Origin of the sequence: Nocardia canadensis (assembly GCF_032656385.1) — a bacterium.
Classification (GTDB): Bacteria; Actinomycetota; Actinomycetes; order Mycobacteriales; family Mycobacteriaceae; genus Nocardia; species Nocardia canadensis.
In genome coordinates, this window is sequence record NZ_JAVCWB010000002.1 from 567,953 (window position 1) to 623,995 (window position 56,043).

Annotated in this window: 55 protein-coding genes and 1 tRNA gene (2 of these 56 only partly in view); 34 read left to right on the forward strand and 22 right to left on the reverse strand. The window is 70.1% G+C overall.

Going from position 1 to position 56,043, the window contains the following annotated elements; all coding sequences use genetic code 11:
• Window positions 1-381 carry the 3' portion of a hypothetical protein gene (locus tag Q7X29_RS05965; protein ID WP_316573480.1) on the forward strand. Its footprint begins 276 nt before the window's first position, so 381 of the gene's 657 nt are visible here — the last part of the coding sequence; the start codon falls outside the window, past its left edge; it ends in the stop codon at window positions 379-381.
• A 78-nt stretch (window positions 382-459) separates the two neighbouring features.
• On the opposite strand, the gene Q7X29_RS05970 is transcribed toward Q7X29_RS05965, so the two are convergent.
• From Q7X29_RS05970 to Q7X29_RS05980, 3 genes are all read right to left on the reverse strand, one after another.
• Complete coding sequence (locus Q7X29_RS05970) at window positions 460-1,716, reverse strand: sensor histidine kinase (protein ID WP_308248387.1); 1,257 nt, start codon at window positions 1,714-1,716, stop codon at window positions 460-462.
• 107 nt (window positions 1,717-1,823) lie between these two features.
• Window positions 1,824-2,528: a response regulator transcription factor gene (locus Q7X29_RS05975; protein WP_218716913.1), complete on the reverse strand. Its 705-nt coding sequence runs from the start codon at window positions 2,526-2,528 to the stop codon at window positions 1,824-1,826.
• A 41-nt stretch (window positions 2,529-2,569) separates the two neighbouring features.
• On the reverse strand, window positions 2,570-4,627 hold the full coding sequence (locus tag Q7X29_RS05980; protein WP_218716914.1) for an AMP-binding protein: 2,058 nt from the start codon (window positions 4,625-4,627) through the stop codon (window positions 2,570-2,572).
• Window positions 4,628-4,946: 319 nt separating this feature from the next.
• Between Q7X29_RS05980 and Q7X29_RS05985 the strand changes: the two genes are divergently transcribed.
• From Q7X29_RS05985 to Q7X29_RS06010, 6 genes are all read left to right on the forward strand, one after another.
• Window positions 4,947-8,717, forward strand: a complete 3,771-nt coding sequence (locus tag Q7X29_RS05985; protein ID WP_316573481.1) for a HAMP domain-containing sensor histidine kinase — start codon at window positions 4,947-4,949, stop codon at window positions 8,715-8,717.
• The gene (locus Q7X29_RS05990) at window positions 8,714-9,127 is read left to right on the forward strand and encodes a roadblock/LC7 domain-containing protein (protein WP_011207200.1); all 414 of its coding nucleotides are present in this window, start codon (window positions 8,714-8,716) and stop codon (window positions 9,125-9,127) included. The genes Q7X29_RS05985 and Q7X29_RS05990 overlap by 4 nt, the downstream gene beginning before the upstream one ends.
• 7 nt (window positions 9,128-9,134) lie before the next feature.
• Window positions 9,135-9,509, forward strand: coding sequence for a DUF742 domain-containing protein (locus tag Q7X29_RS05995; RefSeq protein WP_019044950.1), 375 nt, complete (start codon window positions 9,135-9,137; stop codon window positions 9,507-9,509).
• Window positions 9,490-10,092: a GTP-binding protein gene (locus Q7X29_RS06000; RefSeq protein WP_019044951.1), complete on the forward strand. Its 603-nt coding sequence runs from the start codon at window positions 9,490-9,492 to the stop codon at window positions 10,090-10,092. Before Q7X29_RS05995 ends, Q7X29_RS06000 begins: the two co-directional genes overlap by 20 nt.
• Before the next feature lie 270 nt (window positions 10,093-10,362).
• On the forward strand, window positions 10,363-11,874 hold the full coding sequence (locus tag Q7X29_RS06005; protein WP_316573707.1) for a carboxyl transferase domain-containing protein: 1,512 nt from the start codon (window positions 10,363-10,365) through the stop codon (window positions 11,872-11,874).
• Between the two features lie 93 nt (window positions 11,875-11,967).
• A complete protein-coding gene (locus Q7X29_RS06010) occupies window positions 11,968-12,822 on the forward strand; it encodes an aldo/keto reductase (protein WP_218720795.1) in 855 nt (284 codons plus the stop codon).
• Here the strand turns inward: Q7X29_RS06010 and Q7X29_RS06015 are convergent.
• Window positions 12,803-13,921, reverse strand: a complete 1,119-nt coding sequence (locus Q7X29_RS06015) for an NAD(P)-binding domain-containing protein (protein WP_218720794.1) — start codon at window positions 13,919-13,921, stop codon at window positions 12,803-12,805. The two genes, Q7X29_RS06010 and Q7X29_RS06015, sit on opposite strands and share 20 nt — an antisense overlap.
• A gap of 90 nt (window positions 13,922-14,011) precedes the next feature.
• Here Q7X29_RS06015 and Q7X29_RS06020 point away from each other — a divergent pair, with 90 nt between their 5' ends.
• From Q7X29_RS06020 to Q7X29_RS06040, 5 genes are all read left to right on the forward strand, one after another.
• Window positions 14,012-14,740, forward strand: a complete 729-nt coding sequence (locus tag Q7X29_RS06020) for an enoyl-CoA hydratase (RefSeq protein ID WP_218720793.1) — start codon at window positions 14,012-14,014, stop codon at window positions 14,738-14,740.
• The gene (locus Q7X29_RS06025; RefSeq protein WP_218720792.1) at window positions 14,740-15,873 is read left to right on the forward strand and encodes an MBL fold metallo-hydrolase; all 1,134 of its coding nucleotides are present in this window, start codon (window positions 14,740-14,742) and stop codon (window positions 15,871-15,873) included. The genes Q7X29_RS06020 and Q7X29_RS06025 overlap by 1 nt, the downstream gene beginning before the upstream one ends.
• 30 nt (window positions 15,874-15,903) lie before the next feature.
• Window positions 15,904-16,149, forward strand: coding sequence for an antitoxin (locus tag Q7X29_RS06030; RefSeq protein ID WP_218720791.1), 246 nt, complete (start codon window positions 15,904-15,906; stop codon window positions 16,147-16,149).
• A 51-nt stretch (window positions 16,150-16,200) separates the two neighbouring features.
• Complete coding sequence (locus Q7X29_RS06035; RefSeq protein ID WP_316573482.1) at window positions 16,201-18,468, forward strand: ATP-dependent DNA ligase; 2,268 nt, start codon at window positions 16,201-16,203, stop codon at window positions 18,466-18,468.
• A 70-nt stretch (window positions 18,469-18,538) separates the two neighbouring features.
• Window positions 18,539-18,712: an antitoxin gene (locus Q7X29_RS06040; protein WP_218720789.1), complete on the forward strand. Its 174-nt coding sequence runs from the start codon at window positions 18,539-18,541 to the stop codon at window positions 18,710-18,712.
• A 175-nt stretch (window positions 18,713-18,887) separates the two neighbouring features.
• Here Q7X29_RS06040 and Q7X29_RS06045 read toward each other — a convergent pair whose 3' ends face one another.
• The 7 genes from Q7X29_RS06045 to Q7X29_RS06075 all read right to left on the reverse strand — a co-directional run bounded on the left by Q7X29_RS06045 (window position 18,888) and on the right by Q7X29_RS06075 (window position 25,481).
• Window positions 18,888-19,532 carry an isochorismatase family cysteine hydrolase gene (locus Q7X29_RS06045; protein ID WP_218720788.1) on the reverse strand — a complete coding sequence of 215 codons (645 nt, stop codon included), beginning with the start codon at window positions 19,530-19,532 and terminating at the stop codon, window positions 18,888-18,890.
• Between the two features lie 50 nt (window positions 19,533-19,582).
• Window positions 19,583-20,221 (reverse strand): ammonium transporter, encoded by a 639-nt coding sequence (locus Q7X29_RS06050; RefSeq protein WP_218720787.1) that lies wholly within the window; start codon window positions 20,219-20,221, stop codon window positions 19,583-19,585.
• A gap of 212 nt (window positions 20,222-20,433) precedes the next feature.
• On the reverse strand, window positions 20,434-21,111 hold the full coding sequence (locus Q7X29_RS06055) for a DUF1345 domain-containing protein (protein ID WP_218720786.1): 678 nt from the start codon (window positions 21,109-21,111) through the stop codon (window positions 20,434-20,436).
• A gap of 57 nt (window positions 21,112-21,168) precedes the next feature.
• Entirely contained in the window at window positions 21,169-21,909 is a 741-nt protein-coding gene (locus Q7X29_RS06060) for a CbiQ family ECF transporter T component (protein ID WP_218720785.1), read from the reverse strand.
• Window positions 21,906-24,023, reverse strand: coding sequence for an ABC transporter ATP-binding protein (locus Q7X29_RS06065; protein WP_308248614.1), 2,118 nt, complete (start codon window positions 24,021-24,023; stop codon window positions 21,906-21,908). Before Q7X29_RS06065 ends, Q7X29_RS06060 begins: the two co-directional genes overlap by 4 nt.
• Before the next feature lie 83 nt (window positions 24,024-24,106).
• Window positions 24,107-24,886 (reverse strand): metallophosphoesterase, encoded by a 780-nt coding sequence (locus tag Q7X29_RS06070; RefSeq protein WP_316573483.1) that lies wholly within the window; start codon window positions 24,884-24,886, stop codon window positions 24,107-24,109.
• Window positions 24,887-25,037: 151 nt separating this feature from the next.
• Complete coding sequence (locus Q7X29_RS06075) at window positions 25,038-25,481, reverse strand: MarR family winged helix-turn-helix transcriptional regulator (protein ID WP_218720783.1); 444 nt, start codon at window positions 25,479-25,481, stop codon at window positions 25,038-25,040.
• A gap of 61 nt (window positions 25,482-25,542) precedes the next feature.
• On the opposite strand from Q7X29_RS06075, the gene Q7X29_RS06080 reads away from it, so the two are divergent.
• The 3 genes from Q7X29_RS06080 to Q7X29_RS06090 all read left to right on the forward strand — a co-directional run bounded on the left by Q7X29_RS06080 (window position 25,543) and on the right by Q7X29_RS06090 (window position 28,486).
• Entirely contained in the window at window positions 25,543-26,160 is a 618-nt protein-coding gene (locus Q7X29_RS06080; RefSeq protein ID WP_316573484.1) for a TIGR03086 family metal-binding protein, read from the forward strand.
• A 68-nt stretch (window positions 26,161-26,228) separates the two neighbouring features.
• A complete protein-coding gene (gene sigJ / locus Q7X29_RS06085) occupies window positions 26,229-27,170 on the forward strand; it encodes an RNA polymerase sigma factor SigJ (RefSeq protein ID WP_255588416.1) in 942 nt (313 codons plus the stop codon).
• An 80-nt stretch (window positions 27,171-27,250) separates the two neighbouring features.
• Window positions 27,251-28,486, forward strand: a complete 1,236-nt coding sequence (locus Q7X29_RS06090) for an NAD(P)/FAD-dependent oxidoreductase (RefSeq protein WP_316573485.1) — start codon at window positions 27,251-27,253, stop codon at window positions 28,484-28,486.
• A gap of 70 nt (window positions 28,487-28,556) precedes the next feature.
• Here Q7X29_RS06090 and Q7X29_RS06095 read toward each other — a convergent pair whose 3' ends face one another.
• Both Q7X29_RS06095 and Q7X29_RS06100 read right to left on the reverse strand, forming a co-directional pair.
• On the reverse strand, window positions 28,557-29,327 hold the full coding sequence (locus Q7X29_RS06095; protein ID WP_255588415.1) for an RluA family pseudouridine synthase: 771 nt from the start codon (window positions 29,325-29,327) through the stop codon (window positions 28,557-28,559).
• A gap of 41 nt (window positions 29,328-29,368) precedes the next feature.
• On the reverse strand, window positions 29,369-30,361 hold the full coding sequence (locus Q7X29_RS06100) for an adenylate/guanylate cyclase domain-containing protein (RefSeq protein ID WP_218720778.1): 993 nt from the start codon (window positions 30,359-30,361) through the stop codon (window positions 29,369-29,371).
• A 272-nt stretch (window positions 30,362-30,633) separates the two neighbouring features.
• Between Q7X29_RS06100 and Q7X29_RS06105 the strand changes: the two genes are divergently transcribed.
• The 4 genes from Q7X29_RS06105 (at window position 30,634) to Q7X29_RS06120 (ending at window position 34,640) form a co-directional block, all read left to right on the forward strand.
• Window positions 30,634-31,509 (forward strand): NAD(P)-dependent oxidoreductase, encoded by an 876-nt coding sequence (locus Q7X29_RS06105; RefSeq protein WP_316573486.1) that lies wholly within the window; start codon window positions 30,634-30,636, stop codon window positions 31,507-31,509.
• A gap of 128 nt (window positions 31,510-31,637) precedes the next feature.
• A complete protein-coding gene (locus Q7X29_RS06110) occupies window positions 31,638-32,297 on the forward strand; it encodes a GAP family protein (protein ID WP_316573487.1) in 660 nt (219 codons plus the stop codon).
• Between the two features lie 14 nt (window positions 32,298-32,311).
• Window positions 32,312-34,003 (forward strand): SulP family inorganic anion transporter, encoded by a 1,692-nt coding sequence (locus Q7X29_RS06115; protein ID WP_316573488.1) that lies wholly within the window; start codon window positions 32,312-32,314, stop codon window positions 34,001-34,003.
• Between the two features lie 127 nt (window positions 34,004-34,130).
• Window positions 34,131-34,640: a pyridoxamine 5'-phosphate oxidase family protein gene (locus Q7X29_RS06120; RefSeq protein WP_218720798.1), complete on the forward strand. Its 510-nt coding sequence runs from the start codon at window positions 34,131-34,133 to the stop codon at window positions 34,638-34,640.
• On the opposite strand, the gene Q7X29_RS06125 is transcribed toward Q7X29_RS06120, so the two are convergent.
• Window positions 34,641-35,339, reverse strand: coding sequence for a MerR family transcriptional regulator (locus tag Q7X29_RS06125; RefSeq protein ID WP_316573489.1), 699 nt, complete (start codon window positions 35,337-35,339; stop codon window positions 34,641-34,643). It abuts the gene before it with no gap.
• 60 nt (window positions 35,340-35,399) lie between these two features.
• On the opposite strand from Q7X29_RS06125, the gene Q7X29_RS06130 reads away from it, so the two are divergent.
• From Q7X29_RS06130 to Q7X29_RS06145, 4 genes are all read left to right on the forward strand, one after another.
• Window positions 35,400-35,840 (forward strand): DUF6194 family protein, encoded by a 441-nt coding sequence (locus tag Q7X29_RS06130; protein ID WP_316573490.1) that lies wholly within the window; start codon window positions 35,400-35,402, stop codon window positions 35,838-35,840.
• Window positions 35,841-35,885: 45 nt separating this feature from the next.
• Window positions 35,886-36,629 carry an AraC family transcriptional regulator gene (locus tag Q7X29_RS06135; RefSeq protein WP_316573491.1) on the forward strand — a complete coding sequence of 248 codons (744 nt, stop codon included), beginning with the start codon at window positions 35,886-35,888 and terminating at the stop codon, window positions 36,627-36,629.
• 162 nt (window positions 36,630-36,791) lie between these two features.
• On the forward strand, window positions 36,792-37,067 hold the full coding sequence (locus tag Q7X29_RS06140) for a hypothetical protein (RefSeq protein WP_218720772.1): 276 nt from the start codon (window positions 36,792-36,794) through the stop codon (window positions 37,065-37,067).
• Between the two features lie 11 nt (window positions 37,068-37,078).
• The gene (locus Q7X29_RS06145) at window positions 37,079-37,558 is read left to right on the forward strand and encodes an iron chaperone (RefSeq protein ID WP_316573492.1); all 480 of its coding nucleotides are present in this window, start codon (window positions 37,079-37,081) and stop codon (window positions 37,556-37,558) included.
• Here Q7X29_RS06145 and Q7X29_RS06150 read toward each other — a convergent pair.
• Window positions 37,506-37,805 (reverse strand): chorismate mutase, encoded by a 300-nt coding sequence (locus tag Q7X29_RS06150; protein ID WP_218720770.1) that lies wholly within the window; start codon window positions 37,803-37,805, stop codon window positions 37,506-37,508. The genes Q7X29_RS06145 and Q7X29_RS06150 overlap by 53 nt on opposite strands.
• Window positions 37,806-37,879: 74 nt before the next feature.
• On the opposite strand from Q7X29_RS06150, the gene Q7X29_RS06155 reads away from it, so the two are divergent.
• Window positions 37,880-38,473, forward strand: a complete 594-nt coding sequence (locus tag Q7X29_RS06155; protein WP_316573493.1) for a hypothetical protein — start codon at window positions 37,880-37,882, stop codon at window positions 38,471-38,473.
• Between the two features lie 8 nt (window positions 38,474-38,481).
• Here Q7X29_RS06155 and Q7X29_RS06160 read toward each other — a convergent pair whose 3' ends face one another.
• On the reverse strand, window positions 38,482-39,807 hold the full coding sequence (locus tag Q7X29_RS06160) for a cytochrome P450 (RefSeq protein WP_218720768.1): 1,326 nt from the start codon (window positions 39,805-39,807) through the stop codon (window positions 38,482-38,484).
• Window positions 39,808-40,017: 210 nt separating this feature from the next.
• Window positions 40,018-40,446, reverse strand: coding sequence for a Uma2 family endonuclease (locus Q7X29_RS06165; RefSeq protein WP_316573494.1), 429 nt, complete (start codon window positions 40,444-40,446; stop codon window positions 40,018-40,020).
• 34 nt (window positions 40,447-40,480) lie between these two features.
• On the opposite strand from Q7X29_RS06165, the gene Q7X29_RS06170 reads away from it, so the two are divergent.
• From Q7X29_RS06170 to Q7X29_RS06180, 3 genes are read left to right on the forward strand one after another with little or no spacing between them, the layout of a single operon-like run.
• Entirely contained in the window at window positions 40,481-41,152 is a 672-nt protein-coding gene (locus tag Q7X29_RS06170) for a TetR/AcrR family transcriptional regulator (RefSeq protein WP_316573495.1), read from the forward strand.
• A 6-nt stretch (window positions 41,153-41,158) separates the two neighbouring features.
• Window positions 41,159-42,160: an SDR family NAD(P)-dependent oxidoreductase gene (locus tag Q7X29_RS06175; RefSeq protein WP_316573496.1), complete on the forward strand. Its 1,002-nt coding sequence runs from the start codon at window positions 41,159-41,161 to the stop codon at window positions 42,158-42,160.
• Window positions 42,150-43,802, forward strand: coding sequence for an AMP-binding protein (locus Q7X29_RS06180; RefSeq protein WP_316573497.1), 1,653 nt, complete (start codon window positions 42,150-42,152; stop codon window positions 43,800-43,802). Before Q7X29_RS06175 ends, Q7X29_RS06180 begins: the two co-directional genes overlap by 11 nt.
• A gap of 242 nt (window positions 43,803-44,044) precedes the next feature.
• Here Q7X29_RS06180 and Q7X29_RS06185 read toward each other — a convergent pair.
• Window positions 44,045-44,117, reverse strand: a tRNA-Arg gene (locus Q7X29_RS06185).
• Window positions 44,118-44,460: 343 nt separating this feature from the next.
• Between Q7X29_RS06185 and Q7X29_RS06190 the strand changes: the two genes are divergently transcribed.
• Both Q7X29_RS06190 and Q7X29_RS06195 read left to right on the forward strand, forming a co-directional pair.
• On the forward strand, window positions 44,461-45,090 hold the full coding sequence (locus Q7X29_RS06190) for a hypothetical protein (protein WP_316573498.1): 630 nt from the start codon (window positions 44,461-44,463) through the stop codon (window positions 45,088-45,090).
• A 60-nt stretch (window positions 45,091-45,150) separates the two neighbouring features.
• Window positions 45,151-46,302, forward strand: coding sequence for a hypothetical protein (locus Q7X29_RS06195; protein WP_316573499.1), 1,152 nt, complete (start codon window positions 45,151-45,153; stop codon window positions 46,300-46,302).
• On the opposite strand, the gene Q7X29_RS06200 is transcribed toward Q7X29_RS06195, so the two are convergent.
• Together Q7X29_RS06200 and Q7X29_RS06205 are read right to left on the reverse strand one after the other, a co-directional pair.
• Window positions 46,216-47,001 (reverse strand): DUF1542 domain-containing protein, encoded by a 786-nt coding sequence (locus tag Q7X29_RS06200; RefSeq protein ID WP_316573500.1) that lies wholly within the window; start codon window positions 46,999-47,001, stop codon window positions 46,216-46,218. The genes Q7X29_RS06195 and Q7X29_RS06200 overlap by 87 nt on opposite strands.
• Window positions 47,002-47,100: 99 nt before the next feature.
• Window positions 47,101-48,240 (reverse strand): acyl-CoA dehydrogenase family protein, encoded by a 1,140-nt coding sequence (locus Q7X29_RS06205; protein ID WP_218720754.1) that lies wholly within the window; start codon window positions 48,238-48,240, stop codon window positions 47,101-47,103.
• A 72-nt stretch (window positions 48,241-48,312) separates the two neighbouring features.
• On the opposite strand from Q7X29_RS06205, the gene Q7X29_RS06210 reads away from it, so the two are divergent.
• The 3 genes from Q7X29_RS06210 (at window position 48,313) to Q7X29_RS06220 (ending at window position 51,073) form a co-directional block, all read left to right on the forward strand.
• A complete protein-coding gene (locus Q7X29_RS06210; RefSeq protein WP_218720753.1) occupies window positions 48,313-48,912 on the forward strand; it encodes a TetR/AcrR family transcriptional regulator in 600 nt (199 codons plus the stop codon).
• 23 nt (window positions 48,913-48,935) lie between these two features.
• The gene (locus Q7X29_RS06215; protein WP_218720752.1) at window positions 48,936-49,319 is read left to right on the forward strand and encodes an ArsR/SmtB family transcription factor; all 384 of its coding nucleotides are present in this window, start codon (window positions 48,936-48,938) and stop codon (window positions 49,317-49,319) included.
• A 119-nt stretch (window positions 49,320-49,438) separates the two neighbouring features.
• Window positions 49,439-51,073 (forward strand): long-chain fatty acid--CoA ligase, encoded by a 1,635-nt coding sequence (locus Q7X29_RS06220; RefSeq protein ID WP_218720751.1) that lies wholly within the window; start codon window positions 49,439-49,441, stop codon window positions 51,071-51,073.
• Between the two features lie 270 nt (window positions 51,074-51,343).
• Here Q7X29_RS06220 and Q7X29_RS06225 read toward each other — a convergent pair whose 3' ends face one another.
• Both Q7X29_RS06225 and Q7X29_RS06230 read right to left on the reverse strand, forming a co-directional pair.
• Window positions 51,344-51,736 (reverse strand): SCO5389 family protein, encoded by a 393-nt coding sequence (locus Q7X29_RS06225; protein WP_218720750.1) that lies wholly within the window; start codon window positions 51,734-51,736, stop codon window positions 51,344-51,346.
• An 85-nt stretch (window positions 51,737-51,821) separates the two neighbouring features.
• Window positions 51,822-52,853 (reverse strand): nitronate monooxygenase, encoded by a 1,032-nt coding sequence (locus Q7X29_RS06230; protein WP_316573501.1) that lies wholly within the window; start codon window positions 52,851-52,853, stop codon window positions 51,822-51,824.
• 265 nt (window positions 52,854-53,118) lie between these two features.
• On the opposite strand from Q7X29_RS06230, the gene Q7X29_RS06235 reads away from it, so the two are divergent.
• Window positions 53,119-53,985: a M23 family metallopeptidase gene (locus Q7X29_RS06235; protein WP_255586510.1), complete on the forward strand. Its 867-nt coding sequence runs from the start codon at window positions 53,119-53,121 to the stop codon at window positions 53,983-53,985.
• A gap of 255 nt (window positions 53,986-54,240) precedes the next feature.
• Window positions 54,241-56,043: the beginning of a non-ribosomal peptide synthetase gene (locus tag Q7X29_RS06240; RefSeq protein WP_316573502.1), read on the forward strand. The gene runs 5,550 nt beyond the window's last position; the window shows 1,803 of its 7,353 coding nt (coding positions 1-1,803); it begins with the start codon at window positions 54,241-54,243; its stop codon lies beyond the right edge, outside the window.

A 56,043-nucleotide genomic window follows, 5' to 3' on the forward strand; every position in this document is an offset into this window, starting at 1 on the left:
GGTGTCACCGTCGGCGAGGTCCCGCTCAAGTTCAACACCGTCGACGGCAACGCCATCGCGATCGCCTCGGTGGTCTCCGCCGACGGCAAGACCGTGCAGATGGCGCCGCAGCTGTCCGGCGACACCAGCACCGAGCTGAAGGACATCGCCACCAACCCCGAGGCCGGCAACCACGACCCGGTCCAGAACGGTGCGGCCGCCGGCGCCACCATCGGCGCGCTGGCCGCCGCGATCATGTGCGTGCCCGCACTGGCCGCGTTCATCATCGGCTACGTCTTCTGCGCCATCCCGTCGGTGATCTCGACCGCGCTGACCGGTGCCGTGATCGGTGCCGTCATCGGCCTGGTGATCCCGGAGTCGGTGCCGCAGGTGCTGCCCTGATCCCTCGACGAGGCTGATCAATAGCTCCGTGATAGCCCTGTCGTCGCGCCTTGTCGCGGCGGCGGGGCTATCGCGCGTCTAGGGCGTGTCCCGGGCCGGCAGTTCGATGACCAGCCGAGCCCCGCCGAACGCGCTGTCCTCGAAATAGGCCCGCCCGCCGTGCAATTGGGCCTGCTGGGCCACCAGCGCCAGGCCGAGGCCGGACCCGCCCTTGCTGGCATTGGTCCCGCGGGCGAAGCGGGCGAAGACGGCGTCGCGCTCGGCGACCGGCACGCCGGTGCCGTTGTCGTCGACGGCGATGACGATGCGACCGCCGGGCGCGCGATGCGCCGAGACGACGGCATGGGTGGCGCCACCGTGCTTGACCGAGTTGGTCAGCGCGTTGTCGATCGCGAGCCGCAGACCGGCGGGCAGCCCACGGGTGACGAGCTCGGCGTCGGTGTCGATGCGGACCGAGAGGCCGGGGTTGTGGCGCATGGCGTCGTGGGCGGCCTGGTCGCACAGATCGGCCACATCGGTGGGGATGTGGTCGGCCTCGGCGGTGAGGTCGCCGCGGGCCAGGCGTTCCAGCGCGGTGAGCGTGGTCTCGATCCTGGTCTCGTTGCGGGCGAGGTCGTCGAGGATCTCGCGGCGCTGCTCGTCGGTGAGGTCGAGGGTGCGCAGGACCTCGAGGTCGGTGCGGATCGCGGTCAGCGGGGTGCGCAGCTCGTGGGCGGACACGGCGGCGAAATCGCGGGCCGTCTCCAGCGCGGCGGCGGTCTCGGCCTGCGCTTCGTCGACGCGGGCCAGCATGGTGTTCACCGCGTCGGCCAGTTTGACCGCTTCGTCGACACCGGACCCGTCGACCGGCTGGGCGGAGTGGTCGGGGTCGCCGAAGGAACTGCGCGCGGAGACCTGCTTGGTCAGCTTCACGATCGGCCCCACGGCGCGACCGGCCAGCAGCCAGCCCAGCGCCGCGGCCGCCGCCACCGCGATCGCGGCGCCCAGCAGCACCCAGCGTTGCTGGTCCGCGGTGGCCTTGGCGGCCTCGGTGGTCGGGATGGCCAGGGAGACGGTGCGTCCCGCCGGCTGGTTCTCGGTGGTGGTGAGCACCCGGTACGGCTGGTCGTTGACCTCGACGGTCTGCGAGCCCGGCGGCAGATCGGGCAGCTGGGTGGAGCTGGACGCGGTGACCTGGCCGTTGTCGCGCACGGTGAGCGCCATGGTGGTCTGCAGACCGGTCAGGTTGACGAAGCCGGTGGCCAGCACCGGCTCGATCAGCACGATCCGCGAGGCGATCTCGAGCTGCTGGTCGGTTTGGGTCACATTGTTGCGTTCGATCGCCTGGAAACCCACGAATGCGGCGATCGAGACGATGATGACGGCACCCGCCGCGGCCGCGCCCGCGACCCGAGTTCGGAGCGAAAACGATTGTCTCCGACGGCGTTTCGGCGGGGCCTCGATCATTTCGGTTCCCGGAGCACGAACCCTACGCCGCGAATCGTGTGCAAAATCCTTGGCGTGTCATCTATTTCGAGTTTGCGTCGCAAGTATCCGACGAACACGTCGACGACATTCGTATCGGCTATGAAATCGTAACCCCACACCAATTCCAGCAGCCGTTCACGCGTCAACACCACACCCGCATTCCGGGCCAGCGTCGACAACAATTCGAATTCTCGTTTGGTGAGCTCGATTTCCTTGCCGTGCAGCAGCGCCCGGTATCCGGCCACGTCGATCTGGAGCGGGCCGACGCTGATCGCGCCGGGCGCGACCGGCTCCGGGGCATCGGTGCGGCGGCGCAGCAGGGCCCGGATCCGGGCCACCAGCTCGGCCAGTTCGAACGGTTTCACCAGGTAGTCGTCGGCCCCGGACTCCAGGCCCGCGATCCGGTCGTCGACCGAGGCGCGGGCGCTGAGCACGCAGACCGGCACGTCGTTGCCCATCGCCCGCAACGCCGTCACCACGCCCGCGCCGTCGAGCACCGGCATGTTCATGTCGAGCACCACCGCGTCGGGCGCGTGCTCGGAGACGGCGCGCAGAGCGGCGGCGCCGTCGCGCGCGACCAGCACCTGGAACCCGGACAGCCGCAGGCCGCGTTCGACCGAGGCGAGGACGTCCTCGTCGTCGTCGACGACCAGGACAGTGGAGGCAGCACGATCGGTCACGCCGCAATCCTAGGGGCGGCGGCCACCACCGGGCCCGATGGTCAGGCCGTCGGGGCCACCGGGTCGCCGTCGAGGTCGGGGGTGGGCGTGTCCTGCGCGGCCGGGGGCGGATTGCCCAGCGGCGGATTCGCCAGGATGCGGTCGGCCAGCGCGGTGAGCACGGCCGGGTCCTCGATGGTGGCCGGCGTCTCCACCTGTTCCCCGGCGGTGAGCTGGCGGATCGTCTTGCGCAGGATCTTGCCCGAACGGGTCTTGGGCAGGCCCGAAACGATGATCGCGCTGTGCAGGGTGGCGATGGCGCCGATCTGCTCGCGCACCCGCTCGGCGAGCTCGGTCCGCAACTGCTCCGGATCGACCTCCACACCCTGCTTGAGCACAACGTAGGCCAGCGGCAGGTGGCCCTTGAGCTCGTCGGGCACACCGATCACGGCGCATTCGGCGATCGCGTCGTGCCCGGCGATGGCGGCCTCGATGCTGCCCGCCGAGAGACGGTGCCCGGCCATGTTGATCACGTCGTCGCTGCGGCCGAGGACGTAGAGGTAGCCGTCCTCGTCGAAGTAACCGGAATCGCCGGTCAGATAGTGGCCGGGGAAGGCCGACAGATACGAGCGGATGAACCGCTCGCGGTCGCGCCACAGCCCGGTCAGCGCGCCGGGCGGCAGCGGCAGCCCGATGACGATGTTGCCCTCGACGCCGGTCGGCACCGGATTGCCGTTCGCGTCGAGCACCCGCAGCCGGTAGCCGGGCACCGGCACGCACGACGAACCGGGTTTGACCGGCAGTTCCTGCAGGCCGAGCGGGTCGGCGCAGATCGGCCAGCCGGTCTCGGTCTGCCACCAGTGATCGACCACCGGGGTGTCGGGGTGGTCGGCGAGCAGGGTGCCGGAGGCCCATTCGAAGGTGGCCGGGTCCAGCCGCTCGCCCGCGCAGAACAGCGCGCGCAGCCGGGACAGGTCGTGGCGGTGGGCGGCGGCGGCCTCGGGATCGGCCCGTCGGATCGCGCGCAACGCGGTCGGCGCGGTGAACAGCACCCGCACGTCGTGCTCGTCGATGATCCGCCAGAACACCCCCGCGTCGGGGGTGCCGACCGGTTTGCCCTCGTAGAGCACGGTCGTCGCGCCGACCAGCAGCGGCGCGTAGACGATGTAGGAGTGGCCGACGACCCAGCCCACATCGGAGGCCGCCCAGAACACCTGACCTGGGCCGACGTCGTAGATATTGCGCATCGACCAGGCCAGCGCGACCGCGTGCCCGCCGTTGTCGCGGACCACGCCCTTGGGTTTGCCGGTGGTTCCCGAGGTGTAGAGGATGTAGAGCGGATCGGTCGCGGCGACCGAGACCGGCTCGGCCGGGGTGACGTCGGCGACGGTGGCGGCCCAGTCGACCCAGCGGGCCGCGACGGTCTGCTCCGAGGACGGCAGCACGTCGGTGGCGGGCAGCGCTGCCGGGAACTCGATGGTCGGGAACTCCGGGCGCTGCTTGACGATCACCGTGCGCACCGACGCCGTCTGCGCCAGATCCAGCGCCTGCAGCACGATCGGCGGGTAGTCGATGCGGCGGTGGGGCTCCATGCCGCCCGAGGCGGTGACCACCAGGACCGGTTCGGCGTCGTCGATGCGGGCGGCCAGTTCGGGCGCGGCGAAGCCGCCGAACACCACCGAGTGCACCGCGCCGATGCGGGCGCAGGCCAGCATCGCGATCACGGCCTCGGGGATCATCGGCAGGTAGATCACCACCCGGTCACCGGCCACGACGCCGAGATCACGCATGGCTCCGGCGAATCGGGCGACCTCGTCGAGCAGCTCGGCGTAGGTGTAGACGGTGGTGGTGTCCGTCATAGCGGAGACATATATGAGGGCGGCCTGATCGGCGTGCCCGCCCTCGGCGACGGTGCCCGCTCGCACGTGCCGGTCCAGCGCGTTGACGCAGGTGTTGAGCCGGGCGTCGGGGAACCAGCGGGCCGCGCGCTTGTCGGCGGCGTCGACGATCTGCTGCGGCGCCACGTCCCACTCGATGGCCTGAGCTGCGGCGGACCAGAAGTCGGCTGGGTCGACCAGACTGGTCTGATAGACCGGTCGGTACTCGTGTTCCACGTCCAAGCCCGTGACTCCCTAGCCTCGCTTCGATGCCCGCTCGATAGATCCTGATGATTGTGGCAGACTTCACGCGACACCCGAGGGGGTGCCGCGACCTTTGGTTTTGCCTGGAACGGGCAGGTCATCGCGCGGACCTCTACCGGGAGTCAGCCAAGAAGTTATTGATCCGTTAGAATCTGATGTCACTTATTCGGGCAGTCGTAGACGCAATTTCTCGGCCAGCCGCAGTTCTCGGCCAGTCAACTCTGGTGAGCCGCCATCGCGCCTGTGGAGGTTCGCTGATGGCGCAAGGTACGAGGCCAGTTTGGAAAGTGAGTGGGAGATGCGTGACGCCGCTAGGTCCGGCAGCAAGCGCTGGGCGCTCGGCAACTGGGACCTGCGTTGGAAGGTTACGGCCGTGCTGGCCGTGCCGCTCGCGGTCGCGGTCGGGCTCGGCGTGTCGAGAATTACCTCGGAGTTCTCGGAGGCCAACCGGCTGTCGAGCATCAATGAGCAGGTCGACTCGATTCCGTCGGTCACCGCGCTGAGTGCTACCTCGGCGCGGGTCACCGGTAGTCAGATGGTTCCCGCGGGGCCGGGGGTCACCCTGGTCACCGACAAGGACCTCGCCGATCTCGATGCGGCCATCGCCGCCGCCGAGTCCTCACTGGGCCGGTTGACCGATCTGCCGCGGGCGCACGAGGCGCTGCAGCGGATGATCTCGCAGGCCAAGAACGTGCGCGGCCAGGGCAAGGCGCTGACCTCGTCGGCCGAGCCCGCGCTGGCCTCGGTCGAGCAGATGCGTAAAGACAGCGTCGACATCGTCGAGACCACCATCGCCCAGGTCAGCGATCCGGTCATGGACCAGGCCAAGCTGCGCCTCGTCGACTCGCTCAACACCCGTTCCGTGCTCGTCGACCAGCTGGCAGGCATCTCCGAGATGCTGCGCGGTCTGCCGCAGGGTTCGCAGGACTTCATCACCGGTGTCGCCACCGAGCGGCACCTGCTCGACGTGCTGGCCAACCGCTTCCCCGACGGCGATCGGGTGATCGCGGACCTCAAGGCGCAGGCCGACGTCCGGCAGAACCTGGTCAGCAGCCCCGAGGTCGCGGCGGGCAAACTGCCCATCGGCGACATGCGTACGTCGCTCGTCACCAGCCTCGTCGGCTACGAGGGCGTCGTCGACCAGGCCACCAAGGCCATCGAGTCGTCCATGGACGAACTCACCACCACCGCCGCCACCGGCGCCTGGTCCTACACCGGCGTCGTCATCGCGACGATCCTCGCCGCGCTGTTGCTGGCCGTGTTCGTCGCCCGCTCGATGATCGTGCCGCTGCACCGCCTGCGCCTGGCCGCGCTGCGCGTCGCCGAGTCCGATCTGCCGCACGAGGTCGCCCAGCTGCGTAACGGCGCCGCCCCCGAGGACGTGCCGCTCGAGCCGATGCCGGTGCGCTCCGACGAGGAGATCGGCCAGCTGGCCCGCGCCGTCGACGACATCCACGGTCAGGCGCTGCGCCTGGCGAGTGATCAGGCGCAGATGCGTTCGCAGGTCAACGACATGTTCGAGACTCTGGCCCGGCGCTCCAAGTCGCTCGTCGACCATCAGCTCACCCTCATCGAGGCGATGGAGTACGACGAGAAGGACCCGCGCCTGCTCGAGAACCTCTTCCGGCTCGACCACCTCGCGGCGCGCATGCGCCGTAACGGTGACAACCTGCTCATCCTCGCCGGTACCAAGCAGCGCCGGACCAAGTCGGCCCCGGTCGAGATCGCCGACGTGCTGCGTGCCGCGATCTCCGAGGTCGAGGACTACGAACGGGTCAAGCTCGGCGCGACCCCGCGTGGCTCGCTGGTCGAACCGGCCGCCTCCGACATGGCGCACCTGTTCGCCGAGCTGCTCGACAACGCGCTGCGGGCCTCCCCGCCGGAGACCGACGTCAAGTTCACCTTCGCCCAGGCCCATGATCAGGGTCTGCTGATCGAGGTCGCCGACCGCGGTATCGGTATGCCGCCGCAGGAGATGTCGGAGATCAACCGCAGGCTCGAGCAGACCGCCGAGCCCGGTCCCGACACCGCCCGCCACATGGGTCTGTTCGTAGTCGGCCGGCTCGCCGAGCGGCACGGTCTGACCGTGCGCCTGCGTCCGACCTTCGACACCGCGCGCGATCCGGGCGTCACCGTCACCGTGCACGTGCCGGTCGGCCTGATCGTCTCCGGCGCCGGCGGCCCGGTGGTGCCGCCGCAGCAGCTGCAGCAGCAGGCGCCGCCGCAGCAGCAGCGCCCGAACCCGCAGAACCAGCAGAGCACGATGCAGACCCGCGCGATCACCCGGACCCCGGGCGGCAACGTGATGGTCACCGTCGATCCCGGTGTCAGCAGCGGGCCGATCCCGGCCGGTCAGGGTGGGCTGCCGCAGCGGCAGCCCGGGAACTCGATGGCCCAGGGCCTGCAGCAGGACGCCGCCGAGCAGTCCTCGCCGACCCTGCGTCCGCCGGCGCCCGGTCAGGGCAACGTGCCGCAGCGCGGCAAGCTGGCCGCGGCCAATCTGCCCAAGCGCAACCTCGCGGCCGGTGGGCCGGGCGGACCCGGTGGACCGCAGCGTCCGCAGGGCGCGCCGTCCGCGCCGGGGCAGCCGGGCGATCCCAAGCCCGCCGGTGCCCCGCAGTCGCTGGCCGGTGGACTGCCGCAGCGTGCGCCGGGCACCAACGGCGCTCCGGCGCGCGAGCAGGCCCCGCCGCCGCGCGACACCGCGCCGCCCAAGCGCGACACCACCGCCGGTGGTCTGCCGCAGCGCTCGCCGGGCGCCAACGGCGCGCCGCCGCGCGATCCGTCGGCCGGGCTGCCGCAGCGTCCCGCCAACGGCCTGCCCCAGCGGGAGCAGACCGGTGGTCTACCCCAGCGTGATCCGGCCAACGGTCTCCCGCAGCGGGAGCAGACCGGCGGCCTGCCCCAGCGTGACCCGTCCACCGGGCTGCCCCAGCGTGACCCCGCGGGCAACGGTGCGCCGCAGCGTGATTCCGGTCCGGTCTCGCGTGATCCGTCGACCGGCCTGCCGCAGCGCGCCCCGTCCAACGGGCTGCCGCAGCGGGACCAGACCGGCGGCCTGCCGCAGCGTGATCCGGCGGCGCGGCTGCCGCACCGCGAGCAGAGCGGTGGTCTCCCGCAGCGTGATCCGTCGAACGGCCTGCCCCAGCGGGAACAGACCGGTGGCCTACCCCAGCGTGATCCGGCCAATGGTCTCCCGCAGCGGGAGCAGACCGGTGGTCTGCCCCAGCGTGACCCCTCCACCGGGTTGCCCCAGCGCGAGCAGGCCGGTGGTCTGCCGCAACGTGATCCGTCCACCGGGCTGCCGCAGCGCGGTGGTCTGCCGCAGCGTGACCCGGCCGGTCAGCCGCCGCGTCCCGCCAACGGTCTGCCCCAGCGCGGCGCGCCGGGTGCCCCTGCGCCGCAGCGTGATTCCGGCGACAACGGGCTCCCGCAGCGGGCTCCCGCGGCCGGTCTGCCGCAGCGGGAGGCGCCCAACGGCCTGCCGCAGCGTCCGGCTGCGCCGAATGGGCTGCCCCAGCGCGATCCCGGCGCTACTGTGGTACCGCAGGCGAACGCCGGGCCAGGAGTGGCTCTGCCCCAACGGGATCGGGATCCTGCGGGGCCGGAGAACGCTGCGTCGGCAGGGCGCGATCCGGGTCGGCACAGCTTCCGGTCGAATCCGGCCAAGGCTGCGTCGTTCTTCCAGACCAGGTTGCAGCCGGCACCGGAAGGTGATTCCGTCATGGGCGGAACGCCGATCTTCGCGGAGATGATGTCGGCGTGGCTCACGGACGAGAATTCCGACCGGTCCCAGATGGCGGCTGCCTTCGAATCACCGGGTGACGAAGGATGGCAGGCCGCACGCCGGGCCAGCGAGGCTCAGCCCGAGGTTCGTACCGCTGCGGGCTTGCCTCAGCGCAACCCGGGCGGCAGGCTCGTGCCTGGCGGTGTGACCGGTAAGGCCGACACCACCCCGCAACGTGATCCCGAAACGATCAGGTCCAGCTTGAGTCGTCACCAGCAGGGCGTCCGGGATGGCCGCGCAATGAAGGCAATGAACCTAACCGGAGATAAAGGAGACCGATGAACCCCGATCTAGGTGGTACGAACCGTCAGCTGGATTGGCTGGTTTCGAACTTCGCCAACGAGGTTCCTGGCGTAGCCCATGCCGTCCTGGTCTCGGCTGACGGCCTGCTGATGGCCGCGAGCGCCCAGCTTCCGGTGGACCGCGCGGAGCAGCTCTCCGCCGTCACCGCCGGTCTGGCAAGCCTTTCCGTCGGCGTGTCCAATCTGTTCGAAGGCGGTACGGTACTGCAGTCCGTCGTCGAGATGGAGCACGGTTACCTACTGCTCATGGCAGTCGGCGACGGCTCGTATCTCGCGGTCCTGACCAACACCTCGTGTGACATCGGTCAGGTGGGCTACGAAATGGCTCTGTTGGTCGAGCGTGTGGGCCAGACCGTCCAGGCCACGCCACGCGTCACGATGGGTTCCTGATGGTGGGATGGACATAGACGATCACCGCATGGGGAGCGCCGAGCCCAGCCTCGTCCGCCCGTACTCCTTGACTGCCGGCCGCACCAGGCCGGCGGTCGAGTTGGCGTTGGAGGCTCTCGTTGCATCGCATCCGGTCGCCATGGAGCGGCAGTTCGAACTGAACAACCTCGAAACGTCCATCGTGGAGTTGTGCAGGCAATCGCCGTCCGTTGCCGAGATAGCTGCCCAATTGGGTATCCCGATCGGTGTAGCGCGGGTACTCGTGGCCGACCTCATCGAGGCCGGTCATGTCCGGGTCTCGGCGACTTTGAAAGACGATTCCAGCGACGATGAACGTCGCGAGCTGATCGAAAGGGTTCTCAGTGGACTCCGGCGTATTTGATTCGACGGCGCAGGTCGACACCCGCACGAGCAAGCCGACTTCGGCGAAGATCGTTGTCGCCGGTGGCTTCGGTGTCGGTAAGACCACGTTGGTCGGTGCGGTGTCGGAGATCGTTCCGCTGCGCACCGAGGCGTTGGTCACCAACGCCAGTACCGGAATCGACAACCTGACCGGCATTCCGATGAAGTCGACCACCACGGTGGCGATGGACTTCGGCCGGATCAGCCTCGCCGACGACCTGGTCCTGTATCTGTTCGGCACGCCCGGCCAGTACCGGTTCTGGTTCATGTGGGACGACCTCATCCGCGGCGCCATCGGCGCCGTGGTGCTGGTCGACACCCGCAGGCTGGAAGACAGCTTCGCCGCTGTCGACTACTTCGAGGCTCGCGGTCTACCGTTCCTGGTGGCGCTCAACGAGTTCGACGACGCACCGAAGTACCCGCTCGAGGACATCCGCCAGGCCCTCGCGGTCCCCGCCGACGTGCCGATCATGTCGATCGACGCCCGCCGCCGGGAGCCCGCCAAGCAGGCCCTGGTCTCCTTGACCGAGTACGCCCTGCGCAAGGTCATGCAGGGCTACTGAGCCGAACCCGGGGCTGCCGCGATGAAGGCAGCAGCCCCGCTTCGCCCCTCAGCACCCCGCTGCCCCGATCCGATCCGCCAGCCACACAGCGGATCGATCAGCTGCTCGGCAGCACTCGGTAGTCGTTCATAACGGAATGCCACGACGAACCGCGCCGCGTACCCGTACCCAGGCGACGGTGAAGCGTGAGCAGCGCGTGCACCGCTCACCCCGAAGGTCCCGTTCCCTCGGCTCGCTAGCGGCCGATCCCGCTAGGCTCAGCGCGTGCGTATGTCGGCGTTCGACCTGATCGGGCAGTTGCTCGACACCGATTCGTTTCTGAGCTGGGACCAGCCGCCGGTCGAGCCCGCGGTGTCGCCGCGGTATCGCCAGGAGTTGGTCGACGCCGAGCGGCGGGCCGGGACCGATGAGTCGGTGGTGACGGGGGAGGGGTTGTTGCGCGGGCGGCGGGTGGCCGTGATCGCGTGTGAGTTCGCGTTTTTGGCGGGATCGGTGGGGGTGGCCGCGGCCGAGCGGATCGTGTCGGCGGTGGAGCGGGCCACCGAACTGGGGTTGCCGCTGATCGCCTCGCCTACGTCCGGCGGGACCCGGATGCAGGAGGGCACGGTCGCTTTCGTGCAGATGGTGAAGATCGCGGGGGCGGTCGCGGTGCACAAGGCGGCGGGGCATCCCTATCTGGTGTATCTGCGGGATCCCACGATGGGTGGGGTGTTCGCGTCCTGGGGGTCGCTGGGCCACATCACCTTCGCCGCGCCGGGCGCGCTGATCGGATTCCTCGGCCCTCGCGTGTACGAAGCGTTGTACGGCAAGCCTTTTCCGCCCGGTGTGCAGACGGCGGAGAACCTCTACCGCAACGGCGTGATCGACGGTGTGGTCACCGTCGAGGTGTTCCGCCGGATCGCCCACCGGGCCTTGAGCGTCGCGAGCGGCGTCGTCCTGCCGGTCACCGCCGAGCCGGGATGGGCCGCGCCCGTACGCAGTCCGGCCACCGCCGCCGCTTCCACGGCGAGCGCCTGGGATTCGGTACTGAGCACCCGCAGGCCCGGCCGTCCCGGCATCCGTGACCTGCTTCGCCATGTGACCCAACGGGTTCCGCTCAGCGGCACCGGCCAGGGCGAATCCGATCGCACCGTGGTGCTGGCGCTGGCCCGGTTCGGCGGACAGCCCTGTGTCGTCTTCGGCCACGACCGCTCCGGCCAGCAGGGCGAGCACACCATGGGCCCGGCCGCCCTGCGCGAGGCGCGCCGGGCGATGGCACTGGCCCGGGAGCTGCGCCTGCCGCTGGTCCTGGTGATCGACACCGTCGGCGCCGCGCTGTCCAAGGAGGCCGAGGAGCGCGGGCTCGCCCCCGAAATCGCCCGCTGCCTGGCCGACCTGGTCACCCTCGACACCCCGACCGTGTCGATCCTGCTCGGCCAGGGCACCGGCGGCGGCGCGCTGGCCCTGCTCCCGGCCGATCGGGTGCTGGCCGCCGGGCACGGCTGGCTGGCCCCGCTGCCGCCGGAGGGCGCGAGCGCCATCGTCTTCCGTGACACCTCGCACGCGGCGGAACTGGCTGCGGCACAGGGCATTCGAGCGCTCGACCTGCAAACCGACGGCGTCGTGGACCGCATCGTCGACGAACACCCCGACGCCGCCGACGAACCGGTCGCCTTCTCCCGGCGCATGGTGCTCGCGGTGACCGAGGAACTGGCCGCCCTGCGCGCGGCGCCGACGGCGGAACTGCGGGCCCGACGGCAGGCGCGTTACCGGCGAATCGGTCTTCCCGGGGTCGTTCACTGACCGGCGCCCCGCTTCCTACCCGATCCGGAACCGGGGGAAACACGCGAGGGTGCGTCGTTGACGGTACGGCGAACCACTTCTACCGTCGAACGGGTGACCTTCCGTAGCGCTAGCAGCCCTGTTCCCACCATCGTGCTCAATGACGGCAATGTCATTCCGCAGCTCGGCTTCGGTGTGTTCCAGGTGCCGGAGGACGACGTCACCCCGGTGGTGGCCGAGGCATTGGAAGTCGGCTACCGCAGCATCGACACGGCCGCGATCTACGGCAACGAGGAGGGCGTCGGCCGCGCCATCCGCGCCTCGGGCATCCCCCGCGACGAGATCTACGTGACCACCAAGCTGTGGAACGCCGAGCAGGGCTACGACAGCACGCTGCGCGCCTTCGACGCCAGTATGCGGCGCCTGGGCCTGGACTATCTGGACCTGTACCTGATCCACTGGCCGGTGCCGTCGGCCGGTCGCTACGTCGACACCTTCCGCGCCTTCCAGGCGCTCAAGGCGCAGGGCCGGATCGGCTCGATCGGCGTCTCCAACTTCCGGGTGATCGACCTGGAGACCGTGATCGCCGAGACCGGCGAGACCCCGGCGGTCAACCAGATCGAACTGCATCCCACCCTCGCGCAGCGCGAACTGCGCCAGTACGACGCCAACCACGCCATCGCCACCGAGGCGTGGAGCCCGCTGGGGCAGGGCACGCTGCTGGACAACCCGACCGTGGTCACCATCGCCAAGGAGCTCGACCGCACGCCGGCGCAGGTGATCATCCGCTGGCATCTGCAGCTGGGCAATATCGTCATCCCGAAGTCGGTCACCCCGTCGCGCATCGCCGAGAACTTCGACGTGCTCTCCTTCGAACTGGACGCGCAGGCGATGGAGGCGATCAACCGGCTCGATACCGGCACCCGGGTCGGCCCCGATCCGGCCACTTTCAGCGCCGGGCTGGCTTGATCCCCAGGTAGTCGGTCAGTTCGGCGGCCGCGGCCCGGCCCGCCCGGTTGGCGCCGATGGTGCTGGCCGAGGGTCCGTAGCCGATCAGGTGCACCCGCGGGTCGACCGCCACCTGGGTGGCGAGCCTGCCGGTCATCGTGATGCCGCCGCCGGGGCCGCGCAGCCGCAGCGGCGCCAGGTGGTCGAGCGCGCTGCGGAACCCGGTCGCCCACAGGATGACGTCGGCGTCCTGGAACCGTCCGTCGGCCCAGCGCACCCCGGTCGGCTCGATTCGTTCGAACATCGGCTGCCGCCGCAGCACGCCACGATCGCGCGCGGCGCGCAGGCGCTCGTCGAGCGGCAGGCCGGTCACCGAGACCACCGATCCGGGCGGGAGCCCGCGGCGCACCCGGTCCTCCACGATCGCGACGGCCGCGCGACCGTCCTCCTCGCGGAACGGCAGCGAACGGAACACCGGCTCGCTGCGGGTGACCCATGTGGTGGACGTCACCTGGGAGATCTCGTCGAGCAATTGCACCGCCGAGATGCCGCCGCCGACGATGACCACGTGTTTGCCCGCGAACTCGGCGGCGGTGCGGTAGTCGCGGGTGTGCAACTGCCGGCCGGTGAAGGTGTCCGCGCCCGGATAGACCGGGATGAACGGGTGCTCCCAGGTACCGGTGCCGTTGATCAATCCGCGCGTGCGCAGCGTCCCCGCGCCGTCGGTCTCGACGTGCAGCACCTCTCCGCGACCGGCGCAGGACTGCCCGTCGGCGGTCCGATCGCAGACCACGTCGACCGTCACCTGGCGGCGAACCCGCAGGTCGAAGCGCTTCTCGTAGAGCTCGTAGTAGTGCGGCACCGCGGTGGCCGCCGGCGCCGACTCCGAGCCGGGCGGCAGCGTCTCGGCGAAGGACATCCCCGGCAGATCGTGCACCCGGTTGACGGTCGTCAGCGTGAGCGAGGGCCACCGGAACTGCCAGGCCCCGCCCGGACCCGGCGCGTGGTCGACGATGAGGAAATCGCGTTCGGGGACCAACCCGAGGCGGCGCAGGTGGTAACCGGCGGAGAGACCGGACTGGCCGGCACCGATCACCAGGATGTCGAAGTCGGTCGCCACAGCCGCCGATGCTATCGCCTTACCGGGCGCCGACGGCTGCCTGTGGCAGAGTTATGGCATCCACGGTGTCGGTACTTCTGGGGAGGATGCATGCTCGGCGTGACCCGCGATGGTGATGTGATCACCATCGAAATGCAGCGCGAGGAACGGCGCAACGCACTCAGCGAAGAGCTGGTCGGACTGCTGCGCGAAGCGATGCTCGACGCGGTGGCACAGGGCGCCCGGGTCATCGTGCTGACCGGCCGCGGCCCGATCTTCAGCGCGGGCGCCGACCTGTCGGGCGTCTACTCCGAGTCTTTCCTCGGCGGCCTGCTCGACATGCTGCACACCATCGAATCCCTCCCGGTGCCGGTGATCTCGGCGATCAACGGCGGCGCGCTCGGCGCGGGCGTGCAGCTGGCCATCGCGTCGGACCTGCGGGTGATCGAGCCGGACGCGTTCATCGCGGTGCCCGCCGCCAAGCTGGGCATCTCGGTCGATCGCTGGACGGTCTCGCGGCTGGTCTCGCTGATCGGCGGCGGTCCGGCGCGCACCATCCTGCTCGCGGCCGACCCGGTCTCGGCCGCCGACGCCTACACCTTCGGCTTCGCCAACAAGCTCGGCACCCTCGCCGACGCGCAGGACTGGGCGAAGTCCATCGCCGCGCTCGCACCACTGTCGCTGCAGGCGATGAAACTGCTGCTCAACGACGACGGCACCCGCGATCCGGCCAGCGCGCAGCAGCGGGCCGCCCTGGAAGCCGCCTGGACCAGCGACGATGCCAAGGAGGGCCGATTGGCTCGGCAGGAGAAGCGCCCGGCGAAGTTCGTGGGCCGCTGATGCGGCTCGCACGCGTTGCGGGGTCGGTGGCGAGCACGCTCGGGCTCGCCTGGGTAGCGCGTGCGGTGTGGGGACTGCCCACCGCCCTCGGCGCGGGCCCCGCGGACATCGCACCGAGCGCACTGGGCAAGTCGTCGTATCGCGACGGCCGGTTCCACAACACCGAGCCGAGCAGCATGATGGCCGCCGGCGCGGCGCCGTCGCTGCTGTGGTCGGGCCTGACCAAGAGCCGGGTCGGCAGGCCGTCGCGTCCGGTCCCGCTCGAGACGCCTGCCCCGCCCGCCGAGGCCGCCCCGCTGGCGGTGACCTGGTACGGGCACGCGAGCGCGCTGATCGAACTCGACGGCTACCGCGTGCTGGCCGACCCGGTGTGGAGTGAGCGGGTCTCGCCGTCGCCGGTGATCGGCCCGGCCCGGCTGCATCCGGTCCCCGGTGAGTTGTCGGAGCTGCCCGCCGTCGACGCGGTGATCATCTCCCACGATCACTACGACCATCTGGACAAGGCCACCGTCGACGCCCTGGTCCACGAGCAGCTCGCGCCGTTCGTCGTGCCCACCGGTATCGGCGCGCACCTGCGTCACTGGGGCGTGCCCGAGTACCGGATCATCGAACTCGACTGGGGCGGCTCGGTCTCGCTCGGCCGCGACGACAACGACCGCGGCCTCACCGTCACCTGCGCCGAGGCCAGGCACTTCTCCGGCCGCGGGCTGGTCCGCAACACCACGCTGTGGGCGTCCTGGGCGCTGGCCGGACCCACCAAGCGGGTCTATTTCGGCGGCGACACCGGCTACACGAAGGCCTTCGCGCAGGCGGGCGCGGTCCTCGGCCCGTTCGATCTGACGCTGCTGCCGATCGGTGCCTACGACGAGCGCTGGACCGACGTGCACATGAATCCCGAGGAAGCGGTGCGCGCGCACGCCGACCTGTGCCTGGGCGACCCCGGCTACGGGCTGCTGGTCCCGATCCACTGGGCCACCTTCAACCTCGCCTTCCACGGATGGTCCGAGCCGGTGCACCGGCTGGTGTCCGCGGCGGCCGAAGCGGGTACCGCCACGGTGGTGCCCAAGCCGGGCCAGCGGGTGGTTCCGAATGACCTCCCACCGCGGGTTTCGTGGTGGGAGGATGTGGAGTGACAGCTTCTTACGGGAAAGGAACATCGGCAGATGAGTCTCGTGGATACCTTGAAGGGCTTGCTCGGTAAGGGCAAGGAAGCGGCCGCACAGAACGCCGACAAGATCAACGATGCGGTCGACAAGGCCGGCACCTTCATCGACGACAAGACCGGCGGCAAGTACAGCGACAAGATCGAGAAGGGCAAGGACGCGGCGAAGAAGGTCGTTCCGCCGCAGGCAGGCCCCGGCAGCACCGCAGGCGGCCCCGCCCCGACCGATCCGGGACCGCAGGCCTGATTCGGTGCGCGGGGGCCGCAGACTATCGGTCCCCGCCGCCGAACCGCGTCGATGGTCCGCCGGGAGTTCCGGGGTCCGCCGGGTGAGCCGGCGATCGAGGTTGAGCTCAGCAACCTCGACAAAGTGCTGTACCCGGCGACCGGCACGACCAAAGGCGAGGTGATCGCCTACTATTCGGCGATCGCGGAGGCGATGCTGCCCCATGTCGCGGGGCGGCCGGTCACCCGCAAGCGGTGGCCCAACGGGGTGGATCATCCCGATTTCTTCGAGAAGAATCTGCCCGAGCACGCGCCGGCGTGGATTCAGCGCCGGGCGATCGAGCATTCCAGCCGGACGGTGACCTACCCGCTGATCGACTCCGAAGCGGGGATGGCCTGGCTCGGCCAGCAGGCGGCCCTGGAAGTCCATGTGCCGCAGTGGCGTTTCGACGGCGACCAGCGCGGCCCCGCGACCAGGATCGTGTTCGACCTCGATCCTGGTCCCGGTGCGGGGCTGGCCGAATGCGCGCTGGTCGCGCTGGCGGTGCGCGACATGGTCGCCGATATCGGGATGCGGGCGTTCCCGGTGACCAGCGGCAGCAAGGGAATTCACGTCTACGTGCCGCTGGACCGGCCGGTGAGTTCGCGGGGCGCCTCCACCGTCGCCAAGCAGGTCGCCGCCAATCTCGAACAGCTGCACCCGGATCTGGTCACCGCGACGATGGCGAAGTCGGCTCGCCCTGGCAAGGTCTTCCTGGACTGGAGCCAGAACAACGCCGCCAAGACCACCATCGCCCCGTACTCGCTGCGCGGTCGCGCCGAGCCCAACGCCGCCGCGCCGCGGAGCTGGGCCGAGATCGAGGACGCGAAGTCCCTGCGCCAGTTGCGCTTCGACGAGGTCCTCGTGCGCTGGCAGGCCGAGGGCGACCTGCTGACCGATCTCGACCCGCCGCTGCCCAGCCGACCCGACGCGCTCACCCGATACCGCAGCATGCGCGACCCCGAGCGCACCCCCGAGCCGGTGCCCGCCGCGGCGCCGGAGCCGGGCCCCGGCGATCGCTTCGTCGTCCAGGAACACCACGCGCGTCGGCTGCACTACGACGTCCGGCTCGAACGTGACGGCGTGCTCGCGTCGTGGGCGGTGCCCAAGGGCCCGCCGACCGAACCGAAACACAATCGGCTCGCCGTGCGCACCGAGGACCATCCGCTCGAATACCTGCATTTCCACGGCACCATCCCCAGGGGCGAGTACGGCGCGGGCGAGATGACCATCTGGGACTCCGGCACCTACCGCACCGAGAAGTGGCGCGACGACGAAGTGATCGTGGAACTCGTCGGTGACCGCCTGCGGGGCCGCTACGCCTTCATCCGCACCAACGGCGACCAGTGGCTGATGCACTTCATGCGCGACCAGACCCCGCGAGTCCCGGTGGACGACAGCGCGACCGGTGACCTCCCGCGCGGTCTGTCGCCGATGCTCGCCACCGCGGGCGAGGTGGAGGCGCTGAACGCGGGGGACTGGGCCTTCGAGACCAAGTGGGACGGCTTCCGGGTGATCGTCGAGATCGACGACGGCACGGTCACCGTCCGCAGCCGCGCGGGCAACACCGTCACCGCCCGCTACCCCCGGTTCGCCGCGCTCGGCGGCGAGCTGGCCGGGCACCGGGTGGTCCTCGACGGTGAGGCCGTGGTCCTCGACGCGAAGGGGCTGTCGGATATCTCCGCACTGCAAGCGGATTCGGCGCTGGCGGTGTTCGTCGCCTTCGATGTGCTCTTTCTCGACGGCACCTCGTTGCTGCGCAAGAAGTACAGCGATCGGCGCGCCGTGCTCGAGGCGCTGGGCAGACTGGCGCCGTCGATGAATGTCTCCGCGCTGCTGGCGGGCTCGGGGGCCGAAACGATGCGGGCCAGCCGGGAACAGGGGCAGGAGGGGGTGGTCGCCAAGCGGGTCGACTCGATGTATCAGCCGGGTAAGCGCACCCAGACCTGGCTCAAGCAACGCAATTGGCGCAGCAGGGAAGTCGTCGTCGGCGGCTGGCGGCGCAGCGACAAACGTGAGTTCAAATCACTGCTGCTCGGGATCCCGCACGAGAAGGGGCTGGTGTACATCGGTCGCGTCGGCACCGGCTTCGGCGTCGAGCAGTCCCGGCGCATCGCGGGGGAACTGCGGCGGCTGCACCGCGCGAGCTCGCCGTTCGTCAACGAGATGACCGCCGAGGAATGCCACGACGCCGAGTGGGTCACGCCCGAGCTCACCGGCACCGTCCGTTTCCAGTCCTGGACCGACACCGGCAGGCTGTGGCATCCGATCTGGGACGGGGTGACGAGTTCACCGAGCTGACCTGCCGCGAAAGCTGTGGTGTTGCTAGGGTGATCGCGTTGGACCGGTTCGAATCAGCGAGGAGTGCACGGTGGATTTCAAGAACCTGGCGGGCAAGGCGATGGATCTGGCTGCCCAGCATGCGGACAAGGTCGACGGGGTCATCGAGAAGGCCGGTGACGTGGTCGACGAGAAGACCGGCGGGAAGTTCTCCGGCCAGGTCGATTCCGCCCAGGAAGCGGCCAAGAACGCCATCCGGGACTGAATTCTCGGCGGCCGGCGCGGCGGGTTTTCGGTGTCGTCGGCGGCTGGCGCCGCGGGTTTCGGCCTCGTGACCTCGGCTCCGGGGGGCGATACTTCGCCTTCGGCGCTACGTATCGCCCCTCGGAGCCGAGGCGGCCGAAACCGTGGTGGTTCGGTGTGTGCTGTCGGGTTGCCGGTCAGGGGGTTGCGGTCATCAGGCCGGTGATGGTCGCGACGTCGGTGACCAGCGCGTTTCCCTGGAAGGTGAACTCGTCGTAGGCCCTGTCCATGGCTTCCTTGTCGCGGCCGCCGCAGGCGTCGCCGATGACCACCGGGATGAAGCCGAGGTCGGTGGAATGCGCGACGGTGGGCGCGATTCCGATCTCGAGCGCGACGCCGGCGATGGCGTAGGCGCCGATCTTCAGATCGCGCAGGAGCGCGGCCAGCGGGGTGCCCTCGAAGGCCGACATCGTCATCTTGTCCAGGACCAGCTCGTCCTCGCGGGGCACCAGTTCCGGCACCAGTTCGAAGCCGGGGGTGTCGCGCTGGAGGATGAACTGCACGTCATCGATGGATTCCGCGTGCTGCCAGCCCATCAGCAGGCGCATCGCGTAGACGCCGGAGAGGCGGCGCGGCGGGAAGAAGTGCCGCAGGAAGATCACCGGATAGCCCGCGCTGCGGGCGGCTTCGACCACGCGTACCACCCGGTCGACGACTTCCTGGCCGTCGGGCAGCTGGCCGAGCACGCCGACCTGCATGTCGTAGACGATCAGCGCCATCCGGTCGGGCGCGCACAGATCGCCGAGGGTGTCGGGAATGTCGAGTCCGTTGCCTTGTCGCACCGACGCCAGTGTAGGCGTCGGTGCGACCGGCAATACGGCTGTTGCGCAGACTATTTGGTCTGCTGAGCCCACTGCGTGGTACCCGGCGGCGCCAGCAGCGTGTTGATCAGATCGAAGCCCGCGATGGCCAGCGTGGGTCCGCCGACGACGAGGGTGCCGATGATGCCGCCGATGGTCGCGCCGGTGACGAAGCCGGGGATCGCGCCGATGCCACCCGCCGCCGCACCGACCACCAGGCCGATGACCGCGCCGATGGCCATGCCGACGAAACTGCCGATGGCGGTGGCCAAGCCGAAGGTGGAGGCGAAGTTCGCCTGTGCCGCGTAGTTCTCGGCGGGCGAGGCGACCGGGGTCAGGTTGGGCTTGGCCGCCGCGACGTCCTTGACGGCGGTCAGCTCGAGTACCCGGTTGTCCTCGCGGAGGGCGTGCGGCAGCGGGTATTCCAGGCTGCCGTCACGGACCGAGAGCGGCAGCGAGACCAGGGTCGCGCCCGCTTCGTCGCGGACGTGGACGGTGCCGCCGTCGATGGCGAAGGTGCCGTGGGTGAGGGTGGTGACGACCTTGTTGCCGACCAGGTCGGTGCGGTACTCGACGTCCGGGGTAACCGGATCCGCCCCTGCCACGCCGGTGCCGACGAGCGCTACCGCGAGGACCGGAATGGCCGCGGCGGCGAGCTTGCGGATGATCATGTGAACGTTCCCATCTGGTTCATCAGGTGACGTGCCCAAACGAAATGCGCCGAGATCATGGCTCCCCCGAGAAAGCTAGAGACGGCGCGAATAGCGGTCCAGCTCGATGTCGAGATGAACCATAGCCTGCCCGAGGGTAGCTGGACAGTGAATTCAGGTTTTAAACCTCAAACCTTTCATAGTTATTCGCTATCGCGAACCGTGCTCGGCCCCTACCCGATGATGTTGATCGCGCGCGCGACGATCGTGGTGCCGATGACCACGGAAATGGCGGATTGCGCCATCATCAGCACCTTGCACCAGCGGGAGAGCGGGAGCACGTCGGCCGGTGCGAACGAGGCCGCGTTGGTGAAGGCCAGGTAGAGGTAGTCGAGGTATTCCGGCCGCCAGTCCGTGCCCGCGAGCCGCGCGTCCTGCATCTGCGGAAACAAGAAGTCGGGTAGAGGTTCGCGGCCGTTGGCGCGCGCGGCGGGACCGCCCCGGTCGAACTCCCAGTAGAGCAGAGAGAAGGCGATGATGTTGGTCGCCCAGATCATCGCCCCGCTACCGAGCAGCGTCCCGGCCCCGCGTTCGTCCGCGCCGGTGACGATGGTCTGTACCAGGCGCAGCGCCGACACCGTGGTCGCGAAGCTGATCAGGCCGGACAGCAGCAGGCTGAGCCTGCGGATCCAGGGTTCCTCACGGTCCATCCGGCTCGGGTTGGCGATCAACAGCACCGCCATCACACCCAGTTCGAGCATCGGCAGCAACCACACCGGCGTGGGCAGGAGCTCGTTCGGGAGCAGCGCCTGGACCACCACGATCGTCAGGATCGCCGCGGTGGCGGCCAAGCGCGATTCGCCTTCGGTGGGCTCTCGCCAGGCGGGTACCGCGTGCTCGCTGTCGGTCACGTCAGCCAGTATCGCCCGCCCGGCATCCCGCCCGGCGGAGGATGCCCGGCGGGGGATTCAGAGGGCGATGCTCAGGGCGATCGCGCCCACACAGACCGCGACGACGACGCCGAGCGCGACCGCGTCGCGGCGAGTCGGGGCGCTGGGGTGCGCGGTGAGCATGCCGGTGCCGCCGCGCGCGGTGATCGCCTCGCCGAGTTCGCCCGCGCGACGGGTGGATACGGCCATGCACGCGGTGAGGATGTCGATGAGCGGGTTGGCGTCGGCGGCGCGGTGCAGCAGGTTCTCCTTCGGGCGCAGTTTGCGCGCCGCGCGCAGCACCCGGATCTCGTCGAGCAGCAGCGGCAGCCCGCGCAGCGTCAGCGCGACGACCACCGCCCACTCGTCCACCGGCATCCGCAACTTGCGCAGCGGCGCACCGAGTTTCGCCAGCGCGGGCGCCACCTCGCCCATAGGGGTGGTGTACGCGATCAGGAACGACGCGGCCACCAGCACCATGCCGAAGACGAAGACCTGCGCGTACCCGAGCACCGCCTTCATCCCGATCGGGGCATTGATCAAACCGCCGAGCAGCACCAATCCCCAGAACCACCAGGGCAATCGGGGCAGCGCGCCCAGCGGCAGCCGGGCCACCACCCAGATCAGCACGAGGAACGCGATGATCACGCCGAGCACCGGCCAGGTCGGCAGGAACATCAGCAGCAGGCTGATCAGGAAGGCGGCGATCATCTTGGTGCCTGCCCACAACCGGTGCACGACACTGTCGACGGGGACCTCGCGCAGCAGCACGGTGCTCATCGGACGACTCCGCTTCCCGGTTCGTTGTGCGGTGGATTGTCCAGTCGCCAGACGGTTTCCGGGCGTCCCGGCAGCAGCGGCGCGGGCTGCGCGCCGACCGGTCGTCGCGCGCCCGCGGTCTCGACCACCACGCCCGCGTCCAGGTGGACGGTCCGGTCGCACACCGCGGTCACATCGGCCACGTCGTGCGAGATGACGATCAGGGTCTGCCCCGCGTCACGCAGCCGGGCGAGCAGTTCCACGATCTCGGCGCGGCCCTGCGGGTCGAGTCCGGCCAGCGGCTCGTCCAGCACCACCACCTGGGGATGGCTGGCGACCATGGCCGCGAGCACCACCCGCTTGGCCTGCCCGCCGCTGAGCTCCTCGACCGAGCGGGCGGCGAGGCGGCGGTCCAGGCCCACGGCGTCCAGCGCCCGGCCGACCGCGCCGGAGCCAGTCGCCCGGCCGCCCCAGTCGGCGATCTCCGCGCCGACGGTCTGCTTCTGCAGTTGCAGCCGGGAGTGCTGGAAGGCCAGCGCGACCCGGCCGATCTGCTGGTCGACCGGATCGCCACGCAACTCGCAACGGCCCGAGCTCGGCGCGATGAGGCCGGCGATGATCCAGGCCAGCGTCGACTTGCCGGACCCGTTGCCGCCGACGATCAGCAGTGCCTCGCCCTGCCGCACCGACAGGTCGACGCCGTGCAGCGCGGGGGCCTCCCACGGGGTGCCGCGGTTGTAGGTGTGGCGCACGTCGGTCAGTTCGAGGATGGTCGCGCCCATCGGGCCGCGGCGCTGATCGCGGGCGGGCTGCGGCCAGCGGGCGAGGTGGTCGACCATGCGCCCGTCGGCCAGGTGGATCACCCGGTCGGCGGCGCTCGCGTCGGCCTCGTGGTGGGTCACCAGGACGACGGCGGTGCCGTGCCTGCGCGGCAGCTCGGCCAGCAGCGCGACCAGGTCGCGGCGGCCGTCGGGGTCGATCATCGAGGTCGCCTCGTCGGCGATGAGCAGCGCGGGGCGCCGGGCGAGGGCGGCGGCGACCGCGAGGCGCTGCTGCTGGCCGCCCGAGAGCGTCGCGGTCTCGCGCCTGCCCATGCCGGACAGGCCGACCTCGGCCAGCAGTGCGTCGACGTCGACCTCGGCGGCCAGCTCGGCCGACAGGCCCCACACGACATCGTCGGCCACCGAGACGCCGAGGGTCTGGCTCTCCGGCCGTTGCAGCACCAGCGCGGTGCCGCCCAGCTCGCCCAGTCCGGCCGAACCCGGCCTGCTGACCGCGCCCGTCGTCGGCGGCCTGCCCGCGAGCACGCGGGTGAGCGTCGACTTGCCCGAGCCGTTGTGGCCGACGACGGCGACGAACTCGGCCGCGTGGATGGTCAGATCGATGCCGGACAGCGCGTCGGCGGTGGCGCCGGGGTAGCGGTAGCCCGCGCCGTGCAGGGTGACCGGCAGTGGCCCGACCGGCCGATCGTCGTCGGGTGCGTCGAGGCGGTCGCTGCCGGGCAGCCAGGCCAGCCGGTCCAGCACCGAGCCCAGCACGAACCACGACACGATCGCGCTCAACAGCACGCCGAGGAAGACCGAACCGCCGAGGTAGAGCCACCAGTTGCGCAGCAGCGCGTCGGTGAGATCGGCGGTGGCGCGGCCCAGCGGCTCCAGCGCCGCCTGCCGGGCGGCCAGGTTCTGGATGCCCTCCGCGGTACTGCGGAGGGCATCGAAGAACAGCTGCCTGGTGCGCGAGAACAGCAGCAGGCTACCCACCGAGAACAGTCCCCAGCCCACCCCGGCGACCGCCGCGAGCGCCACCACCGTGGGCAGCCCGCCACCGCGCCGCTTCACGATGCCGATGATGCCCGCGAGCGTCGCGGCGCCGAACACCCCGAGCGCGGGCATGATCCCCGCGGCGACGAAGGTGACCAGGCCCGCCGCGACGCTGGCGGTGACCAGCGCGCGCAGGCGGTAGCGGTGGGCCAGCAGACCCAGGGGAACCGCGGCGACCAGTTGCAGGGCCGCCGCCATGGGAACCAGGGAACCCACGGTGATCAGGCCGACGGTCAGGCCGGCCATCACGGCACCGGTGGCCAGTTCGATGGGGCGCAGGGGTCCGCGGGGAAGATCCGCGGGCGTGTCTCTCACGTGTCCCAGTCTGCCAGGGGTGTATGTGGCCGGTCTGTGACCTCGTGTAGCGGTTGTGTGAGGAAACCGGGGAGATCCCGAGCTCAGGCCGGTGGTTCGGCCAGCCAGCCACCCATCGCGACGGTACGGAAATGGGTTGTGAGGGTATTGGTCTCGTCGATGACATGCAGCGCGATCGCCGGATCGGGGGCGTAGTCCATCACCTTGTGCGGCAGCGTCACCTCCCAGGCGCCGCCCAGTACGGAGGCCGTACTCGGGCAGGTCACCATGGGTTTTCCGGCGAATGTGGTCGCGATGGGGGAGTGCGCGTGGCCGGTCAGCACGCCGATGATGCGTGGATCACCGGCGACGACGGCGGCGAGGCGGTCCGGCTCGGCCAGCGCGATCACGTCGACGACCGGGCTGGCGACGGGTTTCGGCGGATGATGCAGGGCCACCAGGATGGGGCCGTCGGCCGGGGCGGCGGCCAGGGTCGCGCGCAGCCAGTCGAGGGTCTCCTCGCTCAGCAGGCCGCCCGCTTCGCCGGGGACGCTGGAGTCGAGCAGGATCGTGGTGAGTGGTCCGACGCGGTGGACGCTGTTGATCGGAGCGGACGAGGGGGCTTCGCCCAGCAGTTCGGTGCGGAAGGCGACGCGGTCGTCGTGGTTGCCCGGCAGCAGATAGACGGGGACGTCGGCGCGCAGGGCCAGGCGGGCTTCGGCGTACTGCTCCGGCTTGCCGGAGTCGGTGATGTCGCCGGTCACGAGGATGACGTCGGGCCTGCGGGGGAGGTCGGCCAGATAGGCCATCACCCGCTCCACGCGCTCGGTGTTGCGCGGGGTGAGGTCGAAGTGGGTATCGCTGAGCTGAGCCGCCAGGATCATCGGCAGTCGCTTTCTTCTCTGGGATCGCTCCGTTGCGTCAGAGTGTGCCGGTATGAGTCCTCGGCACCTCTCAAGGCTAGATGACCTGGGCTTATCCGTCTTCATGAGGCGTGCCACGACCGATAACCTCATCGGCGGTCTGTGTCATCGATCACGCGTCGGAGTTCGGCGTTCCGCTGCGTTCGGACAGCGTTTGTAGTACCCGCAGGAAGGTGCGCCGATCCTCGGCGGGGAGGTCGGCGAGCAGTCGCTGTTCCTGTGCCTGGATGTCGTGCTGGGCGCGGTCGCGCAGGCTCGCTCCGGCGGGGGTCAGCTGGACCAAATTGACGCGTCGGTCGGCCGGATCGGGTTCGCGCCGGATCAGGCCGCGGCGCTGTAGATCGTCGAGGACGGGGATGATCCTGGTCTTGTCCGCGCGGACCGCCTTGGCCAGCGCGGCCTGGGTGTGGACGGGCTGTTCGCCCAGTCCGAGCAGTACCGCGTAGGCCCACATGGTGAGGCCGTGCCGGTCGAGGACGGGTCGTTCCGCCTCCGTCAGCGCACGGCCGAGCGGCACGAGCATGGCCGCGAGGTCGGGTCGGGTCGCTTTCGGCATGGTCGAAATCTACCGGGGAGATCCCCTTGGCAGATGATAAGCATAAGCATACGATCGGCGCATGCATACTATTTCGGAGGATCGACTGCTGCTCGCCCGGCATCAGCGCGCCGTCCGGTTGAGCGTCGAGGCGGTCGAGGCGGCTGCCGATGCCGCGCTGACCGTCGAGACACCCTGTGCCGGGTGGGATCTGCGCGCGCTGCTGGAACACATGGGCACCCAGAACCGGGGCTTCGCCGCCGCGGCGCGCGGCGCGGACGACCCCGCGGTGTGGGAGGTCCGGCGCGCCGCCGACCCGGTCGACGCCTACCTGCGCTCGGCCGGCGAGGTCGTCACCGCCTTCGCCGAGCCCGGTGCGCCGGCCCGCACCCTCGCCCTGCCGGAGATTCCACCCGGCCGCTTCCCCGCCCCGACGGCACTCGGTTTCCATCTTGTCGACAGCGTCGTGCACGCGTGGGATGTCGCCCGATCCGTCGGCCGCACGGTCGATCTCGACCCCGACCTGGCCGCGACCGCACTGCGCGTGGCGATGGCCGTGCCCATCGGGAAGTCGCGGGAGCGTCCGGGCGCGGCCTTCGCTCCGGCGCTCGACGTGGCAGACGACGCGGCCACGCTCGACCGCATTCTGCGCGTCCTCGGCCGCTCGCCGGATTGGCGGCCGTCCCACCGTCCCGGCTGATCTCGAGGCGTGCTCCGAGACCGACGGTCGGGTGGCAGCGCGCGACCCGAATGGCCGACCATAGAGGGATGACGCTCAGTACCGACCAGGCCGAGGTGTTCGAGGCCGCCCGTGGCCGTCTGGAGGCGATCGCCTACCGCCTGCTCGGCTCGGCCGGCGACGCCGAGGACGCGGTGCAGGACACCTATCTGCGCTGGCACGCGGCCGATCGGGACCGGATCGAGACGCCGGTCGCGTGGCTGACGAAGGTGCTCACCAATATCTGCCTCAACCAGCTCACCTCGGCCAGGGCCCGGCGGGAAACCTATGTGGGCCAGTGGCTTCCGGAACCGGTCTTGGCCGGTGACCGCATGCTCGGTCCGGCCGACACCGTCGAGCAGCGCGAATCCGTCTCGCTGGCGATGCTCGCGGTGATGGAGCGGCTCTCGCCCAACGAGCGCGTGGTGTACGTGTTGCGCGAGGCGTTCGGGTATCAGCATCGCGAGATCGCCGAGATGCTCGAGATCGGCGAATCGAACTGTCAGCAGATCTACCGGCGGGCCAAGCAGCATGTCGGCGGGCGGTCCCGGGTCACGATCGACGCGGCCGCGGCGGAGCGGATCGTCGAGGAGTTCCTCGCGGCGGTGCTCAGCGGTGACACCGACCCGCTGGTGCGGCTGCTCGTCGACGACGCGGTCGGCATCGCCGACGGCGGTGGCCGGATCCCCGCTCGCAAGTCCCCGGTCCTCGGCGCGCTCGGCATCGCGCGCTACCTCAGCCAGGTGTTCCGCCCGACGCAGGCCAAACGCGCCTACGTCGGTGGCTCTCCGGTGTTCTACGCCTGCGTGGTCAACGGTGGTCCCGGTGCGCTGGCGATGGTCGGCGACGAGGTGATCGCCGTCGTCGGCCTCGACGTCACGACCGATGGCATCGCCGGCGTCCAGATCCAGGTCAACCCGGAGAAACTGGCCCGGGTCGGCAGGCAGTGGGCGGCCGAGGGGCCGCACACCCCGCTCGATCTCGTGTGGTGACTCAGATCACACCGTAAGGCTGTCAGGGTTCGCGGGGCTGTCCGGTTCAGGAGGGGAGTCCATCCCGATAGGAGCGAGCCATGAAGCACCGCATTGTCGTCCTCGGCGCCGGGTACGCCGGAGCCATCGCCGCCGGACGTCTGGCGAAGCGGCTGCATCGCGACGACGTCGCGATCACCGTCGTCAACGCCGACGCCGATTTCGTCGAGCGGGTGCGGATGCACCAGCTCGCGACCGGGCAGGAGCTGCGCGAGCGCCCGCTGGGTGAGGTGTACGCGGGCACCGGTGTGCGGGTCGTGGTCGACCGGGTCACCGCGGTCGATGTCGAGCGCAAGCGAGTCGACCTCGCCGACGGCGATCCCCTCGACTACGACACCCTCGTCTACGCGCTGGGCAGTACCGGCGCCGATCAGGGCGTCCCCGGCGTCGCCGAGCACGCGCACAGCCTCGCCGGAAAGCAGTCCGCGCTGCGGCTGCGGGCCCGGCTGGCCGAGCTGCCCGCGGGCGCGCCGGTGGTGGTCGTCGGCGGTGGCCTGACCGGCATCGAAGCCGCGACCGAGATCGCCGAGGCCTGCCCGGATCTCGCCGTGTCGATCGCCGCGCGCGCCGGGGTCGGCGACTGGCTGAGCGACAAGGCCCAGCGGCACCTGCGCACGGTGTTCGACCGGCTCGGCATCACGGTGCACGCGCACGCCGACGTCACCCGCGTCACCGCGACCGCCGTGGTCGCGGGCGCCACGGAGATCCCGGCGGCGGTGACCGTGTGGACCGCGGGTTTCGCGGTGCACCCCATCGCCGCGGCCACCACGCTGACGGTCTCCGACACCGGCCGCGTCGTCGTCGACGCCACCATGCGCTCGGTCTCGCACCCCGACGTGTACGCCGTGGGCGACGCCGCGCTCGCGGACGGACCCGCCGGTGTGCCGCTGCGGATGGCGTGCGCCACCGGCAGCCCGATGGCCTGGCGGGCCGGTGACGCCATCGCCGCCCGCCTCACCGGTCGACCGGTCCCCGACGAGCAGATCGGCTATGCCACCCAGTGCATCAGCCTGGGCCGCCGCGACGGCATCCTCCAGAAGGTGACCTTCGACGATCAGCCCACCTCGACCGTGCTGACCGGCCGCCTGGGCGCCCGCGTCAAGGAGTTCATCTGCGCGGGCGCCGCCTGGAGCGTCGGCCACCCGACCTTGATGATGCCGAGCCGTCGGCGACGGATCGTCACGACCGCTGTCGAGGCCGACCAGCTCGTCGCTCCGTGCGGCGGCGACGTCGGTGACCCGGCCGCTCGCCTCGGTACTCGGCCCGCGGCCGGTTGATCGGACGACCGCGTCCGGTCCGGCTTCCCGCCGCGACCGGACGGCCCGGCTGGCTCGGACTCCCGCCGGCTCAGCCGACCAGGTCGGCCAGCCGCTCGGACGCGGTGCGCAGCAACCGCTCCGCCGCGTCCGGGTCGGCGGCCAGCGGTGTCCAGAAGTCGGGGCCGGGGGTCGCTTGCAGGTCGAGCACCGGTGGGGTGAGCCAGTCGGCGTCGAGGCCGAGTCGCCAGGAGTGCAGGTGGGTGCGCGGGAAGACGGCGGTGCGGTCGAAGAGCGGGTCGCCCAGGATCGGGTGGCCGATCCAGGCCAGCTGCACCCGGATCTGGTGGCGGCGGCCGGTGACCGGCGCGACGGCGAGCAGTGTGTGTTCGCCGTGCCGGGCGACCGTGGCGAACCTGGTGCGCGAGGGATAGTTCTTCGTGGGCAGCAGGTCGGCGTCGTCGACGGACCACCGCTCGCCGACGCGGCGGATCGCCTCGCGTGGGGCGGCGATCCGCACCCGGTTCTTGCGCCCGACGCTCAGTGGCAAATCGAGTTCGCCGCGCTCGGGCAGATCGGTGCCGGAGACGATCGCCAGGTACGCCTTGCGTGCGGTCTGCTTGGTGAACTGCCTGGTCAGTTGACCGTGCGCGGCCAGATCGATGGCCAGCAGGACCAGTCCCGAGGTGACCTTGTCGATCCGGTGCACCGGGTACAGCTGCGTGCCCGCCGCCTGCGCCAGCTCGACCAGGTCGGTGTCGTGGCGCTCCCCGGTCACCGAGATCCCGGCCGGCTTGTTCAGCGCGAGCACCGCGTCGTCGGCGAACACGGTGTACTGCTCGCGCACGCTCTGCCAGTCCATCTCCACGTCGACACCCTAGAGAATGGTGTGCGGCCCGGCGGTCAGGAGGCCGGGCGCAGTCGGTGCGGGCGCAGCCGGTTGAAGCCGCGCACCCGCACGCTGCGCAGATGTCGGATGGCGAAGTCGCGGTGGCCCGCGAGCGCCTCGGCGGCGGCGTCGTCGATCAGGATGTTGCCCGGCCTGGCGACACCGGTGAGCCGCGCGGCGATATTGACCACCGAGCCGTACAGGTCGCCGAAGCGCTGCAACACCTCGCCGTAGGCGAAGGCGACCCGCAGTTCCGGTGTGCCGCCGACCAGCATCGTCGATTCCTGGATGGCGAGCGAGATCCGGGCCGCGTCCTCGGCGGTCTCGGCGGCGAACATCACCTCGTCGCCGACGTTCTTGATCACCCAGCCGCCGTTGTCGGTGATCGCGGAGGTGGTGGTCGACTCGAAAGCCTCCAGCAGCGTGGACAATTCGTCGGGGTGCAGGTGCCGGGTGAGCCGGGTGAAGCCGACCATGTCGGCGAAGCCGACGGCCAGCGTCCGCGTCGAGTCCTCCCCGGTGGTGGCGTCCGCCGACCGCGCGACCGCGGCCGCCAGATGCCTGCGCCACACATAGGACTGCAACTGCTCGATGCTCGCCATGGTGGATTCGGTTGCGGCCCTGACCCGTTCGTCGAGCGGCAGCGCCGGATCGGCCGCCGCGGCGCGCGCCTTGATCTCGGCCAGTACCAGGTCGGCCTGCCATTCGGCCAGGCGCGCCATGCCCTGGCCGATGGTGCGCGCGGCCGCGGCTTGCTGCCGGATATCGGAGGCGGCGACGACGTTCATGCTGCGGAAGTTGGTGACCGAGGTGATGTCGATCTGGGTGTAGTCGACCTGGTCGTCGTCGGTGGCCGGGAAGCCGAGCGCCGTCCACAATCGCCGCGACTCCGCCTCCGGCACACCGGACTGTTCGGCGACCTGCGTGCGTGTGTAGCGCCGCGGTCCGCCGAGGAGCGCTTCCTCCACATTGCGCTGCACCAGCTCGGTCAATTCGGCATCCGACATGAGCGAAACTCTACGACGCGCGCTCCGACCGCAGGTCAGGCCGACGTGACCTTGGCGATCTTCACAAATCCCCGCGCGCCGCACCTGGCCCGTCCAGGCCGCGGTGACACCTGGCACACCGCGCCCGTCGCCCCGGCGCTGAGCTGGAGGTTTACCTGGAGGTGCGCAACTGACGGCAAAAGTGCGTACTTGTCGGCCCGCGCGGCGCGCGCCGACACTCGGGATCACCGCGGTGCTCACCCCGAGTCCCGCGCTGTGGATCGGAGTCGCAGATGACCTCAGCGGACAAGCCGCCGGTGACCGTGCTCGGCATCGGCTCGATGGGCGGCGCGCTCGCCGCCGCCTTCCTCGCCGCCGGTTACCCGACGCACGTGTGGAATCGCAGCCCCGACCGCGCGACCGCCCTGGTCGCCGCGGGCGCGACCGCCCACCGCGACATCGCCGACGCGATCGCGGCGGGCCGAGTGGTCATCGCCTGCCTGACGAGTTTCGCCGCCACCCACGAGAGCATGGCGACGGCCGCCGGGACGATCGCGGGCCGTGACGTCATCACGCTCAACAGCGGGACACCGGCTCAGGCACGGGAATTCGCGCGGTGGGCGCACGCTGCGGGCGCCCGGTTCCTCGGCGGCGCGATCAAGAATGTGCCCGCGGCGGTCGGCCTGCGCGACACCCTGCTGTACTTCGGCGGCGACCGCGCGGTCTTCGACACCCATGCCGACACCCTGCGCGTGCTCGGCGGCGAGCTCGACTTCCTCGGCGCCGAACCGGATCTCGCCGCGCTCTACGAATACGCGGTCGGCGCCACCCTGCTGCCCGCGCTGCTCGGCTTCGTCGAGGGCGCCGCGGTGCTGGCCTCGCGGGGGCTGCCCGCGCGCACGATGGTGCCCTACTCGGGGAAGTGGCTGCGGATGATCGAGTCGCTGCTGCCGATCCTGGCCGGGGAGATCGACGACAAGGACTACACGCGGCTCGGCTCGAGCGTCGCGTTGTTCCACACCGTCGTCGAGGACGACCCGCGGCTGGCGGCCGAGACCGGCGTCGACCTGTCCTGGCACGCGACCATGCACGAACTGCTGCGCCGCGCCGTCGACGAGGGCCTCGGCGACCAGAGCATCACCGCTGTCTACGAACTGCTCGCCGCCTGATCAGCGCAGCACGCTGTACACCAGCACCTTCGCCGCCGAGTGGGGGAAGACCGGCCGGTCGGCGTCGACGCCGATCTCACCCACAATGTGTGACGCGTCCAGCGCCCGGCCCGACCTAGCGTGACCGCATGGGCTCAGTCATCGGTGATCTGCTTCCGCTGGCCGTGGGTGTGGCGATCTCGCCGATCCCCATCGTCGCGGCCATTCTCATGATCCTGTCCAAGAACGCGGGCGGCGCGGCGAAGGGGTTCGCGGCCGGCTGGGTCGGCGGGATTCTGATCGTGACCGTCGTGGTGACGCTGCTGGCCGGGTCCCTGGGCGACTCGGGCGACAAGGAACCGTCGGCGGTGGCGTCCTGGGTCAAGATCGTGCTGGGCGTACTGCTTCTGGTCCTCGCGGCCGAACAGTGGCACGCGCGCTCCGACACCGCGGTCCCGGCCTGGATGCAGGCGATCGACACGCTCACCGTGGTCAGGGCGGCCGGGCTCGGCGCGCTGCTGTCGGGAGTGAATCCGAAGAACCTGCTGCTGTGCCTGTCGGCGGGCGTCGTCATCGGTTCGGCGGGGCTGAGCGTGGGCGGTGACGCCGTCGCGATCGTGGTGTTCACCCTGCTCGCCTCGACGACCGTGCTCGCGGTGGTCGTCGGCTACGCGCTGGCCGCTGACCGGCTGGGACCCGCCCTCGACAGCGCCCGGCAGTGGTTGCAGGCCAACAACCACGCCGTGATGGCGATCGTGCTGCTGGTGATGGGCGCGGTCGTCGTCGGCAAGGGCATCGGCGGACTCTGAGGTAGGGGCTCGTCGTGCGCACACCACCGATCTTCGAATCGCTGCACGGGTATCGGCGCGCGTGGCTGCGGCCCGACATCGTCGCCGGGCTCACCGTCTGGGCGGTGCTGGTGCCCGAAGCGCTCGCCTACGCCTCGATCGCCGGGGTGCCGCCGGTGGTCGGTCTCTACGCGGCGGTGCCCGCGCTGGTCCTGTACGCCCTGGCCGGGAGTTCGCGGCACCTCGTCGTCGGCCCGATGTCGGCGACGGCGGCGCTGTCGGCGGCCATCATCACCCCGCTGGCGGGCGCCGACGCCGGGCACTACCTCGCGTTGTCGACGGCACTGGCCATCGCCACCGGCCTCGTCGGCCTGCTGGCCGGGCTGATCCGGTTGGGATTCATCGCCGCGTTCATCTCCGAGCCGGTACTCAAGGGGTTCATCGTCGGGCTGGCCCTGACCATCATCATCGGCCAGGTACCGAAGCTGTTCGGCATCGACAAGCACGACGGCGACTTCTTCGAGCAGGCCTGGGGTGTGCTGAGCGATCTCGGCCAGACCCAGTGGCGCACACTGCTGATCGGGGTGCTCAGCCTCGCGGTCGTCCTCGGCCTGCGGCGCTGGCTGCCGCTGGTACCCGGCTCGCTGCTGGCCGTGCTGCTCGGCATCCTCGCGGTGCGGCTGTTCGGGCTCGACGACAAGGGCGTCGACATCGTCGGGCACATCGACGCGGGTCTGCCGTCGATCGGGCTGCCGTCCGGTGTCGGCTTCGACGACTACCTCGACCTGCTCGGACCCGCCGTCGGCGTGCTGCTGATCGGCTTCGCCGAGGGTCTCGGCGCGGCGAAGACCTATGCGGCCAAAGCGGGCTACTCGATCGACGCGAACCGGGAACTGTTCGGCCTCGGCGCGGCCAATCTCGGGTCCGGCCTCGGCTCGGGGATGGTCGTCAACGGCAGCCTCTCCAAGACCGCCGTGAACGGCGGGGCGGGCGCGAAAACCCAGGTCAGTGGGCTCGTCGTCGCCGTGTTGACCGTGCTCACGCTGCTGTTCCTGACCGGGCTGTTCGAGCAGCTGCCCGAGGCGACGCTGGCCGCGGTGGTCATCGCCGCGGTGATCGAGCTCGTCGACATCGCCGCCCTGCGCCGCCTCTACCGGGTGTGGACCCAGCTGCTCGCCAGCATCTACGGCCCGGTCGCGCGCGCCGACTTCCTCGCGGCCATCGCCGCCATGTTCGGGGTGCTGCTCTTCGACACCCTGCCCGGGTTGCTCATCGGTATCGGTGTCTCGGTGCTGCTGCTGGTCTACCGAGCCTCGCAGCCGCACGTGGCCGCGCTCGCGAAACAGGGCACCCTGTGGGTGGATACGGCCCGCCACCCCGAGCTGACCCCGCGTCCCGACCTGCTGGTGGTGCGCGTGGAGTCCGGCCTGTTCTTCGCCAACGCCGAGCATGTGCGGTCGCGGATCGAGAGCCTGTGCACCGACGCCACCCGCCTGGTGGTGCTCGACGCCGAGACCTCACCCGCCCTCGACGTCACCGCCACCGCCATGCTGCTCGACCTGCGCAACGCCCTGGCGCACCGCCGCATCGACTTCCGCATCGCCCGCTCGGTGGCCCAGTTCGGCGCAGTCCTCGGCTCGGCCGAGGCGGGCGACACCCCGATCGGGATCTACCCGACCGTCGCCGCCGCGGCCGCCGACCTCCCCGAGCACCCACCGGTGCGCTAGCGCCCGGACACGATCGGCTGGAACGGGATCCACCCGGGAGCAGCGGTAGATCCGCGGCTTCGGGCTCGTCGGCGCGGACGGCTCGGTATGGTCGGCGGGAATGGTCGTGGCCGGAAAGGTGGATGTGGTGGGAATCAAGCAGCGGGCCGTGGTGCAGATGAGCGCGGACGAGATCGCGGCGTTTCTCGACCGCAGCCGGGTGCTCACGCTGGCCACGCTGAATGCCGACGGGAAACCGCATCTGACGGCGATGTGGTTCGGGCACATCGACGGTGTCCTCTACTTCGAGACCAAGTCGAAGTCGCAGAAGGCGGTCAACCTGCGGCGCGATCCCACCATCACCTGTATGGCCGAGGCCGGCGACACCTACGACCAGTTGCGTGGGGTCTCGATCGAGGGCACCGCGCACCTGATCGAGGACACCGAGGACGAGGAGTACTGGAAGGCGGGCATCGACATCTACGAGCGGTATGTCGGGCCGTACAGCCCCGAGGTCAGGCCGTTCGTGGAGGCCATGATGAACAACCGGATCGTCGTGCGGGTCGAGCCGACGCGCGTGCGGTCCTGGGACCATCGCAAGCTGGGGCTGCCCGCCATGCCGATGTCCGGCAGCACCGCGGAAACACCCGCGCCCTGATCAGCCGGCGAGCAGGTCGCGCAGCGCCGCCGCACCGTCGAGGAGAGCGAGTGAGCGGGCGGTGATCGCGGAATCCCTGGCGGCCAGCGCTGCTCGGATCTGGCCCGAGTGCCGCCGTAACTCCGGCATGACCGCCCGCACCTGCGCGACCCGGTAACCCGCCCGCCGCAACTGGTGGACGATGCGCGCGTCACGAACCTGCGCGGGGGAGTAGTGCCGACCCGACGACCTCCGATCGGGCACCACCAAACCCTCGGCGTCCCAATGCCGCAGCGTCGAGGTCCGCAGCCCGAGGGCCGTGGCCAGCTCGGCGATGCTCATCGCGTCGGATCCGCGCACGTCGGTGATCGGTTCCGCCGCAATGGCTTCGGCGGCCTGCCGGGCCAGCGCCAACTCGGCGCGTTCGGTGTGCAGGCCGGTGTGCGCCGCGTCGAGCAGCGCCAGCGTGGCTGCCCGATCCCCGGCGTGCGCGGTTCGCATGATCCGCTTGGCCTCGACCGGCCCGACTCCCGCCGCGAGCGCTCGGTAGGCGAGCGCCGAGCGCGCATGGATCTCGCGATAGCCCCGATGCCCGCCCGGCGACCGGTCGGCGGGCGGCAGCACACCGTCGCGTTCGAGATTGCGCACCTGCTGGACCGAGTACCCCGCGCGCCGCGCCACATCGATCGTGCGGCCGACGGGTGAGTTGAGGTTTACCACCAGAAACTCCTCGTCATCGGCGGAAAGTCCACACAAGCGCTTCAATGAGACGCTCGAATCATGACATCAGACGAGATCATCGAGTACGTGACCGGCCTCGGCGGCGTCCTGCACCTCGCGCCGGGCCCCGGCGGCGAATGGCCCGAGATCAGCTGGGGCGACTCGTTCTTCTACTACGCCCCCGACGGCGTCGTCCCGGCCACCACCCAGCCCTTCGCCACCGTCGTGACCAAGGACTACCCGGACGACCGGAGCTCGCGCCTCGACCGCCCCGACACCTTCCGGGTCAATATCGCCGCGGGCCGGGAGGCGTTCGGCGCGTGGGCCGACCACCAGGCCGACCCGAGCGTCGACGACACCGTGATCGCCCACCCGGTCTACGCCGCGGCCAACTGGCTCGCCGTCGTGAATCCCGGCGAGCGCACCGACGCGGTCGTCCGCGACCTTCTGCGTTCCGCCCACGACCGGGCGCGAATCCGTTTCGACCGCCGGACACGCTGAGAACGATCCTGTTCGTCACTGAGAATCGGTGCCAACATGGATCACATGGACGAGGACGAGGTCGTCGTTGGCGGCCAACAGATGTCGACGGCCGAGGTGTCCCCACACGAGTCGTTCGATCTCTGGACGTCGATCATGAGCGAGTCGGTGCTGCCGTGCTCCATGGAGCCGCTCGGTGACGGGCCGTTCTACGGTGCCCTGACCCCGAAGGTCACGGCCGAGCCGATCTCGATGGCCATCGCGGCCAACTCGGCCGAGCTCGCTCGCCGCACTCGGCGCCATATCGCCCGCGCGCCGGCGCCGTACGCGCTGGCCTGCCTGACCCTGTCCGGCATCAGCGAGGTCTCCTGCGGCGATCACTACCTCCGCGCTCCCGCCGGAACGATGTTCATCGTCGACGGGGAGCGCCCGCAGGAGGCGCGAACCTCCGACTACCAGGGGCTGCTCGTCCGGGTCTCGAAGGAGGCGCTGCGGGACAATCTCGCCGACCCGGATCTCACCGCGCAGCGGATCGCGGCGGCGTGCGGGATGTCGCGGCGCAAGCTGTTCCGGGTGATCGGGGACGAGGGCGGCCCGACCACGCTGCTGCGCGCGATGCGCGTCGATCGCGCCCGCGAGCTGCTCACCTCGGCGCCGGAGCGAACGGTGTCGTCGATCGCGCGCGCGTGCGGATTCACCAGCGACCGGAACTTCTATCGGGTCTTCCGTGGCGAGACCGGGATGACACCCGCCGAATACCGGCAGTACATCGTGTCCCGGCCGTTGCCGCCCGGACTCGCCGACGGTTGACGCATTCGTGCGAACGATGTGGCACTTTTGGTCGCTATCCGGTAGCTGCTGTCGGTTCCGGCGTCGGTCGAGTCTCGCCTCACCTGGTTCGACGTCTCGGCGCGGTACCGTTCAGTTGCCAGTTCAGATGCATTTCCGGGTGGGTTCCCGAGAGGGGATGGCATGACTGTCGACGATCGTTTGCTACGCACCGGCTCCCGGCCGCGAGCAACCAAGTGGTCCCTCGGCCCGGTCGAGCTGACGACCGGCGGGGTCGTGCTGACCGCCGCCGGTCTGGCGATGATCGGCCCGCTGATCGCGGCTCTGCTGATCCACCGCAGTGGGGGGCCCGGCGCCGACGCCGCCGCGACGACACCGCTCATCCTGCTGACGATCGCGATCGTCCTGGCGCTGTCCGCCGGCATCGCGTTGTTCGTGACCGCGAGCCGCCGCCGCTGAGAGGTAGTCACATGCCCACGTCGAAGTCTGGCAGCGCCGCCGGGTTCTCCGCCGAGGAACGTGCCGCGATGAAGGAGCACGCGCAGGAGCTGAGAACGGCGGCCAAGCGGGGCAAGACGTCCAAGGCCGACGGCGAGGCCGACCTGCTCGCCAAGATCGCCGAGATGGCCGAACCCGACCGCTCCATCGCGACCCGCATCCACGAGATCGTGATGACCACCGCCCCCGACCTCACCCCCAAGACCTGGTACGGCCAGCCCGCCTGGGCCAAGGACGGCAAGGTCGTCTGCTTCTTCCAGGCCGCCGCCAAGTTCAAGACCCGCTACGCCACCCTGGGCTTCAGCGACGCCGCCACCATCGACGACGGCACCATGTGGCCCACCGCCTTCGGTCTCACCGCTCTCACCGCGGCCGATGAAACCCGCATCGCCGCCCTGGTCAAGAAGGCTGTGAGCGGAACTTCTCGTGCTCGGCCAGCTCCATCTCGATGAACGCGCCGACCATCGCGCGCCAGATCGTCTCCGCGATATCCGGCGTGAGCCCGGCCGCTTCCGCGCGCTCGCGCACCGAGGCGATCAGCTGGGCGAACCGGTCCGGCGCGCGGACGGCGTGCTCGTCGCGCTTGAACGTCGCCGCCGTGCGCACGAGTTCCTGCCTGGCCGCGAGGAGTTCGATCACGGTGCTGTCGATCGCGTCGATGCGGGCGCGGACCTCGGCGAGGGAAGTCGGAGTACTCACGGCTGGCGACAGTAACAGCCGAACAAGCCTGCGGTAGCGGGGTTTTTGTCGCCGCTCGATGGCACGATGCCGGTGTGGGTGACTATTTCGAACGGATCATCGACGTCGAGGTCGCCGCGGACGACGCGGGCGCACTGGCCGAACAGACGGTCGACTGGATGGTCTCGCGTGGCTGGCTGCTGCGCGAGACCTCGCGCGACACGATGTACAGCCTCCAGGTCGACGAAGGCTATCGGCCGGGCCCCGAGTGGTCGCGGATCACCCAGGAGTGGGGCGCGGACTGGATGCCGGGCCCGGTCGCCGTCATCGTCGGCAGGTACCCGCACTTCGCCGGCCAGGGCGCCATCGAGCCCTCCGCCGCCGACTGCCCGCACTGCCGGGCCACCACCGTGATCATCGACTACCCGCAGCGGTGGGAAGCGGACAAGGCGGTCTGGCAGCCGTTCGCCGACGCCATCGACGCCTGGCGCGACACCGGCGCCGGCGCGGTGACCTGCGTTTCCTGCGGCACCGCGAGTCCGGTCACCGACTGGGAGTGGGCCGACGAATTCGCCCTCGGCGCCCTGGCTTTCGACTTCTGGGGCTGGCCGCCGCTCACCGACGAGTTCGTCGCCGAGCTGGGTGCCCGACTCGGCCATCGAATCGGGCACCACAGCGGCAAGTTCTGACGGCGCCGTCAGCTCTGGGTCGCACCGTCCCCGGTGGAGGCGGGCACCACGTCCGCCGACTGACTCAGTACCGCGGGCATGCGATCGAAACCGTGCAGGGTCGACAGGCCACGACGGCGCGGTTCGCCGTCGAGCCGCAGGTCCGGGAAGCGTTCGAACAGGGCGGGCAGTGCGTTGATGCCTTCGAGCCTGGCCAGGCTCGCGCCGATGCAGGCGTGCACGCCGCTGCCGAAGGCGAGATGCTCCTTGGCGTTGGCGCGGGTGACGTCGAACCGATGCGGATCCTCGAACTTGGCCGGGTCGCGGTTGGCGCCGGCCAGCGACATGATCACCGACTTGCCCGGTTGCAGCGGCGCGCCGCCCAGTTCCACCGGTTCCAGCACGCGCCGCGCGGTCAGCTGCACCGGCGGCTCGAACCGCAGGATCTCCTCGATCGCGTTGGGCCAGTGCTGCGGCTCGGCGCGCAGGAGTTCGAGCTGGTCGGGGTGGGCCAGCAACAGCGGAATCGCGTTGCCGAGCAGGTTCATGGTGGTCTCGAAGCCCGCGCCCATCAGCACGTTCGCGCTGGCCATCAGCTCGGTGGTGTTCAGCTCGCCGGAGGTCACCAGGGTGCTGAAGATGTCGTCGCCGGGGTCGCGGCGCACCTTCTCGATGTGGTCGGCCAGGTAGGTCTTCATCGCCGCGGTCGCGGTCATCGCGCGCTGGTGCGTCTCCCAGGAGATGCCGACATCGAGCAGCGGCGTGACCACTTCGCCCCAGGCCAGGAACATCTCGCGGTCGGAGTCCGGGAACCCGAGCATCTCGCCGATGACGGCCACCGGGACCTGCGCGGCGAATTCGCTGATCAGCTCGGCCGATCCCTTCGCCTCGAGCGCGTCGAGCAGTTCGGTGGTGACCTCACGCACCCGATCGCCCAGCCGGGACACCGCGCGCGGGGTGAACGCCGAGGCGACCGGCTTGCGCAGCCGGCTGTGCTCGGGCGGGTCCATCATGAACATCGACGGCGCTTCGATCGGATTGGGCGGCAACTCGATCGACTCGACATAGCGGCGAATCGGCCCCGGCAGCATCGGATCGATCGGGGTCCGCACGCCGAAGCGCCGGTCACGCAGGATCTCCTTGCACAGTCCGTGTTCGAAGACGGCGTACCCGGTCTTGACGGTCTGCACCCCGCCGTCGCCGCGCAGCTGATCGATCAGCGTGTACGGGTCGTTGCGGCCTTCGTCGCCACTGAGCAACTGCGCGAACGTGTCTCCCTTGCGGTGCAGGGCCATCAGCCCCAGCCGCGGCAACCCGTGCTCAGCCGCCCATCGGACCGCATACCCTACGTTCATCAAACCCTCGATCCATCGCACGGAACTCGCAACGCGACGCCTCGACGCCCGAACCGCCGGATCGAACCCGCACGGTCCCAACCTCTTTCAGCACCACAGATGCCGACCGTCGCAGTTCAGCAGTCTTCCACGCTGGGTAGTCCCGCGCACCGTTTGTTTCGCGAACATCCCGCGACTGCTGAGCGCGGGTTCGTCCAGCCTCAGCGGCTCCTAGCCGGCGGCCTGAAATCCGGCTTCACTGGTCACGTCGGTGTCGGAGACGCTCACCAGCCAGTACCAGGGGATTCCAGCCGCGGCGTACTCACTCATCTTCTCGAGCCGGTCTGTCTTGACGGGGCTCGGTGAGATGACCTCGACGGCGATCTTCAGGTGGCGCGCAGGCACCGGCCGCACATCGGCCGGCACGAACTCGAACAGCGCGACGTCGGGGCCATGTGCACTCTGGCCGCGGCTTCGAGTATCGCCAGCAACCGGTGCGCGCCGATGACATCGGCCACCTATCCATCCGGCGGATCGGAGTCGGGCGTACTCGAGACGGCGCCGCGAGCACGGGGTACGAGGCAGCAGTCTCGTCGGCGCAAAGTTTGAATACCGTTCAGAAAGTCCTTGACTGTGCTGCGTACGGCTGCCTACTCTCACAGTTATTGAATCTGATTCATAAATTGGAGGTCGGATGGGCGTCAATCGGCGTGGCGAAGCGTCGCGCGCGGCGCTGCTGGCGGCGGGCAAGGCCGCGTTCAGTAGCGACCGCTACGAGGAGGTCTCGATCGTGGACCTGGCGCGCTCGCTCGGTGTCGCCGCCGGTTCGATCAGCTACCACTTCGGCGGAAAGCGGGGCTTCTACCTGGCCGTTCTCGAACAGGCCGCCGAGGAGTTCTGGGGTGACCTGCTGGCGATGCGCGGCCCCGCGCTGGACCGGCTGACCCGCGGCATCGACCGATTGCTCGACGAGGCCGAGCAACAGCCGCGAGCCTTCGAAGCGCTGTTCGCCGACGTGGCCGACGCTGAAGTGCGCCAGATTCGTGACCGCCACCAGATCCGCCTGACCGATGCGCTGGTCGTCGAGGTCACCGGGTCGGACTCCTCGCCGGTGTTGCGTGCCGCGATCAGCGGGTTCGTGTCGTTCATCGAGGGGCTGGTGCTGCATTGGACGCGCACCCGCGATATCAGCCGCGACCAGGTCAAAGACCTCGTCGTCGGCAACATGTTCGGCACGGTGCTGGCCGCGCTGCGCACCGACCCGAGCATCGAGCTGACTCAGCGGGCCATCGACGCCGCGCTCTCCGATCCCCAAGCCGTGGCCTTCCTGGGCCCCCTGTCCACCGTGTCGAAGTCGATGGAGTGATCACCCATGTCCGAAGTGCTGCCCACCGGTCCCTCGCGGATCGTCGAGACGCCGCTCGCGCGAGCGGTCGCATGGGTCATCGGTCCTCGCGGGTTACGCAGCCGAGCTGCCCTGCGTAGCGAGGTCGAGGGCAAGGTGGTCGTGATCACCGGGGCGTCGTTCGGTGTCGGTGCGGCGACCGCCCGGTGGTTCGCCGCTGCGGGTGCCCGGGTGGTTGTCGCGGCCCGGTCGATGGATCGGCTGCTCGAGGTGGCCGAGGACATCAACGCCGCCGGCGGCGAGGCCTATCCGTACCGCCTCGATCTCACCGACGAGCAGTCGATCGCGGAATTCGCCGCAGCGGTGCGCTACGACTTGGGCGAGGTCGACGTCCTCATCCACAATGCGGGCAAGTCGTTGCGCCGTTCGATTCACCTGTCCTATAACCGGCCCAAGGACATCGCCGCGACGTCCGGCGCCAACTACCTCGGACCGATGCGGCTCACGCTGGCCCTGCTGCCGGGCATGCGAGCCCGCGGCAGCGGCCACATCGTGAACGTCTCCACCGTCGGGATCATGTTCCCCAACGCCCCCAAATGGGGCTTCTACCTGTCGTCGAAGCTGGCCTTCGACTGGTGGATGCGCGCGGTCGGCGCTGAAGCCCGCGCTGACGGAGTCACCCTGACCACCTTCTACGGCGGCCTGCTGCATACCCGGATGAGCGCGCCGAGCCGCTGGATGCGCGTGCTGCCCGGTCAGACACCGCAGGACGCGGCGAAGGTCCTGGCCAAGGCCGTCGTGAAGAAGCCGCGAACGATGACCCCGCTCTACGGCTTTCCCTCCGCGGTGATCGCTACCGTGTTCCGGCTACCGCTGGAAGTGCTGATGGAACGGGTCTTCCGCAACCTCGGTGACACCGAGGCCTCGCTGTCGCGGTTGCGGCCGCCGACCCGGGGCGAGCCGGCCTCGTCGAATGTCACCGATTCCGCCGGTGGCGATCAGGAACAGGTGCGCACGAATGCCCGGTGAGCTGACCCAGAGTCTGCGTCAATGGGGTTCGGCGTTACCGGCGGTCGTTGCTTCGGGCATGCTCGCCCCGGTAGGCCCGCGCAAAGCCGTGGCGTTGGCGCGCGGCCTCTACCGGTTCGGGCCGACCCCGGCGATGTTGCTGGCGGCCAGCGCGATTCGTCACCCGGACAAGATCGCGATCATCGACGACGCCGGACAGCTGACCTATCGGCAGTTGCAGCAACGTGCCGAAGCGATCGCCGCGGCGCTGTACGCCGCGTGCGCGAGCCCGCCGATGTCGGTGGGCATCCTCTGCCGCAACCATCGCGGGTTCGCCGAAGCGATGGCCGCAGGTGCGCAACTGGGTGCGGAGTTGATCTTCATCAACACCGAGCTGCCCGCCCCGCAGCTGCACGCCGTCCTGGCCCGGCACAACCCCGACGTGCTGATCTACGACGACGAGTACGCCGCCGCCGTCGCGAAGGCCGACTACCAGGGCATGCGGGTGCTGGCGTGGCGCGAACCGCACGCCGACGACGCCGGACTGACGACGCTGGGCGAGCTGGCTTCCCGCAGTCACCCGCGCCCGCCGCGCGTTCGCCACGCGGTCAAGATGACCCTGTTGACCTCGGGCACCACCGGGCTGGCCAAGGGTGTGCCGCGGGCGGTGAAGCCGACCGCGATCGTGGCGCTCACACTGACCGCGATGGCGATCCTGCGACTGCGGTCCACCGACCGGGTGCTGGTCGCGCCGCCGATGTTCCACGGCTTCGGATTGTTGTCGCTGCTCGGTCCGCTGGCCCTGGGAGCGACCGCGATCTGCCGCCGTCGCTTCGACGCCGCTACCGCGCTCGACGACATCACCCGTCATCGAGTCACCGTGGTGATGGCGGTGCCGGTCATGCTGCAACGGCTGCTCGCCGTGCCGGAACTTGCTGAAAATGCTTCGGCACGTTCGGCATTGCGGATCATGGTCACCGGCGCCGCGCCGATCTCACCGACCACGATCGCGAACCTGATCGACGCCTTCGGACCGATCCTGGTCAATGGGTACGGCTCGACCGAGGCGGGCCTGGTCACGATCGCCACTCCCGCCGACCTCGTCGCCGCGCCCGACACCATCGGCCGGGCCGCGCTCGGGGTGTCGGTCCGCGTTCTGCGCGGTGACCGCACCGAAGCCGCGCCGGGGGAGGTCGGTGAGATCTTCGTGCGCAGCGGTCTGGAATACGCCGGATACACCCCTGACCCCGCGGCGAAAGTCTCGGTCAAGGAGGTCGTCGACGGGCATGTCTGCACCGGCGACATGGGCCATTTCGATGCGCAGCGCAGGTTGTTCATCGACGGCCGTGCCGACGACATGATCGTCTCCGGCGGGGAGAACATCTTCCCCGGCGAGGTCGAGGACCGCCTCGCCACTCACTCCGGCATCACCGACGCGGTCGTGATCGGCGTTCCGGATCCCGAATTCGGGCAAGTCCTCAACGCCTTCATCGTGCTCGGACCCGATGCGGTCGCGCCAGGAGAGGACGCGCTCAAACAGTTTGTGCGTGATGGGCTCGAGCGCTACAAGGTGCCCAAGCGATTCGTCGTGCTCGACGAGATCCCGCGAAACGCCAGCGGCAAGGTCCTGCGGGCGAAATTGCAGGCCCCGGCCGGGTCCTGAACCGCCGCTCCGCTCGAACGGGAAGATGTCCGACGCTCCCGCCTGCAACTCGATGGTGATGATCTGCCGTCCGCGCTGGTCCTGTTCGACGCGCAGCGGGTCGCAGCCGAGTCGCCACGGCATCGGATAGACCGCGTTGGCGGTCAGGAGGCCCTTGTCGTCGAGTATCGGGGCCTTCTCGGTGGGTACTGGGTGACGGCCTGTGCGGCCATCCAGAGTGACCTGACCTGCGGAAATTCTTGTGCCCTCGGCAGGATTCGAACCTGCGACACCCGCTTTAGGAGAGCGGTGCTCTATCCCCTGAGCTACGAAGGCGGGGTTGGTCGGGGTCGGGGTGGGGCCCGGTTCGACCGTGCCGAGTATAGCGTGCGGGGGCTGGGGGGTAGCAAAGCTGGGGACGGGGTGCGCGGTGTCGGCGAACACGGCGACACGCTGATCTGAAACGGGTGTGGGCCCCTGAGGTGGGGTTTCGGTGTTCTAGCGTTCCCGGTGGCTTCCGCCCGGCCTGGTCGGGCATTCGTGCACGCACTGACTTTCTGTCTTCTCGCGAGGAGTACGTGGTCATGGTTGTGGGGTCCCGCTTACGGCGGCACGGCGCGTCGAGTCGCGCCGTGCCGCCGGGGTTGTCCGTGTCGATCGGATGGCTCGGCGTGCGCAGGTGGTGAGGGCGCTCGTGCTGGCCGCGGCGGTGTGTGTGGGGCTGAGCGGGTGCGCGGTCGACGGCGGGCTGGTCGATCCGGATTCGGCGTCGTCGCAGGTGGATCGGGCTGCTGCGGCGCGCGCCGAGGCGATCGAGGGCGCGAGCGCGGCGACGCAATCGACCATGCTCGCGTTCTATCGGTCCGTCTGTTCGCTGCAGACCCGATATCGGGCGGAGCTGAAAGCGGCCGAGCGCGAAGCCGGGGCGCTCACGCCGGCGCAGTATCGCGACACGGCGGCGATGATCCTCGGTGGCCGGGCCGCCGCGGCCGACGGTGCGCGCGATACCGCCGGCCGGCTACCGATCCCGGACCTCTACCCCGACGAATGGCGCTCCGCGCAGGGGGAATTGGTCGGGCTCTTCGAGCGGCTCGGGCAGGCGGACCGCGCGCGGGCGGGCGAGATGGGCGGCGTGGATATCGCCGATACCGATCGGCTGCGCGGCGTCGCCAGGGATCTGCTCGCCGCCTCGGCACAGCAGATCGAGAACGAGAATCCGCGGATCAGGGTGGTCGCCCAGCGGCTGCCCGCGTCCAAGCAGGTTCGGCGGGACGCGGGGGAGTTGTCGGAGTGCCGCACGCCCAGCTGACGGGCGCGGCTTGTCGCCGACCGGAAGAACCAGTACTGACGAGACAGGAAGGAGTGGGTGATGCGCGCGGCCGGCTACGTCCGTGGTGTGTTGCTGACCGGCATGGTGTTCGCCGCGCTGTCGATCGCCGGCGTGGCCGCCGCCGAGGACACTCCGACCGCCCAGCACCTCCCGCTGGTCACGGCCGTCGGCCCGGACCTGTCGCCCCCGATCCTCGACGCTCTCCTGCCGGAGCTCGGACGATCCACCACGGAAGACGCGGCAGCAGGAGATGCTCCGTCATGGGAACTCGGACCGCCGTCGGCTGACCTGGGCCCCACGCTGGACCTGGTCCTCCCGAAGGGTTCATCGCCGGTCGAGCCGATCCTCTCGCTGCTCACCACGTTCGGGTTCGCGCTACCCGGCCAGGCCGAACCGACTCGGCCCACACCCGGTGCCGATCCCGTGGAGTCGGACCCCGCCGAGCCGTCCGTGGCGACCGGTCCTGCCGAGTCGGCAATCGCGGATGGTCCTGCGGACTCGGGCGATGCGGCCGAACGCGCGGTCGTCACCACGGGGGGCGTGGCGAGTGGCGGCCAGTCCTGCCCTGGGGAACTCTCGCCTGTGGACCCGGTGGGCGACGTACCCGGCGGCTCGGTCTGCCCCGCCGCGGTCGGCTACGGCCGGGCTGACCTCGATGCGGTCGCCACGATCCAGGTCGAGCCTCAGAAGGTCCCGACGCAGGTCGAGCCTCGGATGGTCCTGGCGGAGGTCGAGCCTCGGATGGTCCCGGCGGAAGTCGAGACCTGCATGGTCCCGATGCAGGCAGAGACCCGGAAGGTCCCGCCGCAGGTCCAGGCTCGGAAGTGTCCGGCGCAGGGCGGACTATCTGCGGCCGGTGTGCCCCCGCTCTGGGCGGACCGAGGCGATCCGATCGCCGCCGGCCGACTGTTACCCGGCATCCGGGTCGAGGCGGTGGTTACCGCGCGCAGTCGCGCCGACGGTCGGCACCGGCACGACGTGAGCTGCGACATGAGCCCAGACCCGCATGGCCGCAACATGATTCGTCGTGGCGTGGTGCCCCCGTCGCATCCCGGCCCCGGCTATCTCGGTGGCGCCAGGGCAGGTCCCGGCCCGCCGCCTGGTTCAGAACGCGTCGAATCCACCGCCGCTGTCGAACCCGCCGCTGTCGTATCCACCGTCGACACCATCGGAGCCGCCCCACCCCTCTGAATCCTGACCCGGGTCGTACCCCGGATCCTGGCCGACCTCGCCCTGGTCGAGTGCCGCTTCGCCGGTGCCGTCCTCGAAGGCCTGGGCGTCGTAGCCGACTCCGGACATCCCGGCGAACAATGTCGTGAACAGCAGTGCCGAACCGGCGCCCCAGGCGCCGGCGATCAGCGCGGGCTTCCACCACGGCTCCGAATACCACCCCGCGGGGACCGGCCGTCCGGCCACACGCCCGCCGGGGTAATAGTTCGGCGTGCCCTGGGAGGGGGTGGGGGAAGCGGCGATGCGGCGACCGTTGTGCTCGACGACCCGTTGCTGGTCGACCTGTCCCGCGATGTCCTGACCATCGAGGGCCGGTACCGGCGGGCCCGGGTCCATATTCATCGCCGTGCGCGCAGCCCGGATGTAATAGAGCCCTTCCACTGCCGTCTGCTTGGCCAGGCGGGCCTGGACGGGTGAGTTCGCCCTGTCCATCTGCCCGCCCGCGGCGTTGTAGCGTTCGGACGCGTCGGCCAGCGCCTGCCGGGCCGCTTCGTTGCGCGGCGACAGCTGGTACACCTGGCCGCCGAGCCGTTCGATCGTCACTCTGGCATCGGCCTGCGCTTCGTCGAGTTCGCGCGCGGTCCGCTTGTTCTGCTCGGCGCGCAGATACAGCAGCGCGACCACGCACACGACGACGATCACGATCAACCACCACAGCATCGCGCACCTCTTTCGCCCGAGGTCTCGAGACGCCGTCCAGTTTACTGGCCGGTTGCCGTAACGGGCTGAGGCTGTGTGATCAGCGCGTTGCGGGGTAGCTCACCCGGCGAGATGGCGTGCGATCACCAGGCGCTGGATCTGGTTGGTGCCCTCGAAGATCTGCATGACCTTGGCCTCACGCATGTAGCGCTCCACCGGGAAGTCCTGGGTGTAGCCGTAGCCGCCGAAGACCTGGACCGCGTCGGTGGTCACCTTCATCGCGGCGTCGGTGGCGACCAGCTTGGCGACGCTGGCCTGCCGCGAGTACGGCAGTCCGGCGTCGCGGCGACGCGCGGCGTCGAGGTAGGTGGCGCGGGCGGTGTCGACGGCGGCGGCCATGTCGGCGAGGACGAAGCCCAGACCCTGGTGGTCGATGATCTTGCGGCCGAACGCCTCCCGCTCCTTGGCGTAGGCCACGGCCTCGTCGAGCGCGCGCTGGGCGACACCGGTGGCCACGGCGGCGATGCCGAGGCGGCCCGCGTCGAGGGCGCTGAAGGCGATCGACAAGCCCTGGCCCTCGTCGCCGATGCGGCGTTCGGTGGGCAGGAAGGCGTCGTCGTAGGCGGCGGTGGTGGTGGGGATGCCGCGCAGGCCCATCTTCTCCTCGGGCTTGCCGAAGCTCAGGCCCGCGGTGTCGGCGGGGACCAGGAAGCAGGAGATGCCGCGCGAGCCCTCGCCGGTACGGGCGAACAGGGTGTAGAAGTCGGCGCGGCCGCCGTTGGTGATCCACGCCTTGGTGCCGGTGAGCCGGTAGCCGCCGTCGACCGGGGTGGCGCGACAGCGCAGGGCGGCGGCGTCGGAGCCCGCGTGTGCCTCGGACAGGCTGTAGGCGCCGATGGTCTCGCCGGAGAGCATGCTCGCCAGCCACTGCTGCTTCTGCTCGTCGGTGCCATAGGTGAACAGTGGATGGCAGGACAGGCCGTGCACGCTCACCGCGACCGCGACGGCGGCCCAGCGGCTCGCCAGTTCCTCGAGCACCTGCAGGTAGACCTCGTAGGGCTGCGCGCCGCCGCCGAATTCCTCCGGATACGGCAGGCTCAGCAGCCCGGCCGCGCCGAGAGCGGGGAAGACGCCGTCGGGGAAGACGCCGGTCTTCTCGCTCTCGGCGACGCGCGGTTCGAGCACCTTGTCGGCGATGTCGCGGGTCAGCTCGATCAGCTCGCGCGCTTCGTCGGTGGGCAGCATCCGGTCAACAGCCATGCTCGACACAGTACGTCCAGCACTGAATTGCGTGCAAGGCAGCATGGAATTTTCACGCTCTATACTGGGTCGATGCCCGAGCTGCCACCGAACAAGCATCAGGAGAAGAGTCTGCGAACGCGGACCCTGCTGCTCGATGCCGCGATCGAGAGCCTGGCCGAGGTCGGCTACGCGGGGGCCTCGATCGCCGACATCACCGCCAGGGCCGGGGTCACCCGGGGCGCGCAGCTGCACCAGTTCCACACCAGGAGCGAGCTGTTCGCGCAGACCATCGGACATCTCACCGAGCGGCAGCGAGAAGCCATGCAGCGCAAGGCCAAAGCCCTGCCGGGGGACAGCGCGGCGGGCGCGGTGCTGGTCGAACTGGTCACCGCGACGTTCGCCGGGCAGCTCGGCCGCGCCGCCGTCGAGCTCTACGTCGGCATCGCCAACGATCCGCCGCTGCGCCGGGAGATGCTGCGCGTCCAGCACGAGCTGACCGTCGAGTTGCTCGACCGCTGCGCCGGGCTGATCGACCCCGCGATCACCCGCGAGCGGCTGGAGAGCACCTTCTGGCTCACCATCAATCTGGTCCGCGGCGCCACTCTCGACGAGATGGTCGGGCGCGACCGGGTCCGCCGCAAGCAGGTGCTGGCCGACTGGACCGCGCTGGCCGACCTCGCCTTGCGCTGACCGGCCGGGCCTATCATCTGCGCATGAACGCAGACGGCGACCCGGTCCGCGCACCACTGGCCGAGGACCAGGTGGGGCTGGTCGTCGAGGTCTTCCGGATGCTCGCCGATCCGACCCGGGTCCAGGTGCTGTGGGCGCTGGCCGACCGTGAATTGTCGGTGAACGAACTGGCGACCGAGGTCGGCAAGCCGGGGCCGTCGGTGTCGCAGCATCTGGCCAAATTGCGGATGGCGCGGCTGGTGCGCACCCGTCGGGAGGGCACCACGATCTACTACAGCCTGGAGAACGACCACGTCCGCAGGCTGGTGGTCGACGCGGTGCACAACGCCGAGCACGCGGGCCCCGGTGTGCCCGCGCATCATCGCGGCCCCGACGCGCAACCGCCGCACCGCACGCAAGAGGGCTGACGCTGAACACACCGTTCACCAGGAAAAGTTACGCTGGGAAACGGTTGCCGCCCGCGCTCCCTTCGGTAGCATCCGCTTGTGACGTGGCTCATGCCGCGGCGAGACCGAAGGAGTTTTCGATGCTGAGCACCATGCAGGACGACCAGCTGTCGCTGGCCAAACTGCTCAACTATGCCGCCACCTTCCAGGGCAATTCGACCGTGTCCACCTGGACCGGCGACGGTGTGCGCACCATGACCTACCGTGAGCTCGGCGCCGACGCCGCACGGCTGGCCAACGCGCTGCGCGGGCTCGGCATCGAAGAGGGCGACCGCGTCGGCACCTTCATGTGGAACAACAACGAGCACATGGTCGCCTACATCGCGGTGCCCGCGATGGGCTCGGTGCTGCACGCGCTCAACATCCGCCTGTTCCCGGAGCAGCTGGTGTTCGTCGCCAACCACGCCGAGGACAAGGTCGTGCTCGTCGACGGCACCCTGGTGCCGCTGTTCGCTCAGTACCTACCGAACCTGAAGACGGTCGAGCACGTGATCGTCGTCAACGGCGACGCCGCCGCACTGACCGCGCCCGAAGGTGTGCAGGTGCACTCCTACCGCGAGCTGCTCGACAGCCAGTCCGCCGAGTTCGACTTCCCGGTCGTGGACGAGCGCTCCGCCGCCGCCATGTGCTACACCTCCGGCACCACCGGCGACCCGAAGGGCGTCGTCTACTCGCACCGCTCCAACTGGCTGCACGCGATGCAGGTGAACTCGCCCAACGGCATGGGTTTCCACGGCGGGGACTACGTGCTCGCGATCGTGCCGCTGTTCCACGCCAACGCGTGGGGCCTGCCGTACGCGGCGCTGATGTCGGGCGCGAACATCCTGATGCCGGACCGCTTCCTGCAGCCCGGCCCGCTGCTGGAGATGATGGCCGCCGAGAAGCCGACCTTCGCCGCCGCCGTGCCGACCATCTGGGGCGGCGTGCTGGCGGGTCTGGCCGCGCAGCCGCAGGACATCTCGCACCTGCGCACCGCCGTCGTCGGTGGCTCCGCGGTCCCGCCCGCCATGATGCGCGCGTTCGAGGAGAAGCACGGCGTGCGCATCCTGCACGCGTGGGGCATGACCGAGACCTCCCCGCTGGGCAGCGTCGCGCACGCGCCCGCGGGCGTCGAGGGCGAGGAGGCCTGGGCCTACCGCTACACGCAGGGCCGTTTCCCGGCCAATGTCGAGGCCCGGCTCGTCGGCGACGACGGCAAGGTCGTCCCGAACGACGGTGAGTCGCTCGGTGAGCTCGAGGTCCGCGGCGCGTGGATCACCGGCTCCTACTACTCGCCGACCGGGGCCGAGATCGACCCGGACAAGTTCGACGACGGCTGGCTGCGCACCGGCGACGTCGGCAAGATCAGCCCCGACGGCTACCTCACCCTGGTCGACCGCTCCAAGGACGTCATCAAGTCCGGCGGCGAGTGGATCTCCTCGGTGGACCTGGAGAACGCGGTGATGGGCCACCCGGCCGTCGCCGAGGCCGCCGTGATCGGCGTGCCGGACGAGAAGTGGGACGAGCGCCCGCTGGTCGCGATCGTGCTGGCCGAGGGCGCCGCCGCCGACGCCGTCGAACTGCGTGACTTCCTGGCCGACAAGTTCGCCAAGTGGCAGCTGCCGGAGCGCTGGACCTTCATCGCCGAGGTGCCCAAGACCAGTGTGGGCAAGTTCGACAAGAAGCGGCTGCGCGCGCAGTACGCCGAGGGCGAGCTGGATGTGACGACTGTGTAATTGGCGGCTGGCGCCGCGGGTTTCGGCCTCGTGACCTCGCCGCCGAGGGGTGATACTGCGCCTTCGGCGGTACGTCTCACCCCTCGGCGGCGAGGCGGCCGAAACCGGGGTGTCGGCTGGTAGATGTGGCGGCGGGCGTGGAATCTCTTCCACGCCCGCCGTTCTCATTCAGTTGTTGTTCAGTTGTTTGTTCTGTTGTCGGATTCAGCTGTCGGATCCTGTTGTGCGATGCAGTTGTCGATATTCAGTTGTCGACAGAAACGCTGGTGCTCAACAGTTCCGGAGTTCCGGGCTCTGGTTGAGGAGCTGGGCGCGCGGGCTGATGTAGCGGCTGTAGGTCTCGCCGCCGACCGCCGAGAGCGGGAAGGCCGCGACCCGATGGCAGTTCTGGAAGGCGAGTTTCACGCCGAAGTGCCGTTCCAGTCCGCCGCGGATGGCGTCGGAGGCCAGGGCGCGCAGCAGCTGGCCGCGGGCGACCTCGTCCGGCGGCGGCACCACATTGTCGGCGAACTCCGCGTCGCCCGCCCGCAGGTCGCCGGCTACCCGGCTCACCACTTCCCAGGCGTACGGCAGTGACGTGCGGACGCATTCTACGAACTCGGCGTCGTCGATATCGCCCTGTTCGGCGCGCTCGAGCAGTGCTGCGGGAACATCGAGGGACATGGCGCTCTCCTCCTGCTTGGTGGTGGTCGGCGGGATGCGATGCCCCTTCGAGTCTAAACGAAATCGGTTGTCAACAACCCTGGATTCATTCTGAAAGTGCTTTCCGTAGTGCGCTTTTCGCGTCGGCGGCCAGGTCGGCGATCAGTTCGCCTGCCGATAGCTCGGTCACCAGTGAATGCGCTTGCCCCGCCCACAGATTCACATCGTCGGTGTTGCCGGCGGCGCGGCCCGCGGCCCGCAACGGGGCGGTGGCGTAATGAATTTCGGGGTAGGCGGCGGGTGCGGTCGCGGTGTGCTCCCGAAGAAAACGGTTGCGGATTCCGCGCGCACGCCGTCCGGTGAAGGCCCGGGTGAGCATCGTCGGTTCCGCCGAGCCGATCGTGCCCCGGTGCGCGGCGTTGGTGCCCGCCTCCGGGCAGCGCAGCAGCGCGGTGCCGAGCTGCCCGGCGGCCGCGCCCGCGGCGAGTACCGCGGCCAGGCCGGCGCCGGTGGCGATGCCGCCCGCGGCGATGATCGGGCGGTCGGTGCTCGCGGTGAGCAGTTGGAGCAGGGTCAGCAGGCCGAGCGGGTCGACCGGGTCGTCGGCGGGATCGTCGAGGAAGCTCGCGCGGTGTCCACCCGCCTCGGCGCCCTGGGCGATCAGCGCGTCGGCGCCCGCGTCGAGCGCGATCGCCGCCTCGGCGGGGGAGGTGACCGTCACCCAGACCTCGGTGCCGACCGCGTGCAGCCGGTCCACCTCGACGGCGGTGGGGCAGCCGAAGGTCGTCGACACCACCGCGACCGGGTCGGCCACCAGCAGGTCGATCTTCTCCGCCCAGCCGTCGGTGTCGTGCTTGGGCGTGCCGAGCGGGAACTCCGCGCCCAGCTCGGCCAGATAGGCCGCGTAGGTCGCCGGCTCGGCGACCGGGCCGGGGGCGAACAGATTCATGCCGAAGGGGGCGGTGGTCGCGGCTCTGGTCGCCGCGATCTGGTCGGCCATCGCCGCAGGCGCGAGGTAGCCGGCGGCCAGCTGGCCGAACCCGCCCGCGTTCGAGACGGCGACCACCAACTCCGGGGTGGACGGGCCGCCTGCCATGGGCGCGGCGACGATGGGGACACGCAAGCTCTCGATCACCATGTCCCGAGTCTGTCCCGTCGGCGCCGGGTCAAGCGCCGGGACCGGCGCGTGTGACCGGCTCGGCAACGGGATCGTTACTGTGGGACAGGCCTCCCACCTGCGAGTTCGATAGAGAAGGTTGCGGAATGGTCACGACCGGGTAGAGTTCCCGTCACAACGGATGCCGAACCGTTACACCCGGGTCGGTAACGGGAACCGCCCAGGCGGATTCCGGGCCGGTCGTCACCGGTTTCGTTTCCTTGTTGTCGGACGCTAGGACGAGACTTTGTCGCAGCACCGTATGGGCCCCGAATCCATCTCCGTCAAGGCCCTGTTGGGTGACGGAGGCGCCGGGCGCCCGAGCCGGCACCGCGCCGAACCCTCTCGCACCGATCGGGTGCGGGTCGCCGCCAGCGCCGCGGTCGCCGCGGGCGCCATCGTCGGCACCGCCGCCTCGATCGCCCCGACCATCGCCTACGCGGCCCCGCTGCTGCCGACGCACAACGACGACGTCGAGGAATCCGTCGTCCCCGATTCCGCTCGCGAGGCCGCCGAGGTCAACCTCGTCGCCGCCAAGCAGGTCGCCGCACCCGCCGAGGCGCCCACGCAGGTCGACGCCGTCGCCGCGCCGATCGCGTCGCCCGTCGCCGCGCCGTTCGGCATCGGCAACCTGCCGCCCGAGATCGCGGGCCCGCTGGCCCAGGTCGAGGACATCATCCAGGGCATCCAGCACCAGGTCGCGCCGCCGCAGGCCGCCCGCCCGGTCGCGGGCCCGATCAGCTCCGGATTCGGCGCCCGCTGGGGCGCCATGCACTACGGCCTGGACTTCGCCGACTCGATCGGCGCCCCGATCCACTCCGTGTCCAGCGGCACCGTCGTCGAGGCGGGCCCGGCCTCGGGCTTCGGCCTGTGGGTGCGGGTGCTGCAGGACGACGGCACCACCGCCGTCTACGGCCACGTCAACGAGATGCTGGTGACCCAGGGTCAGCGCGTCAACGCGGGCGACGTCATCGCGACCGTCGGCAACCGCGGCCAGTCAACCGGCCCGCACCTGCACCTGGAGATCTGGGATCAGGGCGGCGCCAAGATGGATCCCATTCCCTACCTCGCCTCCAAGGGTGTGCCGCTGGAGTGGGGCCCCTCCGCGCACTGAGCGTTTCCAGTCGCGGACTCTCCGCGAAAGCCGAGTGACGGTGGTTCAGTATGAGCCCCGTCACTTTGCTGTGTGATCCGGCAACACGCCTGGTCGGCGGGCCGATACTCCTCAGGGCCCGTGGAACCGGGGGCCCCGCAATCGGGGGCTGTCGGCACGACGTTCGGTCGGTCTGTGGTCGCTCGATATGATGGCTCGATCTGCACGGGGCGGCCGTCGGCGCGTCCATGCTCGATGAGAGGTGAATGAACCCGAATGGAAACTGCCCGTCGTTCTGCCCGCGGTAACCGCCGTCGCCGGTCGAGCAGTCCGACATTCGGTCAGTTGCTGACGGCCGCCGTGGAATCGGCCGCCGACACCACCGCCATCCGGTTCAACCCCACCGGCGACCCGGCCGACCAGCGCGAACTCACCTACCGCGCGCTGGACGAGGAGTCCTCCCGGCTCGCCAGGGAGCTGATCGCCCGTGGCATCGGCCCCGGTGACATCGTCGCCGTCGCGATCACCCGCTCGATCGAATCGGTGCTCAGTGTGTGGGCCGTGGCCAAGTCCGGCGCCGCCTACGTGCCGATCGACCCGGCCTACCCGGCCGAGCGCATCGCCCACATCGTCACCGATTCGCACGCCGTGCTCGGCGTCACCACCGCCGCGCACCGGCCCGCGCTCGGTACCTCCACCGAGTGGCTCGAGCTCGACGACCCCACCGTCGCGGCGCGGATCGCGGCCCAGCCCGCGCACGCCATCTCCTACAGCGACCGGGTGCGCACGCTCGACGAGCGGCATCCGGCCTATGTCATCTACACCTCGGGCTCCACCGGTCTGCCCAAGGGCGTCGTGGTGACCCAGGCGGGCCTGTCGACAATGGCCGCGGTGGGCAGGCAGTACCGCATCGACGCGGGCTCGCGGGTGACTCACCTGAGCTCGCCCAGCTTCGACTTCTCCCTGATGGAGATGCTGTTCACCTTCACCGCGGGCGCGACGCTGGTCGTGGTGCCGCCGACGGTGTTCGGTGGCGACGAACTCGCCGATCTCGTTCGCCGCGAACAGGTCTCGCACCTGCTGATCACCCCGGGCGCGCTCGAGTCGGTCGACTCCACCCGGGTCGACAGCGTGCGGGTGGTCGTCACCGGCGGCGACAAGCTCGGCCCCGAACTGGTGGATCGCTGGGCGGCGCAGGGCCGTTCGGTGTTCAACGCCTACGGCCCCACCGAGGCCACCGTCATGGTGACCACCGGCGAGATGACCGCGGGCGCGGCGGTGACGCTGGGTTCGGTGATCCCGGGTGTCGCGGCCTTCGTGCTGGACGCGCGCCTGCGCCCGGTACCCGCGGGCGTCGTCGGTGAGCTGTACCTGGCCGGTCCCGCGTTGGCCCAGGGCTATCTGGACCGTCCCGAGCTGACCGCCGAGCGCTTCGTCGCCAACCCGTTCGGCGCCGACGCGGGCGCGCCCGGCGGACGCCTGTACCGCACCGGTGACCTGGTGCGCCGCGACACCTCCGGCGAGTTCGAGTACCTCGGCCGCTCCGACTTCCAGGTCAAGATCCGCGGCCTGCGCATCGAGCTGGGCGAGATCGACAACGCGCTGACCACCCACCCCGACGTCGACTTCGCGGCCACCCTCGGCCGCACGCTGACCAACGGCGTGACCTCGCTGGTCGCCTACGTGCTGCCCCGCGCGGGCGCCGCGGTGACCCCGGCCGACCTGGCCCACCACCTGTCGGGCCTGCTGCCCGCGTACATGGTGCCTGCGGCGATCATGCTGCTCGACGAGATCCCGCTGACCCCGGTCGGCAAGCTCGATCGCAAGGCCCTGCCGGAGCCCACCTTCACCGCCCGCGAGTTCCGCGCGCCGAGCACGCCGATCGAGGAGATCATCGCGCAGGTGTTCGCGGCGCTGCTGGTGTCGGGAGACGACCAGGTCGGCGCGGACGACGACTTCTTCGAGCTCGGCGGCAACTCGCTGCTGGCCGCCCAGGCGGTGGCCCGGATCGGGACCGCGCTCGATGCCAGGGTGCCGGTCCAGCTGGTGTTCGAGGCCTCGACGGTGTCGGCGCTGGCC

Coding starts and splice junctions, on each gene's coding strand:
- Q7X29_RS06100 (WP_218720778.1), bottom strand. CDS start 30,361: ATGTCGGATGCCGAATTGACCGAGCTGGTGCAGCGCAATGTGGAGGAA.
- Q7X29_RS06105 (WP_316573486.1), top strand. CDS start 30,634: ATGACCTCAGCGGACAAGCCGCCGGTGACCGTGCTCGGCATCGGCTCG.
- Q7X29_RS06175 (WP_316573496.1), top strand. CDS start 41,159: ATGTCCGAAGTGCTGCCCACCGGTCCCTCGCGGATCGTCGAGACGCCG.
- Q7X29_RS06020 (WP_218720793.1), top strand. CDS start 14,012: ATGCTCGGCGTGACCCGCGATGGTGATGTGATCACCATCGAAATGCAG.
- Q7X29_RS06070 (WP_316573483.1), bottom strand. CDS start 24,886: ATGATCCTGGCGGCTCAGCTCAGCGATACCCACTTCGACCTCACCCCG.
- Q7X29_RS06225 (WP_218720750.1), bottom strand. CDS start 51,736: ATGTCCCTCGATGTTCCCGCAGCACTGCTCGAGCGCGCCGAACAGGGC.
- Q7X29_RS06220 (WP_218720751.1), top strand. CDS start 49,439: ATGCTGAGCACCATGCAGGACGACCAGCTGTCGCTGGCCAAACTGCTC.
- Q7X29_RS06170 (WP_316573495.1), top strand. CDS start 40,481: ATGGGCGTCAATCGGCGTGGCGAAGCGTCGCGCGCGGCGCTGCTGGCG.
- Q7X29_RS06050 (WP_218720787.1), bottom strand. CDS start 20,221: ATGATCATCCGCAAGCTCGCCGCCGCGGCCATTCCGGTCCTCGCGGTA.
- Q7X29_RS06195 (WP_316573499.1), top strand. CDS start 45,151: ATGCGCGCGGCCGGCTACGTCCGTGGTGTGTTGCTGACCGGCATGGTG.
- Q7X29_RS06230 (WP_316573501.1), bottom strand. CDS start 52,853: ATGGTGATCGAGAGCTTGCGTGTCCCCATCGTCGCCGCGCCCATGGCA.
- Q7X29_RS06090 (WP_316573485.1), top strand. CDS start 27,251: ATGAAGCACCGCATTGTCGTCCTCGGCGCCGGGTACGCCGGAGCCATC.
- Q7X29_RS06025 (WP_218720792.1), top strand. CDS start 14,740: ATGCGGCTCGCACGCGTTGCGGGGTCGGTGGCGAGCACGCTCGGGCTC.
- Q7X29_RS06095 (WP_255588415.1), bottom strand. CDS start 29,327: ATGGACTGGCAGAGCGTGCGCGAGCAGTACACCGTGTTCGCCGACGAC.
- Q7X29_RS06060 (WP_218720785.1), bottom strand. CDS start 21,909: ATGAGCACCGTGCTGCTGCGCGAGGTCCCCGTCGACAGTGTCGTGCAC.
- Q7X29_RS06130 (WP_316573490.1), top strand. CDS start 35,400: ATGACATCAGACGAGATCATCGAGTACGTGACCGGCCTCGGCGGCGTC.
- Q7X29_RS06005 (WP_316573707.1), top strand. CDS start 10,363: ATGTCGGCGTTCGACCTGATCGGGCAGTTGCTCGACACCGATTCGTTT.
- Q7X29_RS06180 (WP_316573497.1), top strand. CDS start 42,150: ATGCCCGGTGAGCTGACCCAGAGTCTGCGTCAATGGGGTTCGGCGTTA.
- Q7X29_RS06200 (WP_316573500.1), bottom strand. CDS start 47,001: ATGCTGTGGTGGTTGATCGTGATCGTCGTCGTGTGCGTGGTCGCGCTG.
- Q7X29_RS05990 (WP_011207200.1), top strand. CDS start 8,714: ATGAACCCCGATCTAGGTGGTACGAACCGTCAGCTGGATTGGCTGGTT.
- Q7X29_RS06080 (WP_316573484.1), top strand. CDS start 25,543: ATGCATACTATTTCGGAGGATCGACTGCTGCTCGCCCGGCATCAGCGC.
- Q7X29_RS06160 (WP_218720768.1), bottom strand. CDS start 39,807: ATGAACGTAGGGTATGCGGTCCGATGGGCGGCTGAGCACGGGTTGCCG.
- Q7X29_RS06215 (WP_218720752.1), top strand. CDS start 48,936: ATGAACGCAGACGGCGACCCGGTCCGCGCACCACTGGCCGAGGACCAG.
- Q7X29_RS06030 (WP_218720791.1), top strand. CDS start 15,904: ATGAGTCTCGTGGATACCTTGAAGGGCTTGCTCGGTAAGGGCAAGGAA.
- Q7X29_RS06210 (WP_218720753.1), top strand. CDS start 48,313: ATGCCCGAGCTGCCACCGAACAAGCATCAGGAGAAGAGTCTGCGAACG.
- sigJ (WP_255588416.1), top strand. CDS start 26,229: ATGACGCTCAGTACCGACCAGGCCGAGGTGTTCGAGGCCGCCCGTGGC.
- Q7X29_RS06110 (WP_316573487.1), top strand. CDS start 31,638: ATGGGCTCAGTCATCGGTGATCTGCTTCCGCTGGCCGTGGGTGTGGCG.
- Q7X29_RS05985 (WP_316573481.1), top strand. CDS start 4,947: ATGCGTGACGCCGCTAGGTCCGGCAGCAAGCGCTGGGCGCTCGGCAAC.
- Q7X29_RS06140 (WP_218720772.1), top strand. CDS start 36,792: ATGACTGTCGACGATCGTTTGCTACGCACCGGCTCCCGGCCGCGAGCA.
- Q7X29_RS06075 (WP_218720783.1), bottom strand. CDS start 25,481: ATGCCGAAAGCGACCCGACCCGACCTCGCGGCCATGCTCGTGCCGCTC.
- Q7X29_RS05995 (WP_019044950.1), top strand. CDS start 9,135: ATGGACATAGACGATCACCGCATGGGGAGCGCCGAGCCCAGCCTCGTC.
- Q7X29_RS06035 (WP_316573482.1), top strand. CDS start 16,201: ATGGTCCGCCGGGAGTTCCGGGGTCCGCCGGGTGAGCCGGCGATCGAG.
- Q7X29_RS06145 (WP_316573492.1), top strand. CDS start 37,079: ATGCCCACGTCGAAGTCTGGCAGCGCCGCCGGGTTCTCCGCCGAGGAA.
- Q7X29_RS06205 (WP_218720754.1), bottom strand. CDS start 48,240: ATGGCTGTTGACCGGATGCTGCCCACCGACGAAGCGCGCGAGCTGATC.
- Q7X29_RS06135 (WP_316573491.1), top strand. CDS start 35,886: ATGGACGAGGACGAGGTCGTCGTTGGCGGCCAACAGATGTCGACGGCC.